Genomic DNA, 57671 nt, shown 5'->3' on the forward strand with positions numbered 1-57671 from the left:
TGCAGGAGCAAATGTCTTTATGCGACGAGAAATCGCAGGAGCAAATGTCTTTATGCGACGAGAAATTGCAGGAGCAAATGTCTTTATGCGACGAGAAATTGCAGGAGCAAATGTCTTTATGCGACGAGAAATTGCAGGAGCAAATGTCTTTATGCGACGAGTAATCGCAGGAGCAAGCCTTTTGTGCGACGAGAAATCGCAGGAGCAAGCCTTTTATGCGACGAGAAATCGCAGGAGCAAGCCTTTTGTGCGACGAGAAATCGCAGGAGCAAATGCCTTTATGCGACGAGAAATCGCAGGAGCAAATGTCTTTATGCGACGAGTAATCGCAGGAGCAAGAGTAGGTACGCTCGCCGCCTGTAAGCTCTAAATTGTGATGAGCACTTATGCGAGAAAATATCGAATTACTTCATTCTTCGATGCAATAAGGTGGACAATCCGAAATTTATCAAGAGATACTATTTTTGAATTTACCCAAAATTTTAGAAACAAATACAGAGAATCATTGAACTAACAGCATTTCGAAGCGTATTTCATTTGTTTAGAAAACAGCTTCTGTAACTACTAATATAATGGGATTTTTAGTGAATAATGGGTAGATTCAAAATACTATTCGATGGAATGAATAGATGTTGATTGGTCCTTTCTTGGAGCTTCCAAGATTTTTAGTATAGTTCGATTTATTTCCGAAGAGAGTTGGGAACTTTTATTTCTGTCCCACTCTCTTTCTTTATGCTTGATTTATTAGGAAATTCCCTAATAGTCAAAAAGAAAATAGATTGTTATGCTAAAAAATAGATTGTTCAAATGATCACAATTGGGAGGAACACACAAATGAAAGAAAAGCTTCTGTTGATTGGCAATGGGATGGCTGGCGTCCGTACGATTGAAGAAATTCTGGAAAGAGACCCAGATAAATACGAGGTTACGATTATAGGGGAGGAGAGTTACCCGAACTATAATCGAATTATGCTTTCCAATGTCCTTCAGAAAAAAATGACGGTAGATGAGATAATTACAAATCCTTTAACCTGGTATGAAGAAAATCAGATTCAGCTGATTAATCATGATCCGGCTGTTAAACTGGATGCGGAAAATAAATGTGCGACAACGCAGTCAGGAAAAGAAATTTTTTATGATAAATGTATTCTTGCTACAGGCTCAAGAGCGTTCATCCTGCCGGTAGAGGGCTCAACATTGCCCGGAGTTGTCGGTTTCCGAACAATTGATGATACAGAAGCAATGTTGGATGCCGCCAAAAACTTTAAAAAGGCAGTTGTTATCGGCGGTGGGCTGTTAGGACTGGAGGCAGCAAAAGGTTTGGTTGATCAGGGAATGGATGTGACTGTTGTCCATTTGGAGAAATGGCTGATGGAGACACAGCTGGATGCCAAAGCCGGAGAAATGCTTAAGGCAGACCTTGAGAAGCAAGGTCTGAAATTTTTAATGGAGAAACGGACAGAAAAAATTCTTGGAACAGATCGTGTAACTGGAATGACATTCAGTGATGGAACAACAATTGAAACAGATTTGATCGTGATGTCTGTAGGGATTCGTCCGGAAGTGACTCTGGCAAGAACTGCCGGACTGGATATCAACCGCGGGATTTTGGTTAATGACTTTATGCACACTAGTAATACACACATTTATGCTGTGGGAGAGTGTGTGGAACATAATGGACTGGTTTATGGCTTGGTGGCACCTTTGTTTGAACAAGGAAAGGTTCTGGCGGATGTTTTAACTAATAGAGAAACAAAGCCGTATCAGGGCAGTACCACCTTTACCTCTCTGAAAGTTTCGGGCTGTGACCTTTATTCAGCTGGTGAGATTAAAGAGTGTGAAGGCGTAAACAGTATCGAAGCATTTGACGGGATTAATTTCACCTACAAAAAGATCTTTATCAGAGAAAATCAGGTAGTCGGAGTTGTATTGTATGGCGATACAGCAGAAGGAAACCGTTATTACAATATTCTTAGAAAAAAAGAGATCATTGATGACTATACACCGGTTTCACTACTGCATATGGCAGGAGAAGAAGCAAGTACGGATGTTGGGGAATGGTCAGATGACGAGATGATCTGCGGCTGTAATGGGGTAACAAAAGGAACGATTGTTAATGCCATTAATGAAAAGGAACTGACCTCTGTGGCAGATGTGACAAAGTATACAAAAGCCGGCGGTTCCTGTGGAAAATGTAAAACTGTTATTGGTGCTGTACTGGAACATACACTTGGCGGAGAAATAGTGAGTGCACCGACTGGAATCTGCAGCTGTACGCCATTAACAAGGGATCAGATTGTGACTCAAATCCATGCAAAACATCTGACTTCTTCAGAAGAAGTTTACAAAGAACTTGATTTCACTAATGCAGAGGGCTGTCCAAAATGTCGTCCTGCGATTAATTTCTATTTAAATGTTGCTTGGCCGAAAGAGCATGAGGATGAACGAGAGTCCAGATATGTCAATGAGCGGATGTATGGAAATATTCAAAATGATGGAACTTATTCGGTGATACCAAGAATGCGTGGAGGAAAGACAGATCCGCAGCAGCTGATTTTGATTGCCAAAGTTGCTGAAAAATATAATGTTCCGATGGTGAAAATTACAGGAAGTCAGCGGATTGGTCTATTCGGAGTGAAGAAAGAAGATATGCCGAAGATTTGGGAAGAACTGGATATGACAGCAGCCGCGGCTTACGCCAAAGCAGTTCGTTCTGTTAAAACATGCGTAGGAGCGAATTTCTGCCGATTTGGAACACAAGACTCACTAGGCTTGGGAATTAAACTGGAGCAGCGGTTTGAATTTATTGATACGCCGCATAAATTTAAAATGGGTGTTTCAGCTTGTCCAAGAAGCTGTGTCGAAAGCGGCGTGAAAGACTTTGGAATTATTGGTGTTGAGAATGGCTTCCAGATTTATATTGGCGGAAACGGCGGAACAGAAATAAAAGAGGCACAGTTGCTGACGACTGCAGAAACAGAAGAGGAAGTAATCGAAATCTGCGGTGCGATGCTGCAATATTATAGAGAAACAGGTGTCTATGCAGAACGGACTGCTCCGTGGATTGATCGTCTGGGCTTTGAAACAGTAAAAGAAGTTCTGTTGGATGCCGAGCATCGGAAAGAGCTAATTGTACGTTTAGATGAAGCTGTTGCAGGACGTCGAGGTAATCCTTGGGAAGAAGTTGTCAACAGTCAGGAATTACAAAATGAAATGTATACAGTAGGGAGAGCATAAAATGGAAAAAATATTTGTAGCCTCTTTAAGTGAACTGGTACCGCGAATCGGAAGAGAAGTTCTGATTGGAGATCAAAAGATTGCGGTCTATCGTTTAAGTGATGACCGTGTGAAAGCAATAGAGAATGTTTGTCCTCATAAACAGGGACCGCTTGCTGAAGGGATTGTGTCTGGTGATTTTGTCTTCTGTCCATTGCATGACTACAAAATTTCTCTAAATGACGGGATTGTACAGGACCCTGATGAAGGCTGTGTACGTACATTTGAAACAATGGTTGAAGGCGATAAAGTCTACGTTATGGTGGACTAGATGGGGAAAGTTTATTTTGTAGGTGCCGGTTCAGGAGATCCGGAATTACTGACTCTAAAAGGCAAAAGACTGCTGGAAACAGCAGATGTCATCATTTATGACCGCCTGGTTCATCCAATATTTCTGCATTTGGCTAAAGAGGAAGCACGATTCATTTTTAGCGGAAAATATCCAAAAAATCATGTATTGAAGCAGAAAAATATTAATGAGCTGTTGAAGGAAGAATGCCGGAAGGATCAGTTAATTGTACGTTTGAAAGGCGGCGATCCAAGTATATTCGGCCGTGTGGGAGAAGAAATCGCTGTTCTCAGAGAACAGGGAGCGGTTTACGAAGTTGTCCCCGGAATAACAGCCGCTTCGGCTGCCAGCAGCTACAGCGGCATCTCACTGACACACAGAGAACACAGCAGTAAAGTAACATTTGTCACTGCTCATCGCAAACAGGGAGAGCAGCTGGACTTTAAAGGTCTAACGGAAAAAGGGACTGTCTGCCTATATATGGGGGTGGAATATGCTGCTGAAACACAGCAAAAGCTGATGGAACAAAATGTTTCTGCGGAATTGCCTGTTGCTATTATTGAATGGGGAACAATGGGAAGACAACGTACCTTTACGACGAATATCCTTCAGATGATTGACTGTATTGCTCAGAATCAAGTCAAAAATCCCTCGATGATTGTTGTGGGAAATGTAGTTTCTGAACGGAAGGGTCCGGACTGGTTTGAACAAAAACCACTATTCGGTAAAAGACTGCTGCTAGTAGACACAAAGAAAATCTGTTTTGAAACAATCCTTGAGTACACAGAGCAAGGTGCTGATGTCTATGCAGTTCAGGTCGGTGAAGAAAGAGACCGGCGTTTTGATGAAGTAGACCGACAATATCTAAAGGATTATACATTTGATGAAGTGGTTTATTTAAGTAAACAAGTAACCGAAATAAATAAGAAACACTTTCAGTATTTATAAATAGTTTTGACGGGAGAGATTTACTCTCTCGCTGATATAGGGGACAGCGAGAGAACGAAGAGCAGCAGTACAGTGAGTTTATTTATCCAATGGAGACTGCATAAAGAGTAATGAAAAGATTGAACAGCTGGGGCATGCTTAAAGATGAACGAGGAATCTAAATTTTTTGGACAGTTCCCTGTTTGTGGTCTGCTCACAGGAATGAATATTCACAAAGAAAAGGAGATAGAGTATGGGGTCACTTCAACCACCGGAAATTGTAGATTTCACAATAGAAAAAGGAATACAAAAGGCACGAGGCAGCTTTTTGACATTAGCAGTGTTAGGGTTTTTAGCAGGAATGTTCATAGCTATTGCAGGAGTTGCCATGATTCGGACAATGGGGACAATGCCGAGCGAATGGGGGTCTTTGGTAAATGTTATTGGGGCAGCTGTTTTCCCTTTTGGGTTAATCTGTCTGCTGTTGGCAGGCGGAGAGCTGGTTACGGGGAACATGATGGTCGTTTCCATGGCTCTTTTTGCAAAAAAAATCAGCGGTAAAGAATGGCTGAGAAATATTGTCATTGTGACGGTGTTCAATTTAATTGGGTCGCTGTTTGTTGCGTATTTCTTTGGCTATCTCAGTGGTGCACTTCAAGGCGATTTTGCAGAACGTGCAATTCAGGTTTCTCTGGGGCGAACAAAAGACACCTTATTACAAGGGTTTTTATCAGGGATTGCCTGTAATATTCTAGTAAGTACAGCTGTTTATCTACAGTTCGCAGCGAAAGATTTTATTGGGAAAATTGTAGGGATTTTTCTGCCAATTATGGGCTTTGTCATTTGCGGCTATCAGCACGTTGTTGCGAATATGTTTCTGATTCCGATGGGGATTATTCTTGGAGGAAATACATGGGCAGAGTTTGGTAAAAATATGGTCAGTGTTTATTTCGGAAATTTAGCAGGCGGCGGAATTTTTATCGCCGGCATGTATTTTCTTGCATATAAAGTGGGTACACGAAAGCTTTCAAATTAGGGAGTTACTTGTGTAGCGCAGCTAACGTGCAGCTTCTAAAGAGGTTGCACGTTTTGCTTGTCCATATAATTGAGGTTGTGCCGAAGCTTCTCCATACGACGAGAAATCGCAGGAGCAAAGGTCTTTATGCGACGAGAAATCGCAGGAGCAAAGGTCTTTATGCGACGAGAAATCGCAGGAGCAAAGGTCTTTATGCGACGAGAAATCGCAGGAGCAAAGGTCTTCATGCGACGAGAAATCGCAGGAGCAAAGGTCTTCATGCGACGAGAAATCGCAGGAGCAAAGGTCTTTATGCGACGAGAAATCGCAGGAGCAAAGGTCTTTATGCGACGAGAAATCGCAGGAGCAAAGGTCTTCATGCGACGAGAAATCGCAGGAGCAAATACTATATGTGTATGACAATACGTGGGATACGGCAACATTCCTTCTTTAAATAGAACTAGCCCATATCTATTTTTTCGAAAAGACCTGCGGCTAGAATTTTTGGATAGGTCCTAGTATGATAAGAGTAAATGTAGAAAAAGGAAGAGACTAAATCATGAGAACAGTTCGTGTAGGAACCCGCAATAGCCCGCTGGCTATGAAGCAGACAGAAATTATTATTGAACTACTTAAAGCAGCACACGGAGAGTTTCAAATTGACATTGTTCCCATGGTTACCACAGGGGATCGTCTGCTTTCTGTCAGTTTATCTAAAATCGGCGGGAAAGGTCTTTTTATAAATGAAGTGGAGAATGCTTTGTTGGCAGAAGAGATCGATTTTGCGGTTCACAGTTTAAAGGATATGCCGGCGGTGATGGCAGAGGGCTTGACGCTGGCTGCATTGCCTAAACGAGGAAAACCAACGGACTGTCTGATTTTCCGCAGAGTTCAAAGTATTTCTGAGCTGCCGACAAATGCCAGAATAGGCACCAGCAGTCTGAGAAGAGACTTTCAGATGCGGCATTTGAAAACCGGCATACAAGTTGAATCTATTCGTGGAAATGTCGGAACCCGACTGAAGAAGATGGAGGAACAGAAACTGGATGCGATTGTTTTAGCATCAGCTGGATTGGATCGCTTAGACTGGTTTGAACAGTCAGAGTATGCGTATCAGGAGCTGCTGGTGGAAGAGTGTATCCCTGCAGTAGGTCAAGGCGCATTAGCTGTGGAATGTCGCGCGAAGGATCAGGAAATGATTGATTTCTTAAAGGTCATTGATGATCAGGAAAATCGCAAGCTCGTAACAGAAGAGCGTGCATTTCTTCGTGTGCTGAATGGAAACTGCGAGCTGCCTGTGGGTGCATATGCGCGGAAAATAGCAATTGGTTATCAGATGTTCGGTTTTTTGGGAGATAAAACGCAGCAGCATTCTGTTCAGAAAAGTCTTATCGTTGATGAAATTACCGGTGCCGGCAGGAAGCTGGGAGAAGAGCTGTTGAAAGAACTTGGGGACAGTGAATAGATGAGAAAAATTCTTTTAACCCGTTTACCTGAAGACAATATAGACGACAAACTGTATTTTCAACAACAACACTATACATGTATGGAAATTCCTTTGATGAGGCTGAGACCGCGGCTGATTGAAGAGAAACAAATAAAAAAATTGATTGATGCGGAGTGGGTCTTTTTGACTAGTCAGCACAGTGCAGCTTTTTTTATTAAATTATTGAAGGAACAAAAACTTCTTTCTGTTTTTCAGATTAAGAAATTCGCAGTAATTGGAGAAAAAACAGCAAATGCGTTAAGAGAAGCAGGGATTGAACCTGTTTTTCAATCGATTGTTCAAGCGAAGAAAAGTATGTTTAAGCAATGGATAGCAGATTGTTCAGAAGAACCAGTTAAAATTGTTTATCCTAAAAGCAGCCTTGCTAATGCGATCGGTGAAGAGTTGTTGTTGAAAGATGGGCATGAGCTTTTCACTTTTACCCTGTATGACAATGTATTCTCGGAATCAGCACGCCAGCAGTTGAAAGTCTATCTGGATGATCCGGAATTGTCAGCAGTTTATTTTACCAGTCCTTCTCTTTGGACCCGATTCTATGAAACTTGCAAGGAAATCAATTTCAACAGGGAACTTCATTTCTATTGTGTGGGTCAGACAACTCAGGCAGCAATTCATAAAGACGGTTTTAATGCTGAGATTAGATAGTCGGTTATCAGCATGTTCTACTGTATAATGAAAGTTGAAATTCATTAAAAAGGATGGGATGAATGTGCGGAAAGTGATCTTGTATATTGCGACAAGCTTGGACGGTTATATAGCAGAGACTGATGGTTCCATTGATTTTTTAACGGTAGAGACGGATGCACCGGAAGAAGATAACAGTTATGAAGAACTGCTGGAGCGGATTGATACAGTCGTTCTCGGAAGAACGACCTATGATCAGGTGGTAAACGAGCTTTCACCGGAGCAGTATCCGTATGAGGATAAAACATCTTATATTATTACGCACCATGAAAAACCAGAAAATGCTGATCTGATTTTTACAGCTGAACAGCCAGATAAGCTGGTTGAACGTTTGAAAAAAGAAGAAGGAAAAGATATTTGGATTGTTGGAGGCGGACAAGTGATTACTCCGCTGATTAACTGTAACCTCATTGATGAATATATTGTTACAACGATTCCGGTGATTTTAGGACAGGGAATTCCTTTATTTCAATCAATTAAGCAGTCAGTGGTATTAAAGAGTGTTGATTCCTACTGCAAAAACGGTATGATTACATCAACATACAGCAAGGTATAAGAATAATTGTAAATCCAGCGAGAATCAACTTTCAGTCTATAAGAAAGTTGATTTTTCTTTTTCTTGAATAAAAGTTTTGACAAGCAAAAGAAGATCAGGTAATATAAGAAATGAAGAAACGACTACAAATGTAAACGAAAATAAGAAGAAGGTGATAATGTTGACGGAAACAAAAATTACAGATGCAGAATGGGAAGTTATGCGTGTTGTCTGGGCACAGGAAGAAACAACCAGCAATGACGTTTATACGATTCTGAATGAAAAGATGAAGTGGAAGAAGAATACCATTAAAACGCTTTTAAGCCGTCTGACTGAAAAACAGCTGTTGGCAACAAAGCCTTCTGGAAACAAATTTATCTATTATCCCTTAATAGAGGAAAGAAAAAGTCTTCGTACGCTTTCTGAAGAATTGCTGACAAAAGTCTGCAGCAGAAAAGTGGGACAAATTGTAGAAGTGATTATTAAGGAAAGTACGTTAAGCTTTTCCGATATTGAAAAGCTGGAGCAGCTGCTTCAGGAGAAAAAGGCGTCTGCAGCGGCAGAGGTAGCATGCAATTGCATACCGGGACAATGCCAGTGTCATTTAATTAAGGATTGAAATTAGTTGCTTTGAACGTAAAATTTTATTGAAGGGAAAGCAGAATCTTGGAGGAATTACGCCTGCATATAGACTTAAAATAATAGAAATCAACGCAAGGAGTTGAATAATGTGGAAACAAAAACCTTTGATATAGAAGGGATGAGCTGTGCTTCCTGTGCTCAAACAGTGGAAAAAGCTGCTGGCAAACTGACCGGAGTTGCCAAAGCGTCGGTTAATCTTGCAACAGAAAAGCTGACGATTCAATATGATGATCAAGTATTATCCGAAAAAGACATTAAACAGGCCGTTTCAGATGCGGGATTTCAAGCAGTCAGTCAGACTGTGCAAAAAAACTATGATATTGAAGGCATGACTTGTTCCTCCTGTGCTCAGACAATAGAAAAAGCAGTGAAGCATTTGAAAGGTATTGATTTGGCATCAGTAAATCTGGCTGCAGAAAAGATGGTGGTTCAATTTGATCCAGGGATTTTGAGTAGCGAAGAGATTTCATCTGCAGTGGAAAAAGTCGGTTATCAGGCTGTTGAAGAAGCAGGAAAAACCGATACGACAGATCAAGATCAGGAAAAGAAACAAAAGCATATTAAAGAGATGTGGCATCGTTTTTGGCTGTCTGCAGTGTTTACCGTACCATTACTGTATATTGCTATGGGTCATATGATCGGTCTCCCGCTTCCGGCAGTGATTGATCCAATGATGAACAGCTCAGTCTTTGCTGTTTTACAGCTTATTCTGACAATCCCGGTTCTATATTTGGGCAGAAGCTTTTTCACAGTAGGCTTTCGTTCGCTTTTTAAAGGGCATCCCAATATGGATTCTCTGGTTGCATTGGGAACAAGTGCAGCATTCCTTTACAGTTTATATGGGACGTTTATGGTATTTGAAGGACATGCCCACTTTGCAATGGAATTGTATTATGAATCTGCAGCCGTTATCTTAACTTTGATCACTTTAGGGAAATATTTTGAAGCTGTATCTAAAGGAAAGACGTCTGAAGCCATAAAAAAACTGATGGGACTGGCGCCGAAAAATGCTCGCGTGATCAGAGACGGCATGGAAATCGATTTGCCGATTGACAGTGTGAGGTCTGGCGATACGATTATTGTTCGCCCAGGTGAGAAAATTCCGGTGGACGGCATTGTCATGGAAGGCTCAACGTCTATTGATGAATCTATGCTGACAGGAGAAAGTATCCCTGTGGAAAAGAAAACAGGAGATTCAGTGATTGGAGCCAGTATCAATAAAAATGGCACCATTCAGTTTAAAGCAACAAAAGTAGGCAAAGAGACCGCTTTGGCTCAAATTGTAAAATTGGTTGAAGATGCGCAGGGCTCAAAAGCGCCAATTGCCAAAATGGCCGATAAAATTTCGGGTGTTTTTGTTCCAATCGTCATGGGCCTGGCTGTTTTATCAGGTTTATCATGGTATTTTATTGGTCAGGAATCATGGGTGTTTGCCTTGACTATTACAATTTCAGTTTTGGTTATCGCCTGTCCCTGTGCACTGGGCTTGGCTACTCCAACTGCTATTATGGTTGGAACAGGTAAAGGGGCTGAGAACGGTGTACTGATTAAAAGCGGAGATGCGCTGGAAACGACACACAAAATTCAGACCATTGTCTTTGATAAAACAGGGACAATCACAGAAGGCAAACCAGTTGTCACAGATATACTTGTGAAAAGCGGACTATCTGAAGAGCGATTACTGCAATTTGCTGCTTCAGCTGAAAAGGGATCAGAGCATCCGCTGGGAGAAGCGATTGTCGCAGCGGCAGAAGAAAAAAGATTGTCATTGTACACGATGGAAAATTTCCAGGCTATTCCCGGACATGGAATTGAAGGTGTGATTGATGGCAGTAAGTTTTTACTTGGTAATAAAAAGCTGATGATCGAACAGAAGATTGACCTGTCAGATTTTTTGGAACGCTCAGACAAACTGGCAGAGCATGGGAAAACCCCTATGTTTATTGCAAAGGATCAGCAGCTTGCAGGAGTTATTGCAGTGGCTGATACCATCAAAGACAGCAGTAAAGCAGCAATTGACTGCCTGCACAAGATGGGGCTTGAGGTGGCGATGATTACCGGAGACAACAAACGTACTGCTGAAGCGATTGCCAAACAAGTGGGAATAGACCGCGTTTTCAGTGAGGTACTGCCGGAGGATAAAGCAGCAGAGGTTAAAAAGCTGCAAAGTGAAGGGCTGAAAGTGGCGATGGTTGGCGATGGAATCAATGATGCACCAGCTCTGGCTCAGGCAGATATTGGTATAGCAATTGGCTCCGGTACAGACGTTGCCATAGAATCAGCTGATATTGTGTTAATGCGCAGTGATTTGATGGATGTGCCTACAGCTGTTGAATTAAGTAAATCCACCATCAAGAATATCAAGGAAAATCTTTTCTGGGCTTTTGCCTATAACATATTAGGTATTCCTGTTGCGATGGGTGTCCTTTATTTATTCGGCGGTCCCTTGCTGAACCCAATGATTGCAGGAGCGGCAATGAGCTTCAGCTCAGTTTCAGTTTTGCTGAATGCCTTGCGGCTAAAGAGATTTAAACCGTCATCAGTTTCAAAAAGATGAAGAGCAGAGTAGCTAGAAAGTATTTGAAACAAAGGATGGAACACTAAAATAAATTAATTCTCAAATTAGAAAAATAAATAAACATACATCAAAGGAGAACGCGTTATGAACCAAACAGTAGTAATTGAGGGAATGAAATGTGATGGATGCGTAGGAATAGTTAAAGAAAAATTTGAAGCAATTCCCGGTGTGAAAGCTGTAGATGTACAACTGGACGAAAAAAAGGCAACGATTACAGCCGATAATGAAATTTCCAAAGAACAGCTGCAAGCAGCATTGGCAGATACGAAATTTACAGTAGCAGGATAATGCTGAGCAACCAAAAAAAGACCTTCGACATCTGAGGATGCCGAAGCTTTTTTTATTTGTTCACTTTTTTTATCAGTTCTTCATACTCTTTTTTCGTCTTTTCAGCATCTTTATTTGTGTAGTAGTAGGTATAATTTTCTGTTTTTATTTCAAGGATAGGCACTTCGTTGTTATAGACCAGCAAATAGGCGGATTCATCTCCTATACGGAATTCCCCGGTAAGATAATGGTCTGTTGCTGAACCGAACATACGAATTCTGTTGGCAGGAAGCTTATCAATCAGTTGAACAGAAGTGATTATATCCAAAGGGATTTCTCTCGTTTTTGAAAATGGTGCAGATAAAGAGATATCATCTGTTGTAACCGTCATTCGAAACGGATTACTTGAGAAATCACTGATCATTAATGGAATACTGGAAAGAGCCACTGCAGCTACTGCTACAATAAGCAATACAATCATTGAAATCTTACCGGCAGGTCTTCCCAGATTGGTTGATATATTCATCCCTAATCGGTCTGGAACGAAGATTCTGGGATCTTCCGGATTGATGTAAATACCGTAACGCCAGTATTGGTCTTCATCTCCATAGCGGTAATCCTTTGCCTGCATAATCAGCTGATCCTGCGTACGTCTGAGTTTAAACAGAAGGTAAAAAATGAAACCGACATAAATAGTGAGCAGAATGAAGTAGGCAATTGTTAAAATCATTCCAGACTGGTAAGACAATGTAATAGAAAGTATCGGTATAAATGACAGCGGACTAAAAATAAATGCAGATGAAACTAGCAGCAGAGACCAGTAATGACGCATGGCATCATTCACTTGTTGATTAATTATTTCATCATTCGTCAGCGGTTTTACTGGCAGTCGACTGACAAGATAGTGCAGGAAGATGAAAAGACCAGCCATAAGCAGAGAAATCACTCCAAAAATCGCTGTTCCCAAAGCCTGTTGATAGTTGGTGAAGCTGTAGATGGTTCCTCCCAGAGAAATCAGAATCCCAGGTAAATACCAATAGTAACTAAGCAGCTTCCGATTTTTATTTTGAATTAATTTAGTATCTACCAATAAAGGCTTTGTAGGGAGAATCCAGCCGTTTGTTATCTTCACGTGGGTCATTTTTCGAATGTAAAGTATCTCTGTGTAGTAGTTGACACCAAGCATCATAAACAAAGACAACATGAAGAACAGTAGGGTAATAGAATCATAGGTGGTAAGTAGTATCAGCAGATCAAAAATAGAAAAAGCTGCAGCAATCAATAACAGTCTCTTTTTGTATTCCTGCCGAACGTTCAGAACCTGCGGCTCGTTTAGTTTATCTTTTGGCAGGGTGGTCTCCAATATAATGTTTTTATGAGGATTGGCAATAATTCTGCCGAGCAGAGCCATTGAAAGATTTATACCCAAAAGTATTAGTAAAAAAATTATGTTCATATTCATAGAAGCACGTCCTTATTATTTGAAATTCTGTAAAATCTGCGTCACAATCGCATGGATATCCTCATCATTTAACTGATGAATTGCTGCTTTCGCCAAAGTCAGCTCAAGTGCCTGATTAAATTCTTCGATAAATTCTTCTGTTGCGGGGGGAAATTCTGCCACCTTTGTTCCATTACGACGATCTGTGATGATGTAGCCTTCAAGCTTTAGTGTATTGTAGGCTTTTGAAACGGTCATCATATTTATACCGATTTCATCCGCCATTTGACGCACGGAAGGCAGTGACTCATTCGCCCCCAGTTTTCCTGAAGCAATTCCTAAAATGATTTGATTTCTGATTTGCTGATAAATGGGGATAGCACTTTTCATGTCTATTTCCATTAACATCTGCAGCACCTCGCAATTATAATGTATTTTGTATTATATAGTGTAATACATGTGGTGCAAAAAAGCAATAAACTTTCAGTTGTGAGATTTTCTAAGGAGTCCTATAATGGGAATGAGCTATTTTTAGGAAGGATGAGGAACATGTCAGAAATTAACAATGAAATAACTGGTAAATATAGAGAAAGGTTTGCAGAAAGTGATAAAAAACGAGCATTGCAAAACGCAGTAGTCAAAAACGGAATCACTGAATCAGCGGAAACGCAAGAAGCACAAGTTGAAAATGTACAGGTTTTTTCAGTAGATCTTTCAACTGGAAAAGCAGCAGACCAGAAGAAAAGCGGTCGCTGCTGGATGTTTGCTGCACTCAATACTTTTCGTCATAAAATGATCGACAGCTTTCGATTAAAGGAATTTGAGCTGTCACAAAACTACACTTTTTTCTGGGACAAGTACGAAAAATCTAATTATTTTTATGAAAATATTATTGCAACAGCAGATCAGAATCTGGACTCACGTAAGGTCGCATTTTTGTTGGCAACGCCGCAGCAAGATGGCGGGCAATGGGATATGATTGTTTCTCTGTTTAAAAAATATGGTGTGGTTCCTAAATATGTGATGCCGGAAAGCAGGAACAGCTCTAATTCTCAGGATCTAAACAAATACTTGAATAAGAAGCTGCGCAAAGATGCTGTGACATTGCGCAAGTTGATTGAGGCGGGTGAAGCACCTGAGCTTGTTCAGGAGAAGAAGACAGAAATGCTTGGAGAACTTTACAATTTTCTGGCGATTTCGTTAGGGACACCGCCTGAAACCTTTGATTTCGAATACAGAGATGAAGACAAAGAATATCACATTGATAAAGGTCTGACTCCCTTATCTTTCTATGAAAAATATATAGGAGTGGATCTGGATGACTACATTAGTGTGATCAATGCTCCAACTAAGGACAAACCTTTTAACAAAACCTATACAGTTGAAATGCTTGGTAATGTTGTAGGCGGTAAGCCGGTAAAATACCTGAATGTGGATATGCCTGTATTTAAGCAATTGGCTGTTCAACAGCTGGAACAAGGAGAATCAGTCTGGTTTGGTTGTGACGTAGGTCAATCTTCTACTCGGAAAAGCGGAATAATGGCATTAAATGCATATGAAATAGATGAACTTTTTGATATTGATTTTTCAATGACAAAAGCAGAACGTCTGGATTATGGTGAAAGCCTGATGACCCATGCAATGGTACTAACCGGTGTGGATGTGATCGATGGAAAGTCTGCAAAATGGAAAGTGGAAAATAGCTGGGGAGAGAAGATTGGAAACAAAGGCTTCTTCGTGATGAGTGATGCCTGGATGGATGAATACACGTATCAAATCGTGATTCGGAAAGATATCCTGACCAATGAGCTGTTGAAAGCTTGGAATGAAGAGCCTAAAATGCTGGCTCCATGGGACCCTATGGGAGCTTTGGCATAAATAATTGTGAACATAGAATGGTCTAAATAATTATTCGAACAAGGGACTGTGACAAAAGTATGTCTGAGATCCCTAAAACCGAATAAACGGTGTTCCAGAAGTTGTCTCTTCGGAAATAAGTCGAACTATACTGAAAATATGAGTAGCTATTTTCGTATATTCCGACTTATTTCTTGAGACAGAACACTTCTGTCACAACCTCTTTTTTAGACTAAAAATCGACTTAAGTGACGGCATAAAAATGACAGACAGTATCATTTCCGACTGGCTGTTTTTTCTTTGATGAAGCGAACTGGATACACAATAGTTTAAATACTTTGTTTGTCAGCTTTTTGTAGGTAAAAATTGATAAGCTTTTTTATAATGAAAATAGACGTTTTCGTATTTTTGTCGAGGGGTTTTTAATAACTCTTATTGATAAAATTTATGTTAGGTATGGTTGATTCATTTCTTTGTTGAGAGAATAAGGGACAAGGATTGATCATTTTTCAGTAACTGTGAAAAACATTGAAAAAATGAAGCTTCTTAATAAGGAAGTGTCGACTTCGTTGAATGGGGAAATAAAATAGTTTAGCCCATTTTAATTATCAAGATGCTCCAAGAGGTTCCGTTTGGATTGCAGCAGGAGAGCCGGCAAGCTGGACACTGTCTTTTATGTTTCGTCTAAAGAAGTAGTTCAGACCATATATAAAACAGCATTGAAGGCAGGCGGGAAGGATAATGGGGAGCCAGAATACAGATCTCAATACAGTGAAAATTACTATGCGGCATTTGTCCACGACGTAATTCAGCATGGTTTGATTATTCATTCAAAAGATATGCTTCTATTTTGTTATTATATTTAATGATATTATTTTTAGTATCTATTGAAATACAAGGATTTTTATCAGTATGTTATACTTTTAAAGAATGGAAACTGAAGCAGGTGACAAGGAAAAAGGAGAGGATTTAATGGGAAAAAGTTATACAATGCCCTACGAAGTTGCATATTATGATGGCGACATTACGAAAAGAATGACTCTGCCGTCTATGCTGGCAGTAGTCATCAAGACATCGGAGGAGCAAAGTGCACTTCTTGGTAGAGGAGCGGAATTTGTTGCCGGATTTGGTTTGGGCTGGGTGATCACCAACTATGAAATTGAAATAAAAAGATTACCTATGGTTGGGGAGAACATTCAGATAACCACTCAGGCGATGTCATATAATAAATATTTTTGCTACCGGAATTTTTGGATACATGATGAAGCAGGGGAAGAATGTGTTCAGATCAAATCTACTTTTGTACTGATGAATAAAAAAAATCGTAAAATGAGCAACGTACTGGAAGAAATTATTGCTCCGTATGAAAGTGAGAAAATCAAAAAAATTTATCGAAATGAAAAAATAGAGAAGATTGAAAGCGGGGTTTTTCATAATTATCGTGTTCGTTTTTTTGATATTGACGGGAACCAGCACGTAAATAATGCAATTTATTTCAACTGGCTGCTGGATGTACTGGGTTATGAGTTCCTTTCCAAGCATCAGCCGTTAAGAGTCAATGTAAAATTTGATAAAGAAGTTGAATATGGACATGAAGTGGAGAGTCATTATGAAGTACTGGAAAATGAAACAGGCCCATGGACACGTCACGAAATTCGGATAGAGGATCAGCTTTATTGTGAAGCAAATATCCAATGGATATAGCATACTAACAGAGTATGAACAAATGCAACAAAGCGAACGGAACGTGTTTTATTTTACAATTTATTTGTTCTTTAGATATGATAGAAAGAAGGAAAAGAAAGCTGAACGGCTAAACACTGGAGGAAAAAATGATACGATTGGGACTAACATCTTTTAGTGAACATGAAAGACTGACGGGGAAAAAACGCTCTACACTTTATGAGTACGCCGGGCATTTACCACTAGTTGAAATGGATACTGCGTACTATGGCATTCCAAAGCAGGAATCTGTAAAAAGATGGGTGGAATCTGTTCCGGCAAATTTTAAATTTGTTGTTAAAGCATACAGCGGTATCAGCTGTCAGGGAGATTGGGAAACCTATTACAAAAATGAAGAGGAAATGATTCAGTCCTTTCTTCACAGTATGCAGCCAATTATTGACAGCGGAAAATTGTTTGCGTTTTTAGTTCAGTTTTCAGCCAGTTTTGGATGTACAAAGGAAAATGTCCGATATCTCGAAAAAATCGAAAAGTGGTTTAATGGTTTGCCGGTCGCTGTTGAACTAAGAAATGGAAGCTGGTATCAGGCTGATTATATTAAGTCCACTCTTGCTTTTATGAAAGAGCGAAAATTTTCTTTGGTTGTTGTTGATGAGCCCCAGATACCGATAAATCCAGTGCCCTTTTTTCCGTTTGCGACAAACCAAGCATTTATACTCTTTCGGTTCCATGGAAGAAATGCTGCCGGTTGGCTGGCCAATGATAAAGAGTGGCGAAAAAAGCGGACACTTTATCGGTATAATTCAGCTGAGATTGCCAGTCTGAGTGAAGCGGTTAGAAAAATGTCTTTGGAAGTCAAAGAGACAGGGGTTATTTTCAATAATAATTCGGGCGGAGATGCAGCCGGAAATGCACTTGAAATGAAAAAGGTACTTAATCTGAAATATGAAGAACTGAATCCGAAGCAGATGGATTTGTTTTAAGGTGATGTATGATTAAAATAATTTTCTTTGATATTGATGGAACATTGGTTGACAGACGTGCGAAAGCTCTGGATTCCACCAGAAAAGCGATCTCCCAGGCTCAAAGTCAGGGGATTCTTTGTGGTGTTGCAACAGGGCGAAGCCCGATTCATTTGAGTGAACAGATTGATGCGCTGAATTTTGACGTTTTTGTAACCTACAATGGTCAGCTGGTCTATACAAAAGATGAGACTCTATATGAACGCACTTTCTCCAAAGAGGTACTTGAACAGATTGTTGATTTTGCTGATACAGGAAATCGGCAGTTGATGTTTGGCGGACGGCTGAAGATGGAGGGCAGCTCACTGATGAGGTTTGGACAGAACAGCAAAGCGAGAAAACTTGTGCGCTTTATACCTAAATGGTTCCCAGTTGCTGCTGCTCAGAATCTGCTGATTAAATATCGCTCAGTGAAGGAAGAATGCAGGTATCACGAACTGAACATTTTAAATGAAGAAATCTATCAGTGTGTTCTTCTCAGTTCTGCAGAAGAAATGGAAGATTTAAACAGACAGCTTCCTGACTGTACCATCACACGTTCGAATCCTTATGTGGTGGATATTATTCCGCAGGGTGGCTCGAAGCTTCGGGGAATTATGAAATGTATTGAAACCTTTGGATTTTCATTGAATGAAGTGATGACCTTCGGAGACAACTGGAATGATGTGGAAATGCTTGAAGGAACTGGAATTGGTGTGGCGATGGGAAATGCCCCGGATGGAGTAAAAGCGTCGGCAGATTTTGTTACTGCAACCAATGAGGATCACGGAATTTATCAGGCGATGGTTCATTATAAGATTATTGAGGAGGCAGTGTATGAAAATAGATAACCCATTTGATAAGACTGAAGAATTTCACCGGATATTTGATAATCGGAGACCTTCAGCACCTCAGGCTTTCACAGCGAAAACGGCATCAGCCAGAGCTGGTTTTAAAGCAGAAGAGCTGGTGGAATTTTTATACTCCTCAGCAAACAATGATATGGAAGAGTTTCATCGGTTGGTTGAACAGCTGAAAACAGATGTTGACACTGCTGAAAAGAAAATACTTGAAAAAGGTAAACAGATTGAGGAGGTTTTAGTTGATCAGGTAGATGCTTTAATAGACCTTCTCTATTTCACCTATGGCTCATTTTCTTTGCTGGGTGTTGATCCTACTGAATTATTTACCATTGTTCATGAAGCAAATATGGGAAAATTGTTTGAAGATGGCAAACCTCGTTATCATGAGGTCACTCATAAAGTGCTGAAGCCGGATGACTGGGAAGAGAAGTATGCTCCTGAACTCAAAATTAAAGCGGAGCTGGAGCGGCAGAAAAAGGAAAGCAGATAAAAAGAGCCCGGGAGAGAAAAATTTTCGCTCTGAGCTCTCTTATAAATAAAAGGTGCGGCTGTAAGTAAGTTAACTCACAGGACCGCATCTTTTTTAATTAAAAAACATATCATAAAGTGCCCGGATGGCTTGATTTTCCTGTTCTTTACGAATACCGAACATGATACTGACTTCTGAAGAGCCCTGGTTTATCATTTCCAGATTGATCTCATTTTTAGCCAATGCCATGGTACTGTCGGCAGTAACCCCGATGCGCTGGCGCATCCCTTCACCTACAATCATAATCATTGAAAGACCATGAGTAATACGCAGTTCATCCGGCTTTAACACTTCCTCCAGTTTGCTGATCAGCTGTTTTTCAATTGTTGGAGTTAGCTGACGCTCACGTAAAATAATGGAAATATCATCAATTCCAGAAGGCATATGCTCATAACTAAGACCCAGATTCTCCAAAATTTCCAAAACTTTACGACCAAAGCCAAGCTCTCTGTTCATCAGGTATTTACTGATATAGATATTTGCAAAATCTTGATCACTTGCAATTCCAACTACCGGCTCATGATCAGCTGCCCGCGTCGTTGTGATTAGTGTTCCCGGATGGGATGGGTTGTTGGTATTCTTGATAACTACCGGAATATTTGCTTTATAAGCCGGCATCAGCGCTTCGTCATGGAAAACGGCAAAGCCTGCATAAGCCAGCTCCCTCATTTCTCTGTAGGTCAGTTCCTTAATTGTTTTCGGATTGCTTACAATTCCCGGATGAGCAACAAAGATTCCGTCAACATCAGTAAAGTTTTCGTATAAATCAGCTTGAACACCTGCAGCCACAATAGAACCAGTGATATCTGATCCGCCTCTGGAGAAGGTACAGATTTCTCCGGCCTCTGTGTAACCGAAAAATCCAGGAATAACCAATATCTCATCTGTTTCTCTGAACTGACTGATTTTTTCGTAGGAAGATGGCAGAATACGGGCATTACCAGGTTCGTCTGTAACAATAATTCCTATATCACGCGGATTTTTATAAACAGCCTGCAGCCCGTTATCCTGGAAGAATGCTGCAACCAGCCGTGCGTTATTATTTTCTCCTCTTGCCAAAAAGGCATCAAATAAATGAGGATTGTTTTCTTTAGGAAGTGTGGTCAGTTTTTCAATAGACTGGCGAATATCTGTCAGAATATTCTTATTCATCCCCAGCTCGTCCATAATTAATTCGTAACGTGAAATAATCTGCTCAATGATCTCTTCTGTTCCTTCATTTTTCAGATACTTCGAATGATAACTGATTAAAAGATCCGTCACTTTAGTATCGTTGTCTGAACGCTTTCCAGGAGCAGAGACAACAACGAATTTTCGGGAAGGGTCCTCTTTTACAATTTGTAATACCTTTTGCAATTGTTCTGCAGAAGCCAGTGAGCTTCCGCCAAATTTAATTACTTTCACCTTTTCAGCTCCCTATTCTTTTAGAAATACGATTACTTTGATCTGGAATCCGATAAAAAAACAGTGATAATCGCACCTTTAATTCTCATCTTTTTATAATCTTAAGTAGTAAAAGAATACCTAAATTTCCACTGAAAAGCAACAGAAAATAGAACTTTTAGTTCTTTTTCCGAAAGCTGTAAATAATTCTCTTCATTTTTGTTTAAATCTTTGATACACTGAAAGAAGTGACATTTTATTCTTGATGAAAAGTCTATGCATAATTTGGCAGTGTCGGATACCTGTTGAGAAAAAGAAAAATATTTTATTAATTCCTCATTAAACTAGTGCTTGAAGGAATGCTTTGTGATATAATTTTCTATAGTTGTTTTTTACGAGAATGATTAAAATTAATTTCAGTCTTTCAAGTAATGCTTCTAGGCAATATACTGAGAGAACTCCCTATCCCTAAATATAGAATGCTAAGTAAATGTTGAGTAAACGGAGGAAACATTAATGAAAAACAATTTGATTATTATCGTGGTGTTAGTGATAATCATCGTTGCAGCTATCATATATCTGGTTGGACACTTTATGCGAAGGAAAAATCAGGCGAAGCTGAAAGCTCTCGAAAGCAGAAAAGAAGATCTTTTTGACCTTCCTGTGATTGAAGAAGTGGATGAAATAAAAAAAATGCACATGGTAGGTCAAAGTCAAAATACTTTCCGTGAATGGAATCAGCGTTGGGCAGATATTTCTACCCGTTCTTTTGCTGAACTGGAAAGTCAAATTTTTGAAGTTGAAGAATTAAATGATTCTTTCCGTTATATTAAGGCAAAACGCGCAGTGGCTGAAGCTGAAAAAACAATGGATGAAATGGAGTCAGAAGTTGAAGAAATTCGCAGAGGACTCGGAGAACTTCGCGACAGTGAAGAGCGCAATTCTTTGGAAGTGCAGAAAGCTCTGGATATCTATGAAGAAATCAGTACACTGCTGCAAGAAGAAAAAGAAGGATTTGGCTCTGCTTATTCAGAATTACAGAAGCAGGTTAAGAATATTGAGATTGAATTTACACAGTTCGTTACATTGAATACTTCAGGAGATCCTGTAGAAGCCAGGGAAGTACTTGAAAGTGCAGAACGCCATACGTATGAACTAGACGATGTGATGAAACGTATTCCTCCTTTACATGACGAACTTAACCGGACATTCCCGGATCAGATCAAGGAAATCGAAGAAGGGTACAAACGTCTGACGGATGATCATTTCGTTTTCCCGGAACAAAATTTCGAAGAAGAATTGAACCGTGTGAAGAAGCGTGTGAAGAACTCTACAGTGGATCTGGAGAAAGCAGAAGTTGCTGCTGTTGAAGTGGCAAACAGAGATACTGAAGCAGCTATTGATGCGTTGTATGAAGTTATGGAAAAAGAGATTAATGCGAAGAAATATGTTGTAAATAATCAAAAAACAATAGGCGACTATATTGCTCACGTATTGCGTAATAACCGCCAGCTGATGATTGAATTGGATCATACTTCTCAAAGCTATACACTGAATCACAATGAGCTGGGACGTTCAAGAGGATTCCAGTCGGAAATCGAAGAACTGATTCGTCGTTATGAAGACTATGAACCAAAGATGGCAGAGCACACAGTTCCTTATTCTGAAGTCCAAGTATTCTTTAAAGACTGCTACCGTGTTCTAGCTGATATTGAAAATCAGCAAATGGAAATCGATATGTCTCTGAAAGATCTTCGTAAAGGCGAGAAAGAGGCACAGAAGAAAGTGGATCAGTTTGAGTTTCGTCTGCGCAACCTGAAACGTTTCGTTGAAAAGAAACGTCTGCCGGGTCTGCCAACTGATTACCTTGAATTCTTCTTTGTAGCGACAGACCGAATCGAAGAGCTGAGCAAAGCATTGAATCGTATTCGTATCAATATTGATGAAATTAATAAGCTTGCAGATTTATGTAATGAAGATTTGGAAATGCTTGATAAAAAGACGAACGATCTTGTGAACTCTGCTGCTTTAACTGAGCAGATGATGCAATATGCAAATCGTTACCGTCATACGAATGAAGCAGTCAACGAAGCAATGGAGCGCACCTTAGACTTATTCTCCAAAGACTATCGCTATCAAGATGCACTGGATATTATTGGTACAGCACTTGAAAGAGTAGAGCCGGGCGCATTCAGACGGATCGAAGATATTTACTTCAAAAATTTAGATGCAGTTTAATGCAGGAAGCAGGACAGATAAATATGTCCTGCTTTTTCTTATCATGTAAACTTTGGTAAATGATAACGAAACGTAGATGATTCAGTTCTGAAAAGGAATAATTGAAGTTGAGATTTAAAAGGACTATAATTTAAAAAGACTTTTTTTAGAAGGGCAGAGATAAATGATTTATTTTGATAATAGTGCAACAACACAGATTTATCCTCAAGTATTAGATACTTACCTGAAGACCAGTCAGCGGATCATTGGAAATCCTTCCAGTCTGCATGACCTTGGAAGTCAGGCTCATCGATTACTTGAGCAGGCAAGAAAACAGGTAGCTGAACTACTGTCAGTTGACTATTCGGAGATATTTTTTACCAGTGGCGGAACTGAGGGAGATAATTGGATTTTAAAAGGAACAGCTGTAGAAAAGCAGGCTTTTGGAAAGCATCTGATTATATCAAGTATTGAGCATCCGGCTGTTTCAGAAACAGCCAGACAGCTTGAAAAACTCGGATTTGAAGTTTCAGTCATTCCAGTAGATAAATGCGGGGTTATTCAAATAGATAAACTTGAACAGCTAATTCGAAAAGATACAATTTTAGTTTCGATTATGGCGGTCAATAATGAAATCGGCAGTGTACAACCTATTAAAGCAGTCAGTGCGCTTTTGGAAAAATATCCGACGATTCATTTCCATGTAGATGCAGTTCAGGCTGTGGGGAAGATCCCAACCTTAGAATGGCTGACACCAAGAGTGGATTTTGCTGTTTTTTCAGCACATAAATTTCATGGACCTAAGGGAGTGGGCTTTATTTACTGGAAAAAAGGGAAGAAGCTGGCACCTTTATTAACAGGCGGCGGTCAGGAAGATAATCAGCGGAGCGGTACGGAAAATATAGCAGGGATTGTTGCAGCTTCAAAAGCACTTCGGCTGTATTTAGATAAAAATAAAGAAGGAAAAGACCGAGTTGAACAAATTCGTAATGCGTTGATTGATGGACTTGCAATGTATTCCAATGTTCGTTTCTTTACTGAAAAGAGTTCGGATTTTGCTCCTCACATTTTATGCTTTGCATTAAAAGGGATTCGGGGAGAGGTGCTGGTTCATGCATTGGAAGAAAAACAAATTTACATTTCCACAACAAGTGCATGCTCTAGTCGTAAAAAAATGGTCGGGAGTACACTTCATGCAATGAATATTCCAGATGCAGAAGCAACATCAGCTGTACGAATCAGCTTGGATGAAAGCAATACAATGGCTGAGGCAGAACAATTTATGGTCATCTTCAATCAGCTGCATAAAAAGTTTTCAAAAATTAACGGATAAGTAAGATATGTCTGAAGACTCTGATGATGAATGTTTACGAAAAAATAGAGAGGGTCTAACTCTTTTTAAAGGAACAATGTTGCTACATTCTTAGTACGCATACCGTCTCATTAGATACTCTTAAATAAGTGACAACTCCTTTTATCTATGAATCTCGTATTATTTGATTTCGATATAAACATGTCTATTTAGAAAAGCCTTGGGGACTGTGACAAAAGTATGTCTGAGATCCCTAAAACCGAATAAACGGTGTTCCAGTCTTTGTATGATTCGAGCGTTCGAAGAAGCGTAGGGGGAAGTTTTTTTGTGCTTCTCAGTTATGCGCCGAGCATTCAAAGAAGCTTAGAAGCAAGTTCCTTTTCAGTATGCATACAGCTATCTCTTATAGTTTTCAGTCACATTTTGGTTTGAGATGCCTGCCTTATTTTTTGTTGATTCAACTAGCTGTATAAATAAGCGTTTGAAAAATCCTGCTCCTATGTTATAGTGGAACGGGATTTTGTTTCTGAAAATTATCATGATCCTGTATCCGGTTATTCAGTTACTATGCAGTGAAAACAATCAGTCGTTATGATAGGGGATACTAGCACATACTTTTTTACAGGAATGGACGTAATGGTTTAAAGAAAGGAATTTAAAAAAGTGAATTATTCAGAAATTATGGTTAGGTACGGCGAACTTTCGACAAAAGGCAAAAATAGAAAATCATTTATCATGCAGCTTGCACAGAACGTAAAAAGAGTGCTGGCTGATTTTCCAGAAGTGAAAATTCATGCGGACAGAGATCGCATGCATCTGTTGTTAAATGGGGAAGACAGCAGTCTGATTCTTCCGAAGCTGGAAAAGGTTTTTGGGATTCAGACATTTTCGCCGAGTATTCGTGTTGAAAAATCTGTACCTGCGCTAAAAGAAATGGTAAAGGAAATTATCAAAGAAGTTTATCAACCGGGACAAACCTTTAAAATTACTTCAAAGCGTTCAGACCACAGCTTTGAACTGGATTCCAATGAGTTGAACAGAGAACTGGGCGGTGCAGCTTTCGAGGTGTTCCCCGATATTCAAGTACAGATGAAGCAGCCGGATATTAATATTCGTGTGGAAATTCGCAGAGAAGGAGCGTATTTTTCCTATGAAACAATCCGTGGTGCTGGCGGGCTTCCTGTAGGAACAAGTGGAAGAGGAATGTTGATGCTCTCCGGCGGTATTGATTCGCCTGTTGCTGGCTATTTATCGATGAAGCGCGGAGTGGAAATCGAAGCAGTTCATTTCGCCAGCCCCCCATACACAAGTGAGCAGGCTCTGCAAAAAGCTAAGGATTTAGCCGCAAAGCTCGCTCCCTATTCAGGAAATGTTCAGTTTATTGAAGTTCCTTTCACGGAAATACAGGAAGAAATCAAGCGAGTAGTTCCAGAAGGATATCTGATGACGGTGACGCGAAGATTGATGCTGCGCATGACAGATGCCATAAGAGATATGCGGAATGGTTTGGTCATTATTAATGGTGAGTCACTTGGTCAGGTAGCTTCACAAACGTTGCAAAGCATGGTGGCTATCAACGATGTGACCAATACGCCGATTATACGTCCGGTAGTTTCGATGGATAAAACGGAAATTATTGAACTGGCAGAAAAAATTGATACATTTGAATTGGCCATTCAGCCTTTTGAAGATTGCTGTACAATTTTTGCTCCACCACAGCCTAAGACCAGACCTAAACTTGAAAAAGCACAGGCATATGAAGCACGTCTGGATGTGACTGGATTGATGGAGCGATCTCTTGCAAACTTGAAAGTTAGTGAAATAACAGCAGACAGCAGGGACCGGCAGGAGCAAGACGATTTTTCTGATTTGCTGTAAAAAATAAATCAAGAGAGACGACTAAGTAGTTCAGCCATTTATTTTAGAAATAGTATTTAAAAACAGTAAAAATCAGTTGCGGATTTTTACTGTTTTTTATTTTTCACGCCAGCTAATCGCGTCTTATTGTGAAACTATCTTCTGGATTTTAGCCACTGTTGTAAGTAAATGGGAATTGGTTGATGATAGGATGAGGAAGAGGTTAAGAAAAAACTGGATTTTATAAAAAAAATTACTTTTTTTCACAAAGATGTTGCTGAGTTTCTTAATGGATGTTACACTAGAATGTGAAGAAGTTAACAAGGAGAAGTATTATGGAAATAATGTCGAACGAAAAAAAAATACCAAAAGCAACAGCGAAACGCTTACCGTTATATTTGCGATATTTAAAAATGCTGGATGACTCAGGTGTCATTCGGATAAAATCAAGAGAATTTAGTGAGATCGTGCATATTCCGCCTGCAACAATTCGCCGAGATTTTTCCCATCTGGGTGAGCTTGGCAGAAGCGGCTATGGTTATGATGTGCCTTATCTGATTCAAGTATTCAGTGAAATTTTGAATACAACAGAAGAAAAACGTATTGCACTGATTGGTTGTGGAAATCTTGGCAAAGCCTTGATTAAGAATAATTTTCGCCGAAATGAAAATTTGAATATTATTTGTGCTTTTGATGTAAATGATGAAATTGTCGGAGAGAAGGTAAACGACATCTGTGTTCAATCGATGGACCAGTTAAGAAATGCGATTGAAGAGCAGGGAATTACTGTTGCAATATCGACTGTTCCGAGCAAATATGCTCAGACAGCAATTAATGAAATTGTGGATGCCGGAATAACTGCAATACTGAATTTTGCACCGGACCGTGTAAATGTACCAAAACATGTAAATGTCCAGTATATTGACCTGACAACTGAACTGCAGACTTTGATTTATTTTGATACAGCATTCTCAAAATAAGCAGTAATTTTGAGTTCCTCCTGTTGTTCCTCTATACTTTAAAGCAGAGACTAGCTATTAGGAGGAAATTGAAATGATTGTAACGAGAAAAGGGAATGAAGTTGAGCTTGTTGGAGTACAGCCGAAAGTTGGAGAAAAAGCGCCAGATTTTACGTTGAAAAATCTGGAGGATAAGGCAATCACTCTTTCGGCGCTTGAAGGAAAAACGGTTTTGATCAGCGTAGTCCCTGATATTGATACCAGAATCTGTTCTATTCAAACCAAGCGGTTTAATCAGGAAGCCGGAACTTCTGAAGGTGTGGTGTTTCTGACGATTTCAAACAATACCAAAGAGGAACAAAGCAATTGGTGTGCAGCAGAAGGTGTGGATATGGAAATGCTTCGTGATACTGAAAATAGTTTTGGCGAAGCTTACGGCTTGTTTATTCCTGAAATGGGTCGACTTGCACGTGCAATTTTTGTCGTGGATAAAGAAGGAACTCTAGCCTATGAAAAGATCAGCCGGGAGATTTCAGAAGAACCGAATTATGCTGAAGCATTGGAGCAAGCCAAAGCCTTGAGCTGATTGACTTTCCTGCTTAGACCATGTAAAATAAATCCAGAGCATGAATTAAACAGGTTTGGGTAAAATAGAAATTTACTTGAGACGATGAACAAGAGGAGTACTGTCAGCAGGGATTTCAGAGAGAAGATCAGTTGGTGCAAGATCTTTACGAATTTGGCAGGAAGGTAGCTTGTGAGTCAATAATTTGAACGATTTTAGTAGAATTATTCGGGTAGTGAACGTTATCTCACTCAAATAAGAGGTGTCTGACAGAGTTCAGATACAATTTGGGTGGTACCGCGTAGCATATACGTCCTGAAACAGTAACGCTGTTTCAGGACTTTTTTGTTTTACCTGTCAGAAATATCGATTTATTCGTTAAAAGGAAGAGAAAGAAGGAGATACAAATGTCGGAAGAAAATAATTTACCTACGAAATATCAGCCTACAGAAATAGAACAAGGACGCTATCAAAAATGGCTGGATCAGGATTTGTTCAAGCCAAATGGAAATAAAGAGGCGAAGCCTTATTCTATCGTGATTCCTCCACCAAATGTTACCGGAAAGCTGCATTTAGGTCATGCGTGGGATACAGCATTGCAGGATATTATTATTCGCCAAAAGCGGATGCAGGGATATGATACTGTTTGGGTTCCGGGAATGGATCATGCCGGAATTGCAACGCAGGCAAAAGTAGAAGAAAAGCTTGCAGAGCAAGGGATTTCCCGCTATGATCTAGGACGTGAAAAATTCGTGGAGCAGGTGTGGGAATGGAAAGAAGAGTATGCTTCTCATATACGTGAACAATGGGCAAAAATGGGCTTATCACTGGACTATAGCCGTGAACGTTTTACATTGGATGAGGGATTGTCAGAAGCGGTTCGAACTGTTTTTGTAAAGCTTTATGAGAAAAACTTGATTTATCGTGGAGAATATATCATCAACTGGGACCCGAAAGCAAGAACAGCACTGTCCGACATTGAAGTGATACACAAAGACATTCAAGGTGCGTTCTATCATATGAGCTATCCGCTGACAGATGGAACTGGTGTTGTGGAAATTGCGACAACACGTCCGGAAACCATGCTGGGTGATACGGCTGTTGCAGTTCATCCAGAAGATAAGCGCTATCAGGCTCTAATCGGAAAAACGGTCACACTGCCGCTAGTGAATAAAGAAATTCCGATTATTGCTGATGAGTATGTAGATATGGAATTTGGTACAGGTGTGGTAAAAATTACTCCTGCTCATGACCCAAATGACTTTGAAGTTGGGAATCGTCATGATCTCCCTAGAGTAAATGTCATGAATGATGATGGAACAATGAATGAACTGGCGGGGAAATATGCAGGAATGGACCGCTTTGAAGCACGCAAAATGATTATTTCTGATTTAAAAGAAATGGATCGTTTGATTAAAATTGAAAATATGACGCATAGCGTTGGTCATTCGGAACGTACTGGTGTGGTTGTAGAGCCGCGATTGTCTACGCAATGGTTTGTCAAAATGCAGCCGCTCGCAGATCAGGCGATTAAAAATCAGCAGACTGAAAATGCTGTTGAATTTTATCCTGAACGTTTTAACAATACGTTTACCCGCTGGATGGAAAATGTTCATGACTGGGTAATCTCTCGTCAGCTGTGGTGGGGCCATCAGATTCCGGCGTGGTATCACAATGAAACCGGAGAAATGTATGTGGGGATGGACGCACCTGCCGACAGTGAAAACTGGACACAGGATGCAGATGTATTGGATACATGGTTCAGTTCAGCGTTGTGGCCGTTTTCAACAATGGGTTGGCCGGATACGGAGAGCTTGGATTACCAGCGTTACTTCCCAACCAGTACGCTGGTAACAGCCTACGATATTATTTTCTTCTGGGTAAGCCGAATGATTTTCCAAAGTCTGGAGTTTACCGGTGAACGTCCATTCCAGCATGCGCTGATTCACGGCTTGATTCGTGATGAAGAGGGGCGGAAGATGAGTAAGTCTCTTGGCAACGGAATTGATCCGATGGATATTATTGAAAAGTACGGGACAGATGCCTTACGCTGGTTCCTGTCCAACGGCTCAGCTCCTGGTCAGGATGTTCGCTTTAGTTATGAAAAAATGGATGCTGCCTGGAATTTCATCAATAAAATTTGGAATGCCAGCCGCTTCGTAATTATGAATATCGAAGGAATGACGGTTGAAGACATTGATTTCAACGGAGAAAAAACAGTTGCTGATCGTTGGATTCTGACTCGTTTGAATGAGACAATCGCTCGGGTAACCGATTTGTTTGATCGTTTTGAATTTGGGGAAGCCGGTCGTTTGCTTTATAATTTCATTTGGGATGATTTTTGTGACTGGTATATTGAAATGAGCAAAGAAATTCTGTATGGTGAAAATGAAGCAGCAAAGCAGACCACAAAGAGTATACTTGTCTATACACTGGATAATATTTTGCGTTTGCTTCACCCGATCATGCCGTTTGTAACTGAAGAAATTTGGGAAAAAATTCCGCATATTGGTGTATCGTTGGTTGTTGCTGAGTATCCCACTGTGCATGAAGAGCTATCTGATAATAAGGCAGCTCAAGGAATGGAAGTTTTGAAAGAAGTGATTCGTTCCGTTCGAAATATTCGTGCAGAGGTGAATACTCCTTTATCCAAACCAATCACATTGCTGATAAAGACAGCTGATGAATCTGCAGATCGATTCCTAATTGAAAATAAAAACTATATTGAGCGATTCTGTAATCCTGAAGAATTGACAATCAGCAGTGAGATTACTGCTCCAGAGCTGGCGATGTCGGCTATTCTTACTGGTGTGGAAATCTATCTGCCGCTAGCCGGACTGATTAATATTGAAGAAGAGGTTGCTCGCCTTGAGAAGGAACTGGGGAAATGGAATCAGGAAGTAACACGGGTCCAGGGTAAGCTGTCCAATGAACGATTTGTTGGTAATGCGCCTGAAGATGTGGTTCAGGCAGAAAAAGAAAAAGAAAAGGATTATCTGGAAAAACAAAAAACAGTTCGTGAAAGAATTGAGCAGTTAAAAACAATTCAATAAAAGACAAAAAACAGGAGTGTGGGACAATAGTCAGAAAAAAATCTGATTATTGCCCCACTTTTTTTGATTTTAAGGTATACAAAAAGCACACGACCTTATAAGATTAAAGTGACTAAACTCAACCAAAAAGGAGTGTGCCTTATGTTTAAAAATTATACCATTAATCAAACAACTTTACCATTAGATATAGAACAATATATTCCAGAAACATAGGAAACGAAAAATCGATGTCGAACCTGTATTTGGTCATCTAAAGGCTCAATTGGCATTCCATCGTTTCCACTTACGAGGGAAACAAGGGGCGAAGATTGACATTGGCTTGGCACTAATGGCACTAAATTTGAGGAAATTGGGAAAATATATGGAGAGGAAGACACGTAAAAAAGAAAGAACACGCTCGATTTTGATGATTATTGCCAAAATCGAGCGTGTTTTCTTTTTGAGGACGGACTATTGTCACAGTCCCTGTTTTTTTAACACTTATTCAGTTCTCTTTTTTTCTTGATATAGAGCCAGTAACGGAAGAACAGGAAACTGAAAATTGTTGCAAAAGTAATGATCAAGCCATAGTAATAGCTCATCGAACGATAAACCATTGCGATGGAATGTGTCCCTTCTTTTAGAGGGATTGCCATTAGATTGCCGGCGGCTGGTATCTGTTCCACAGCCTTGCCATTCGATTTAATCAGCCAGTTTTTATCATGTGGAACAGAAAGGTAGAGCAGCTGATCCTCGTTTTTAACGGAAATATTCCCAAAGAGCTCACCCATTTTTGTCCAACGCAAGTCAATGGCTTTATTTCGTTTTGAAGCAATCACTGCATCGAAAGCTCGCTGGTCTAGACTGACAAGCTCCATGTCTTCAAGATTTATCTTCTTACGACTTTTGAGAGTAAGTGTAACTTTATCACCTTTAGTATAGTAGCCTAAGTTAAACAATTGATTTGTTTTGATATAGACATTAGGCTCAATCTTCTTGCCGTTGACAGAAAAGCTTTCAGTAGAGGACCATGAAACATTTGGAAGGTAAAAATAGAGTTCACCGGAAGCTGCTGTTATTATTTCCAACAGTACTGTTTTTTCATCTGGCGAAATGGTTTCATTCGTTTTCTGAACAGGTTTAAAGTAATTTTCTGCTTCCGGTTTAAGTGCTTGAAGAAGATTTTCCTGATTTATGATCGGTTCATCTTCCATTAACTGAACATTTGCGAACTCTTCAGAAACTAGGAAGCCCATGCCGACAGCTTCAGGATTTTTATAGCCAACAGTCTGACCGTCAATTGAAACAGCTTCTCTGAATGTATTTTCAAAAGGAGTAATCTGATAGGAAACGTTAAGTAAAAAGTTCACTACCTGCGAGTCATCCACATAGGCAATTCTGCGATCGTTTTTCTGATATAACCCCAAATCGTTCAGCATATCCTGAGTGTCAGAGTGCAAAGTGGACGTATAGCTGGATACACCTGCATAGCCGTAAAGAATGGAGTCATTATAGCCATTGGTTTTTTCAGTATATCCTGCTTCATCAGAGATAATAGTTTGCTTGAAGCGTTCAAAGTCTTTCTTTTTCAGTGCTGCTAAAATAGCAGCTTGTTTTTTATAGTTTTGCTCAAAGGCTTGCTGATTGCCAAAAGGAATTTCTTTTACCGATATCCAATAGTTTAGCCCCAGCTCCATAAAAATTGATACAGTTAACAGTATTCCGAAGATTTTCCATAAAGCTGTTCCTTTTTCAGCCTTTTGTCTGTGATTAAGCAGTACATAATAAAGCCAGATCAGGACCAATGAAATAACTGAATAACTATAGGAAAAAATAAAATTCTTGTTAAATAGGAAAAGTGCACTGTAGCCGCCCATGAGACAGATTGTGTAAATCAGCGGAGCACTCAATGGCAGCTTTTCATCTGTCTGTAAACGAAGGAATGCTTCATAAGCAAATTTGATCACAATAAAACTGAAAATGAATGTATTTCGATAAGGGAACCCTGCCGGACTTTGAAACATATGCCAGACTGTATTAATAAGCTCAATCCAAAAGCTGAGAAATAAAAATAAAATGAGAAAGAGCGACAATTTTTTTTCTTTCTTCGGAATGGAAGGAAGTAAAAAGTAGGTAAGGAATAATAGGACGATTAAAATTCCTGAAAATACTGTTGGAAGATGTTCCAGTCTTAAATTAAAATCAACAGAGCCTATCCCGAATTGTGAAAAGAAAGAAAGACCAAACTTAGGATAAGGCAGAAAGGTCAGCAGATTGAAATCTGTCTTTTTCGTCTGCATCATCCCTTCCAGTGCAGGAAGGAGAATAAAACTTGTTGAAATTCCTGACAGGAAAGAAGAGATGAAAAAGATTTTTCCTTCTTTTATAAAACCAAGAATAGAAGGTGCGGCACTCAATTTAAGATACAGATAAATACTGTAGCCGACTGCAAAGATACAGGTCATGTATCCCATATAGTAATTAGTGAAAATCGACAGAAAAAGAATGGTGACATAAAGAGTCACTCTTTTTTCCTGCCAGAGCTTCTGTAGGCCTAATGCGAGAAGCGGAAATAAAATCAAAATATCCAGCCACATGAAGTTAATGCTGTAGGCGGCTGTAAAACCGCAAAGACTAAATGCTGTTGAGAAAATCCACGTAAAAGGAGAAACTTCAATATATGTCTTTTTCAAGTAGTAGAACATACTCATACCGATACATGAAATTTTCAACGTAATGATCCAGACAATCGCAACCGGCAGCTGCTCATGCGGAAAGAATAAGGTCAGTAAATTAAATGGACTTAATAAATAATAAGAGCTTAACGGGAAGATAGTATCGCCAATTCCGTTGGAAAAAGAATAGAAGGTCAAATTGCCTTCTTCAACGAATGATTTAAAATTGCTCAGAAACGGCAGATATTGACTGCCTAAATCACTTGCCAGAAGATTGTTGTTTCCGAATGGGACAATACCCAAAATAATCCAGAGAACAATCAGTATTGTAAATGGGACGAAGAAGCTTCCGATCAACAAACTATTTTCTTTTATTTTCATTTTTGTATCACCTCAAAGCAAAAAAATTTTCCTATCAACAGGAATAATTGTTCAGCAGGATAAGTCTAACTTATTTAGAGCGAGAGTTCACGGATAGATCCTGATAACACAGTATTTCAGTTTAGCATGATATTGAATGATTCTCCAAAAAATTATGAGGGCTTTCATCCTCAGCTGCACTCTTACTCTGAAAGAAAAAAGAAAAATTTCTTTTTTTCAATAAGCCGGAATAGATTGACATGTTCCGACAATTGCTATTTTATCATATTCTGATTTTTAATAACTAAATTTGCTGAAAGAGCCTATATTTTTTATAGAATTTAAGAATTTCTTTAGTTATGAATAGGTAGGAGGAGGGTTATAACGTAAACCCTGTAATTTTACTGATTTGTTTCAAGAAATTGCCTTTATTAGTGAAATCGAACTAGGCTTTCGCTATAATAGAAGGTGTGAGGTGACAAAAATGTCAATAAATAGTGAAGAAGCAATTGAATGGATACACAGTCGTCTACCCTTTGGCTCACGTCCTGGACTGGAACGGGTGGAGGCTCTTTTGGAGCGAGTGAATAATCCGCATAGAAAGGTTCCGACAATTCATATTGCCGGGACAAATGGAAAGGGATCTACAGTGACTTATCTGCGTTGTCTGCTGCAGGAAGCCGGAATTACCGTAGGGACATTTACGTCTCCTTACATTGAAGCTTTTAATGAACGAATTGCCATTGACGGCGAAGGGATTCCAGATGAACAGCTGATTCATTATGTTGAAAAATATCAGCCGCTAGTTGAGGAAATGGATAAACAAGATGAAATAAGCGGGATTACCGAGTTTGAAACATTAACTGCGATGGCTTTCGATTATTTTCTTGATCAGAAAGTAGATGTTGCAATTATAGAAGTTGGACTGGGCGGTTTACTGGATAGTACCAATGTTGTTGAGCCGATTTTAACAGGTATTACTACGATTGGGATGGATCATACAGAGATTCTGGGTGAAACGCTTGAAGAAATTGCTTTTCAAAAAGCCGGAATTATAAAAAATAATATTCCTGTTGTAACTGGAAATATTGAAGCAGCAGCATTGAATGTTATTGAAAAACAAGCAAAAGAAAAGCAGACCCCCATTTACCGTTTTAATCAGGAATATTCAATCGAATATGTACATTCTGATAAAGACTGGGGTGAAGTCTTTAGCTTTATTGGAGAACATGGTAAGATTCAAAAGCTCAAGACGCCGTTACTTGGTCAGCATCAAACGGAAAATGCGGGTGTAGCAATTGAATTGTTCTCTATTTATTGTCAGCTTACCGGGCAGCCTTTTCAAGCAAAGACCGTTCGACAGGGCTTGCTGTACGCAAAATGGCCGGCTCGAATGGAAAAAATCAGTGATGAACCGTTGATTGTATTGGACGGTGCCCATAATGATCATGCGATGAAGCGTCTGGTAGAGAATCTGAAAACGGAATTTAAAGGTCGTTCCATTCATATTTTGTTTTCAGCATTGTCAACAAAGAATACCGATCAAATGATTAAGGTGTTGAAGAATGTGCCCAACACTCATTTATATTTGACCACATTCGAATATCCTAAGGCCATGAATTTGGATAAGTTTGAGAAATATACAGATGATAAAACAGATATTGTTTCTCTTTGGCAGTTTGGCATGGGGGAAATATTGGAAAAAATGACTAATGAAGATATGCTGCTGGTGACGGGCTCTCTGTATTTTGTTTCACAGGTACGTGAATTATTATTGACAATAGGAGGAAGTAATGAACAAATTTGATGGAGTTATTTTTGACATGGACGGCTTGCTGTTCGATACGGAGATGATTTATTATGACTCTTCACAGAAGGTTGCAGATGAAATGGGCTTTCCCTACACGAAGGAATTGTATCTTCAATTTTTAGGGGTTTCCGATGAAGAGGTTTGGGAAAATTATCATCGTATTTATCAGGACTTTGGACGGGAAACAGTTGATGAATTCATTCGCCGTTCTTATGCGGATACGATCAGCATGTTTGAATCCGGACAGGTACAGCTGAAAGAGGGGGTATTTGAATTGCTGGATTTTCTTGAAGAAAGCAATATCCCCAAGCTGGTTGCTTCAAGCAATGTTCGTCCTGCCATTGAATTACTGTTGGAGAATGCCGGAATTCGTGACCGGTTTCATCGAATTGTCTCAGCTGAAGATGTCAGCAGAGCCAAGCCAGATCCGGAAATTTTTCAAAAAGCTGTCAGCTTTCTGGGAACGCATCCGGAAAAGACACTGGTGCTGGAAGATTCTTCTCATGGAGTGAACGCTGCGTATGCTGCTGGAATTCCGGTGATTATGATTCCGGACCTGCTTCAGCCAGATGAAGATTTGAAAGGGAAGGCGCTGCAAATCTTTGACAGTCTGCTGGATGTACCCAATTATTTGAAAAACAAATAAATGAAGAGCTCTTTTGCGTATCTTTATGAGACCACGTAAAGGAGCTGTTTTTATGGAAGAAAAAAGGCTGTTCATTCATGAGATGCCGGAAGATTGTTTGCCCAGAGAGCGGTTGGAGGCTTTTGGTGAAAAGGCTCTTTCCAACCAGGAGCTGCTGGCGATTTTATTAAGAACGGGTTCGAGAGAACAAAATGTGATGGAGCTGTCTTCTACAATATTGAATCATTTTCGGCATTTAAATGAATTAAAAAATGCAACGCTGCACGAAATGATGTCAATTAAGGGAATTGGAAAAGTCAAAGCAATTGAACTGCGTGCGGCTGTTGAATTTGGTTATCGTTTGCAGCAAAGCAATCAGATGAAATATGGGAAAATATCCTCCAGCTATCAGATCGCTCAAAATCTAATTTATGAGCTGAGAGATTTTCAACAAGAGCATTTAGTCTGTCTGTACCTGAATACAAAAAATGAAGTCCTGCGGCAGGAGACGGTTTTCAAGGGATCACTAAATCAGAGTATTGCACATCCCAGAGAAGTTTTTAAAGGGGCGGTTAAGTATTCAGCTGCCCGTATCGTACTTGCACACAATCATCCGAGTGGAAATCCAACCCCTTCACAAAGCGATATTCATTTTACTCAAAGGATGGAGGAATGTGGAGAAATGATGGGAATTGAGATACTGGATCACATTATCATTGGACATGATGAATATATCAGCATGCGGGAGGAAAATTTTTTGAAGGGAGATAATTAGATTTCTTGCAAAAATATAGGGGCGCGTGTAAAATGTACTTGTAATCTTGTTTGGGACAGTATAGGAGTTTTTATTAGATAAAATCCTCTATCGTAGACGGGCAAAGTTACAATTATTTCAGTGCTTAAGCACGAGGAGGAACGGTTAATGGAACAAGGAACAGTAAAATGGTTTAACGCAGAAAAAGGATTTGGATTTATCTCTCGCGAAGATGGCAGCGACGTATTCGTACATTTTTCAGCAATTCAAGGAGACGGATTCAAAACATTAGAAGAAGGTCAAGCAGTAACTTTTGATGTGGAAGATTCAGATCGCGGCCCTCAAGCAGTAAACGTTGAAAAACAATAATTGACCATTCGAAACACCTGGTTCTTTTGAATCGGGTGTTTTTTTGAATTCTTAACAGAAATTTTCAGGATTAAAAATAGAAATGATCAGAGGGGGAGGAGTTTTAATTCTTAAATTGAAAAAGACTTTGATTGTCTCCGAACTCAAAAGAACTTGCTGGAAAAATACAGAGATAATGAATCACTTTAGTGTTTTATAGGAGTTAGAAAATGCAGGATCATACTGGACTGGTTATTGATGTATCAATTAAAAGCAGAAAAGCTACAGTTAGCTTCAGATTAGTAAGAACAGGCTCACACAAGGATCAACTGGGTTTGAACGGCTCAGCTTCAAAATAAAAATCCCCGAAACCTGTTAAACTTTTTCAAGTTTTCGCAGTTTCGGGGATTGTACTGTTATTTGCAAAGTACCAGTTAATTTTCAACCATCATGATCATTGGTAAAATCATTGGATGGCGCTCTGTTTTTTCAAATAAATAAGGTTGTAAAGTTGCAGTGATCGCATCGCATAATTTTGCCTCTGTACAATTGTCATCTTTTAAGGCATCCCGCATTGCATGGAACAGAAGACGCTGTCCTTCGTTAATCAAATCGCCGGACTCTCTCATGTAAACAAAGCCGCGGGACAGGATATCAGGACCAGCCTGAATCTCTTTTTTCTTAACGTTGACCGTTGCAACTGCAAGTACCAGTCCTTCTTCTGAAAGAATTCGCCGATCCCTCAGAACAATGTTGCCGATATCTCCGACGCCGTTGCCATCTACATACACATCACTTGCATTGAAGTGACCTGCCATGCGGCCCTGATCAGCAGTTAGTGCAAGTACATCGCCGTTTTCCATAATAAAACAATTTTCTTCAGGTATACCTACATCTTCAGCTAAAGAAGCGTGAATTTTCAGCATTCTAAATTCACCGTGAACAGGTACAAAGAATTTCGGCTTCATTAAACGAAGCATCAGTTTTTGTTCTTCCTGTCCTCCATGTCCGGAAGTATGGATATTGTTTATTTTTCCGTGAATTACTTCAGCACCTGCTTCGGAAAGCAGATTAATCAAACGGTTAACGCTAGTAGTATTTCCTGGAATAGGAGAGCTTGAAAAGACCACTGTATCTCCGGGCTGAATGGAAATCTGTCTATGAGTTCCATTTGCAATACGGCTTAATGCCGCCATCGGTTCTCCTTGAGAACCTGTGCATAAGATCATCGTTTCATTTGCCGGCAGCTGATTCAGCTGAGAAGCATCTACAAACGTTCCTCTAGGGACATTGATATAGCCTAGACGTTCACCATTAGCAATAGCATTTTCCATACTGCGCCCAAAAACAGCAATTTTTCTGCCGGTCCGGACAGCTGCATCAGCAGCTTGTTGAAGCCGGAAAATATTTGAAGCAAAACTGGCAAATATAATTCTGCCTTCAATTTTTTCAAAAATCTTTTGAATCGACGAACCAATGGTTTTTTCTGATTTAGTAAAGGTTGGAATTTCAGCGTTTGTACTGTCAGAAAGCAGACACAGAACACCTTCTTCACCAATCTTTGCCATACGATGCAGATTTGCAGGTTCTCCAACAGGAGTAAAATCGAACTTAAAGTCGCCGGTCGCAACGATATTTCCAGAAGGTGTTTTGACAACAACACCTAATGCATCCGGAATACTATGCGTTGTTCTAAAAAAGCTCACAGATGTTTTTCTGAAGCGAATTACTGTATCTTCATGGATCTCATGAAGATCAGCATCTCTCAATAAACCGTGCTCGTCCAGTTTGCTGGTAATTAGAGCTAAAGCTAAAGGACCTGCATAGACTGGGATATTTGCCTGCTTCAACAAGTAAGGAACTCCGCCAATATGGTCTTCGTGTCCATGAGTGATGACCAGTGCTTTAACCTTTGACAGGTTTTGGATGATATAACTATAGTCGGGAATAACATAGTCGATTCCCAACAGATCATCTTCCGGGAATTTAATTCCGGCATCAATCAAAATGATTTCATCCTGAAATTGTACGCCATAAGTATTTTTTCCGATTTCTCCAAGTCCGCCAATACCGAAGACACCGGTTTCGTTATTTTTAATATTTACTTTCATAGCTTAAAACTCCGTTAATTTAAATTCGGCGTGTTCTTGTTCATAAGCTAGATGATTTCCTTCAAGCAGCTGGACATATTCGATGTTGTAAGGCGTATTATCTTCAACTAGCTGGCGGACAACAACATCATTGTCCCCTTCAACATAAATTGATTTTGTATCCTCTCTTTTAGGATTTCTTATTTTTGTTTCTTGATAATAAACTTTGTATATCATAATTATTCTCCTCTGTACTTGCCTGTGCAAGTTTATTTATTGATTTCTGTGTGAAATGTCTACACAACAAAATGAGGTGGGGCTCCACCCTGACAAATATTTAACCATCAAAAACATGGAGTTTATGATGAATGAAGTCTAGCAGTCACTTCATTTTATTATGTGCAAAAGAAATTCAACCGTTCAGTGTGTTGTGTGAACAACAATTATTGATATTTTATCACAGAACCAGTCAGAAGTATAGAAAGTACTCCGAATATTTGGCAGTAATTTAAGAAATAGACCGCTAAAAAAATGGGGGACTAACGGGATTTTATGTAAGAAACAATAAGAAAATACCAAAAGGAACTGAACGAAAAAAATGAGGAAAACCAGCAAAAATGTTTCTCTCTTTTATCGAAACAGCCGCTTGATCATGAGCAGGTTGTTCTTTTTATGGCAAGAGTTTAAATTTCTTTGTGTGGACGATTTACCGTGTTGTTCCTTTTATGCTATAGTAGAAGAACTGAACTAAAATTTGGAGGGGGAGATGATTACTTGAAATTGATGTGGCATTACACAATGAGATATAAGAAATTGCTGTTTGCGGATTTCATTTGTGTATTTGGGTTTATACTGATTGAATTGGGGCTGCCGACAATTTTGGCACGCATGATCGATCGGGGAATTCTGAAAAATGACTTTGATTATGTCAAGCATCAGGGAATTATAATGGTGGTCATCACGATTGTGGGCGTGACGCTGAACATCATGCTGGGTTATTTTGGTGCCAGAATAACGACAAATATTGTTCAGGATATTCGTAATGATTTGTTTGAAAAAGTGCAGACATTCTCTCATCATGAATATGAAACACTGGGTGTTTCTTCATTGATTACACGTACAACCAATGATGCGTATCAAATCATGCTGTTTATGGGGAACGTGTTGAGAATCGGTTTTATGACACCGATGATGTTTGCGGTAAGTCTGATTATGGTTGTCAGGACCAGTCCTTCTTTAGGGGTTTTTGTTCTGGGAGCGTTGCCGGTCTTGCTGGTTGCAGTGGTTTTGATTGCGAAGGTTTCTGAACCGTTGTCGAATAAGCAGCAGAAAAATCTGGACGGCATTAACAGTATTTTAAGAGAAAATCTTTCCGGTTTACGGGTAATTCGAGCGTTTGTTAATGAGAAATTTGAGGAGTCGCGTTTTAAAAAGGTCAATGAGGAGTACACGAACAGCTCCAAAAGTCTGTTTCGTTTGATGGCAGCTGCTCAGCCGGGGTTCTTTTTCCTGTTTAATATCGTGATGGTTCTGATTATCTGGGAGGGAGCTCTGCAGATTGATACAGGAAGTTTGGCTATAGGGGATTTAATTGCTTTTATTGAATACATATTCCACGCACTGTTTTCTTTCATGCTGTTTGCAAGCATGTTTATGATGTATCCGCGGGCTGCAGTTTCTGCTCGACGGATTCAGGAAGCATTCGACATGTCGCCTGACATTAAGGAAAACGAACAGGGAATTGTAGAAGCAGATAAGAAGGGCTGCATCGAATTTAAGGATGTGACATTTGCCTATCCCGGACACTCTCAAAGTCCGGTAATTCGCAATGTCAGTTTCACTGCTTCACCGGGAGAAACAGTTGCTTTTATTGGAAGTACGGGGAGCGGGAAATCAACACTAATTCAGCTGATTCCGCGTTTTTATGATATTTCAGAAGGACAGGTACTCATAGATGGTGTAGATGTACGTGATTACAAACTCAGTGCATTACGTGAAAAAATCGGTTATATTCCGCAAAAAGCACTGCTGTTTACAGGAACCATTGCTGAAAATCTTCGATATGGTAAAGAAGATGCTTCTATGGAAGAAATGGAGCGTGCGGCAGACATTGCTCAGGCGGCTGATTTTATTTCTCAGAAGCAGTTGGGCTATGATGAACTCCTTTCAGAAGGAGGCGCAAACTTCTCAGGTGGTCAGAAGCAGCGGCTGTCTATTGCCAGGGCAGTGATTCGAGATCCGGAAATCTATATCTTTGATGACAGCTTCTCAGCGTTGGATTATCAGACGGATGCAAAGCTTCGCGCCCGGCTGAAAAAAGAAACGACTCATTCTACTGTTCTGATTGTTGCACAGCGAGTAGGAACGATTATGCACGCAGACAAGATTATAGTATTGAACGAAGGAAACATTGTGGGAATGGGAACGCACAAAGAATTACTTGAGACGTGCCCGATTTATTATGATATTGCGGCTTCTCAATTGTCAGAGGAGGAATTAGCATGAAAAAAGGGCTTTCTTCCATCAAACGCTTAGGGAGATATATTGGACCATATAAAGCAACATTTATTCTGGTCATTGTCTTTACTATTCTGACAGTAGCACTGAATGCGGCAATGCCGTATGTTTCAGGACTGCCTATAACAGAAATAGCGAGAAATCTTTCTGAGGGAGAGGGAGTAAACTTTCCTTATGTCTTTCAGTGTCTGATTTGGATTTTAATTGTTGGTATCGGCTACTGTATTACCCAGTTTTTTTCAGGATTTTTGATGGCAGCAGTAGTTCAGCATTCGATGAGAGATTTACGCAGAGATATTGATGAAAAAATCAATCGTCTGCCAGTTTCTTATTTTGACAAAAACCAGCAGGGAAACATTCTTTCACGGGTGACTAATGATGTGGATGCGGTCAGTAATGCACTTCAGCAGAGCTTTATCAATATCGTATCAGCAGTTTTGGGAATCATCATGGCAGTATCAATGATGTTTTACATTAATATTCGACTGGCATTAATCTCCATAATTATGATTCCATTATCTATTTTTATTTCAAGAACAATCGTTGGAATCTCACAGAAATACTTTCAGGGAATGCAAAATGCGCTGGGCGATTTAAATGGTTATGTTCAGGAAAATATGACTGGATTCAGTATTTTAAAATTGTATGGACGAGAAAAACAGACCTTGGATGGATTTAAAAAAGTCAATGAAAATCTGCAAAACTACGGCTTTAAAGCGACGTTTATTTCTGGTTTAATGATGCCGCTCGTTCAGTTGACAGCATATGCGACATATATTGTTATCGCTGTGATGGGAAGCAGAGATGTTATTTTGGGAGTTATTGCTGTAGGACAGCTGCAGGCGATGATTCAGTATATTTGGCAGATTAGTCAGCCAATGGGGAATATTACTCAGCTTTCTGCTGCTTTACAGAGTGCTTCGGCAGCGACAGGACGTGTCTTTGAGATTCTGGATGAATCAGAGGAAGAACTTAACGATCATGATACAGCTCTTCCAGAGCCGGTTAAAGGAAACGTGACGTTTGAAAATGTCAGCTTCAGTTATGATCCTGCAAAGCCTTTGATAAGAGATCTGAATTTTGAAGTAAAAGCAGGACAGACCGTAGCGATTGTAGGTCCTACAGGTGCGGGTAAAACAACGCTGATTAATCTTTTGATGCGTTTTTATGATGTAAATGGAGGGGCAATCAAGCTTGATGGGATTGATACTAAAGCCATGAACCGCAGTGATGTCCGTTCAGTTTTTGGGATGGTACTGCAGGATGCATGGTTGTATGAAGGAACGATTGCAGACAATATACGCTTTGGAAAGCTGGATGCAACAGACTATGAAGTTGTTGATGCAGCAGAAACAGCGAATGTTGATCATTTTATCCGTACAATGCCGGATGGCTATGAAATGGAGATTAATGCCGAAGGAGACAATATTTCACTGGGACAAAAGCAGCTGTTGACTATTGCTCGGGCAGTGATTTCAGATCCAAAGGTATTGATTTTGGATGAAGCAACCAGTTCTGTGGATACTCGTCTGGAGGCGCTGATCCAAAAAGCAATGGATAAGGTTATGCAGGGACGAACCAGCTTTGTCATTGCACACAGGCTGTCTACTATTCGTGAAGCAGACCTGATTCTGGTGATGAATCAAGGAGAAATCATTGAAAAAGGAACCCACTATGAACTGCTGGAGAAGGGCGGCTTTTATGAAAAGCTCTATAACAGCCAGTTTGCTGAAGACGGGGACTATGATTAATAAATAAAAATGTTAAAGTATGAGATTCTTCGGCAGTTGAAAATAGTCAGCTGACGGGAATCTTTTTTTGCAGTTAAAGAGCAGTATAATTTTTTTGTAGTTGTAAAATCAGCAGTATCAAAAGTTATTGAGAAAGTAAACCCAACATTGTCTAGCTTCATTAGCTAGCTCTCTTTGGCAATAAGGCTCAAAAAATTATCGCTATAATCTCTCGAGCGGCTATTTCTTGAAAGCTGAACGAGCTCGTGAAGCACTTCTTATACAGCAGGTTTTCTGAATTTGCTATACTGGGGATAGAAAAGAGGAGATTGTATGACAAAAGAAAAAAGATTTATTGCAGCCAGTGCAGATGTCTGCGGCAATGTTCAGCTGGGTGAGAATAGCAGTATCTGGTATCAGGCGGTTTTAAGAGGGGATAATCAAACAATAACAATTGGCAGAGGCAGTAATATTCAGGATGGTTCAGTTATTCATGTTGATCCGAATTTTCCTGTTCGAATAGGTGAGTATGTTACCGTAGGGCACCAGTGTATGCTTCATGGCTGTGAAGTACAGGACGGAGCACTGCTAGGAATGGGCAGTATCTTATTGAATGGCTCTGTAATAGGAAAAAGCAGTTTAATCGGAGCAGGCTCGCTGGTAACAGAAGGAACGGTTATTCCAGAAGGTGTTTTGGCATTCGGGCGGCCGGCGAAGGTGATTCGTACTTTAACAGAAGAAGAGATTGCCAAAAATAAAGAAAATGCAGAATACTATATTAAACTGGCTAGAGAGCATCAAGCCGGAAGCTATCCTAGAACAGTAAAATAGAAGAGCGGACTAATCGGTATTTTTTATGGGAGGTGCTAAAATAAGAGCAGAGGGGAGTGGAGAATAATGTTTTTAAAAATGACAGACGAGGCACAGGCAAAGCTGCAGTATAGAGGCGATGGAGAAATTCTTTTGGATATGAATGACGGCGTGGGAGAATACTCAAAAGTAGGCATTTGTTCATTGGACACCAGTTTCCGTTTTCTTATTATAGACAAGGACCAGTCAAAAAAAGATTATGATACAGTGATCGACAGTACGATAGGAGAAATTCCTGTCAAAGAGTATTCCAAACGATATCTTGATGAAGAAATGACACTGGAGTTGGATAAGCGACTGCAGGTGCTGAAATTGAACAGCTCCAGCGGATTACTGGACGGACATGTGGAAATTATGGATTTGCGCCCAGAGATTATGCGCAGTTAAACAGCAAAAAAAGAAGAATGACAGATGAGTTTGCCTGCCATTCTTCTTTTTATTTTGGTCTTTCTATATCAAAAATTTCTCCAAGTTCTGCATAGCTGCTGCCGGCCAGCCGTGCAATGGGGTGGAAATTTTCGGGAAGTACATACTCTTTTTCACTGTCAAATAATGTCTCATCAAAATAAAAATCTGTTACTTCTGCGACAATCAGATCAGTGATTGGTTTGCCTTCACGATTTTTCAGAGGAATATGCTGATAAAGTCTGGCCTCCATCCTTAAGCGTGCAGCTTTAATGGCCGGAACTGAAACGGAACGGCTGGGTGTTGTTTTGATCTGATTCATTGCCAGTTCACTTTGATCTGGAGGTAAAGAAGCTGCTGTCAGATTCATTTGTTCTACTATCTGTTGGTCAATCAGATGAATTACCATTTCTTCATTTTGCAAGATATTGCGGGCTGTATCCTTCATTGCTCCTTCTTTTCTCAAAATAGCCAGAGTCATTAAAGGGAGATCAGAAGATGCAGCATTAAAGAAGCTGAACGGTGCAGCATTGATAACGTTTGTCTGATTGTTCAATGTAGTAACCCAGGCAATCGGTCTGGGAATAATACTGCCGGATAGAAATTTATACTGCTGCTTCTTTGAAAGCTGCTTACTTGGAAAATGAAGCATGTGGCTTCCTCCTCGCTGTTTTCTGTAATTTTTATCTGTGCGTATTTGCATCTGACGTATCAAAAGGTCGTACAAACTCTTCAATTTCTTTTCGTCTTGGTTCTAAAAACGGAGGTAAGGATAATTTTTCTCCTGCATGCTCATAGGTTTCGTCTTCAAGAAATCCAGGACCATCTGTAGCAAGCTCAAACAATACATGAGGCGCTGCCATGAAGTATTCGGATTGGAAATAGAAACGTTCCACAAATCCGGAATTTGGGAATTTCAGCTGATTGATTCGATTGATCCAGAATTTCAGTGCGCTTTCATCGGCAACGCGCAATGCCAGGTGATGGACATTCCCGAAGCCCTGTGAAGCTTTTGGCAGGTCCTCCCGATGCTCCACAATGATACTGCCGCCATTACCGCCGTCGCCAACCTCAAAAAGATGAAAGCTGCCTTCCGCACCTGTTAACTGAAAATCCAATACATCAACTAAAACGGTTTGCATATGTTCAAAATTTTCAACGGTTACAAAAGCAGGCCCTAAGCCAATAATAGCATACTCTACCGGTACATCGGTATTTTTCCATGGAGTGCCGGGGGCTGTGCCATGATCATTTTCGTCTGAAATCAACTGATAACGCTGTTCATCAAAATCTTCAAATTCTACATATTTTCTGCCGAAGCGTTCCTGCAGTTCACCATGCTCCACCTTATGTTTGTTGAAGCGGTCAATCCAATAGCTTAATGCTTCATCATTCTTTACACGGAATGAAGTTTTTGAAATGGAATCTGTTCCTTTTGTTCCTTTGACAATTCCGGGAAAATCAAAAAAGGTCATATCTGTTCCGGCACTCCCTAAATCATCAGTAAAATATAAGTGATAGGTTTCAATATCATCCTGATTGATGGTTTTCTTTATTAAACGCAGACCTAAAATATCTGTAAAGAAGCGGTAAATTTTCTCAGCACTTGAAGTCATTGCAGTAACATGATGTAATCCTCTAATTTTTGTATCCATAGGTAAACCCTCCAAATGTATTTTTTTATTAAAAATAACGAACTTACTAAAAGTAAGTATAAGAGCTAACCTGAATAAAAGCAACTGATACGACTTTCTTTCGAGCTGATATCGTTCCTTAATGAAAAGTATGCTAGGATAAGAAAGAAAAAGGAGGGAAACCAATGAAATACGATACGATTTTATTTGATTTGGATGGTACACTGACAGACTCAGGAGAGGGTATTCTGAATTCTGTGACTTATGCACTGGAGAAAATGGAGATGGAAGTACCGAAACAGAGTGAATTATTTCCGTTTATAGGCCCACCTCTAAAAGAATCCTTTATAAAAAAATTTGAATTGACTGAAAAAGATGCTGATAAAGCTGTGCAGTATTATCGCGAGTATTTCAGAGAGAAAGGGCTTTTTGAAAATGTTGTGTATGAAGGAGTACAGGAACTGCTGGAAACATTGCGGGATAAAGGTTGTCAGCTGTACGTTGCTACCTCTAAGCCGGAAGAATTTGCCAGAAAAATTTTAGACTATTTTGACTTATCAGGCTATTTTAAAGAGATTTATGGGGCCAGTATGGACAGCAGCAGAACTAAAAAAGCAGATGTTATTCATTATGCTCTGGAAAATGGGATGATTGAGAGAAAAAGGGCTCTAATGATTGGCGACAGAGAGCACGACATTCTGGGAGCAGAAGAAAACGGGCTTCCCGGCTTAGGCGTGCTTTACGGCTATGGGGATGCAGAAGAATTGATGAAGGCTGGAACAATATACTTGGCAAAAACACCGCTGAAGATTTATGAGTGGCTGTCTCAAGCAGAATAAATATTCAACGAAGCAGTTATATGAGTAACTAGGGCGTGTCTGAAAAGCTAGTGGCATTCGAATTTTTCAGTGATTTTTGTTGAAATCAAGGAAGAAAACGCAGCTTATGTGGTTCATAAGCGAGTATTTATGACGATGAGTTCTATATAAATCATCAAAATATTCGCCGCTTGAGTTTTCAGACACGCCCTAATGTTTTGTCCGTACATTCATCCACTCTATTGCTGTTAAATAAGAGCAATCTGGTAGGAGAAAGTTCTCTTATCAAGAAATGATGGGAGCTATGTTTGAGTTAGTGAAAAACGAAAAGATTGAATGGTCAAGAATTTCCGAAGTGTCAAAGGGAAATAACAGCTGTTTTACAAGGATCGTTACAGCTGATTTGACTCGATTTAGCAGCTGTTTCTATAATTTTTATAGCTAGTTTGACTCCAGTTAGGGATGAAATCGGCATTTTTTGCCGAGTTGCTCCCGTGCTGGCTGCACGTTTCTTGGATTAAAAGTATCACTTAGGTTTAATTCGGTCAATACACTAGGGCGTGACTGAAAAAATTTACTTGTACGTTGCAAGCTTCTTCTGGAACGCTAATACATCCGTAAGCGAAACATTTTGCATTGCACAAAGCATTTTTAATTTTGTATGCTCATCTGTTGTCTGACTGTTACTTAAAAATAGATGAACAGGTTTGGGAATAGTAATATTCGAATCCATACCGAAGGATGCTAATTGTTCCATACTGGCATTTCCATAGGTAAGCAGAAAACGAGAAATACGATAAACAGCCAGTTCTTTGTTCTCCAGAAGCTGGTAGAGCTTTTGGTAATGATCAAACGTAAAATTCATAAAATGTGGAAGACTTTGCAGTAGGAGCAGTTCTGTAGGAATTCCTGCCAGTTTCTCTGAAAGCTCAACGATAATCTCCAGACTATTTTCCTGAGAAAAAATTTGATTGGAAATTGCAGTAAATTTCTGGTACCGAAACTCACTGGTCTTGTGCACTTGTATTTTTTGTATCTTTTCGTAATAATCTGTGGTATTCATTTGGAAATGCCCTCCGGACGGCTTTAAAAACTCGCAGTTTTTTTATAATAAATTTTGTCTCCTAAATGTAGAATTGTAGATTTTAATGAAAAAAGACCGGCTGTGTCAAGTTTGTATATGACTTTGCCAGTCTTTTTGTTGTATGCTCTTTATAGTAACGCCTTATCTAATGCTTCATTTAAGCGTTTCATCTGATCTTTACTGAAAATCAGAGAACCGCTGTCCCGCAATTCATCGGCATCCTCCTGTGTAATTTCTTCAGGATACATCTCAATTGATTCAATCAGCTGGTCAAATTCCTCGTCGGTAAATGCATAATCTTCATCTTCATAAAGATCTCCATAGAGGTCATCGTAGTAACTTGAATCAGCTGATCTTCCCATAGCAGAACCATAAATAGAGCTGATGATCGCATCAAATTCATCCGTAGTCAGAACATTCTTTTTAGAAGGCACACTAATTTTTTCAGTATTTTTTTGAGGAGTCATTTTCATGGACAGAGTCAAGTCCATATCTGTAGTTTCGTCTTTAATAACCATATTAAATTTATAAGACATCGCACTGCTCTTTGTGTTGATACTGAGTTCTACAGAAAGGTCTTCAAGTCCTTCTGAGAACATCTCCGTAATATCAACGGATGACTTATCTGTTTTTCCTGATTTGCTGTCTTCCAAAGATTCCATAATTACTTCTGCAATTTGAGTGATCTCTTTTTTAGTGAATATATGTGTAATTACATCATCCTTTTTAGTAAAGGTCTTTTTATCAAATGACTCCATCAATTTACGCAGTTTATCCTGTAGTTCTTTATCGTTTACTGTGCCGGCAGCTGCAGCAACGTCAGAGCTGCTGGATGCACCATCGGTAAATTCTGAACCGACCTCACCAACATCAATATATTTGCCATCCAGTTTTTTTAGATCAGAAGCACTGATGTCAATCGGGTACTGTAGTGCGTTGGCTATATCTACAGCACCTGAGAAAAAGCTTGCAGATAAATACATTTTCTCTTTTTGAATGACAAATTGTAATGGCAGTGTTTGACCCAAAGCGTTCAGGTTCATCTCCATTTCCATTGTTTCATCATCCTGATTCAAAGCATAACTGCCGTCAACTGTAATATTTTCCAACTGACTGACCATCATGGCAGTATAGGCACTGTCGTCTTCATCACTTGAAAAATCAATATTGTCAATGCTCATTTCAAATTTTGCAGCATTGAATGTACTCTGTTCTGTAGAATATAGTGCATCTACAAACTCTTTTTGCGGATCATTGCTGCAGCCGACCAATGTAAAAACAAAGGCAGCAGTTAGAATACCTAACCCAATTCTTTTTAGTTTCATTTTTAATTTCCTCCTTTTACAGTATCTCTATTTTACTAGCTATTTAAAGAAAATTATATCCTTTTTTTGAAATTATTTTTTTTTTAGTCCTTCTTTACTTGAAGGTTTCTCCTAAAAATCAATAATTTGTGCGCTATCTCTCAAAGTTTTTGAGGAATTTTAGATAATTTGATGAGCGTAACCCCTTACATTGCGGTATAATGGAATAACAGTACCTATTATGAAATGGAGGGGATTTTTATGTCAAAAACAATCATTGTTGGAGCAAATCATGCAGGGATAGCAGCGGCAAACACACTGTTGGACAACTACAAGGATCAGGAAGTCGTAATGATTGATCGGAACACAAACTTGAGTTATTTAGGGTGTGGAACAGCTCTTTGGGTAGGTCGTCAGATTGATTCTTATGAAAATCTTTTTTATACGAAGAAAGAAGAGTTTGAAGCTAAAGGTGCAACCATTCATATGGAAACAACGGTTGATAAAATTGATTTTGATAAAAAAGTTGTTTACTGTAAGAAAAAGGATGGATCAGAATTTGCTGAAACTTACGATAAAGTTATTTTGGCAACAGGCTCGGCACCTATTTCTCCCAATATTCCGGGAAAAGATTTAAAAAATGTTGAATTCTTAAAGCTTTTTCAGGATGGACAGACAGTAGATGCAGCTATGGCGCAATCTGAAATTAATACTGTTGCAGTCATTGGTGCAGGTTATATCGGAGTGGAAATTGCAGAAGCAGCGAAACGCCGTGGAAAAAATGTTCTTTTATTCGATGCAGAAGAACGGTGTCTGCCTAATTACTATGATAAATGGTTTACAGACGATATGGATAAGGTGCTGTCAGACAATGGGATTGAACTCCATTACAATGAACTGGCAAAAGAATATAAGGGGACAGACAAAGTAGAAGCAATTGTGACAGACAAAGGGGAATATCCGGTTGATCTGGTGATTAACGCAATTGGCTTTAAGCCAAATAATCAGCTTGGCAAAGATCATTTGAAGCTGTTTATCAATGGCGCATATTTGGTGGATAATCATCAGCAGACAAGTGATCCAGACGTATATGCTGTGGGAGACTGTGCAACTATTTATTCCAACGCAGTTCAAGATACAACGTATATTGCTTTGGCAACAAATGCGGTTCGTTCAGGCATTGTCGGTGCGCATAATGTTGCAGGCACACCTCTTGAAGCAATTGGTGTACAGGGTTCGAACGGAATTTCCATCTTCGGCTATAACATGGTATCTACAGGGCTGACTGTTCAGGAAGCTGAAAAAGCCGGATTTAAAGTGAAATATACAGAATTTGAAGATACACAAAAACCAGGATTTATGTCAGAAAACAATACAGTGAAAATCCGTATCGTTTATGAAGAAGAATCCCGTCGAGTAGTTGGTGCCCAAATGGCCTCTTACACAGACATTTCAATGGGAATTCATATGTTCTCGCTGGCGGTGGAGGAAAGTGTAACAATTGATAAGCTGAAATTGTTGGATATCTTCTTCCTGCCGCACTTTAATCAACCATACAACTATATTACAATGGCGGCATTAAGTGCTGAATAAGGGATAATGACCGGTTATTTAACAAGACAGGGAGAGTAATTTTCCTATCTTGTTTTTTTTTCATCTAAAATTGTAAAAGAATTATAAGTTATCAGACAATTTTCTAAAAAAGTTTAATTTTTAAAGACTTTCATGTATAATGGTTGGAGTTAATAGAAGTTATGTAGAAAGTAAGGAGGATTAATTTTGGCAAACGATAACCAAAATAATCAAGATCATTCTGATTCTTCCTTCAAAGAGCAGATTCTACGCTCGATGAGAGTTGACGGCAGTGAGGATGATCACATGTCTTCTTCTGGAAATGAATATCAGAATCAGAGTGAGGAGCATTCTCAAGTAAATACCTCTGGCTCATCTGATTGGGAGTCTAATCAACAAGAAGCTCCTCAAAGCTATTCAAGAGTAGAAGCTTCACAGGGATTTGAGCAACAACCAATAAATAACAGTAATGACGATGAGCAGCATCGTACTTCTGAAAATAAAGACAACAGAGCGGATTCTTTCAAACGCACCCGGAAAAAAGAAGATCGCCTAGTAAATCGTATTGTGCTGTTGGTAATTTCTGTTTTGATTTTAGTGATTGCAATTTTTGGATTTACCTTCTATAAATATGTAGATGAAGGGCTGCAGCCATTAGATAAAAACGACAATAATCTAGTACAGGTCTATATTCCAGCTGGTTCTTCAAATAAGCAAATTGCTGCTATTCTTGAGGAAAATAAAGTAATTAAAAGCGGAATGGTTTTTAACTACTATATTAAGTTTAAGAATTTAGCAGATTTTCAGGCCGGTTATTATCAAATGGCTCCAAATATGACATTGGATGAAGTAGGCGGATTGCTTAGAGAAGGCGGAACAGCGGAACCAATGCAGATCGCTGACGGGAAAGTAACTGTTCCTGAAGGATACGATATTGATAAAATCGGAGATGCAATAAAAGAAAATACTGATTACAAAAAAGATGATTTTATTGCATTGATGCAGAACGAAGACTACTTCAATGCAATGCTTGCCAAATATCCGGATTTGCTTGGAAGTGCAGCAGAAGCAGAAGGTGTAAGATATCGGCTGGAAGGATACCTGTTCCCAGCAACCTATGATTACTATAAAGACGTATCCTTGGAAGACTTTGTAGATCAGATGATTGCAAAAACAGACAGTGTAATTGGCGAATATGCAGCAGCAGTTAATGCAAAAGGAATGACCAATCAGCAAGTTCTGACATTGGCTTCCTTGGTTGAAAAAGAAGGGGTGGAGGAAAGCGATCGCAGAAAAATTGCTCAGGTCTTCTTTAACCGGATTGCAGCCAATATGCCTTTACAGTCAGATATTTCTATTCTCTATGCTTTAGGAGAACATAAAGAGTTAGTGACCTACAAAGATCTTGAAGTAGATTCGCCATACAACCTGTATAGAAATACCGGATATGGTCCAGGACCAATGGATAGTCCAAGTGAACAGGCAATAGCAGCAGTACTGAACCCGGAAGAAAACAGCTATTTTTATTTTGTAGCAGATATAAAAACCGGAAAAGTTTATTTTGCAGAAACCTATGAAGAACATCAGGAATTCGTAGACAAATATGTAAACAACAGTACCGAAAAAAGTGATTAATTCAAGATTTGGAGTAATATTTTACGAGTCAGACTATTATGGTGTGGCTCGTTTCGCTTTGGTATATTTATGAAAGCGTTAGAATGTTTAAGTAACGAAAATTAAAAAATTAATGGATTCTTATTTACAATTTTAGAAAACCGTGGTAATCTTTTGTGGATTACTGATAACCCCCATATTTTTGGGGAACACAGAATGGTACATGATAGATTGTAGTAAGTTCGTAAGGGAGAATTATTATGGTAGAAAAAGTATTTCCTATGACGCTTGAAGGAAAAGAGAAATTAGAGCAGGAGTTGGAGGAATTAAAAACAGTTAAACGAAAAGAAATTGTTGAGCGTATTAAAATTGCGCGCAGCTTCGGTGACCTGTCTGAGAACTCTGAATATGAATCTGCAAAGGATGAACAAGCCTTTGTAGAGGGAAGAATTACAACGCTGGAAAATATGATTCGTTTTGCAGAGATCATTGACAACGATGGCGTTGATTCTGATGAAGTATCTATTGGTAAAACAGTCACATTTATTGAATTGCCTGATGGAGAAGAAGAAGAATATACGATTGTCGGAAGTGCTGAGGCAGATCCTTTTTCTGGAAAAATTTCAAATGATTCACCAATTGCACAGGCATTGATTGGAAAATATCTGGGAGACGAAGTCACAATTTCGACTCCGGGTGGAGATATGCAAGTCAAGATCACAAAAGTGAGCTAGGAGATTATGTTTAGAGGTAGTGACAAAGCTTCTTCATGCGACGAGAAATCGCAGGAGCAAATGTCTACATGCGACGAGTAACCGCAGGAGCAAGCTTTTTGTGCGACGAGTAACCGCAGGAGCAAGTTCTTTGTGCGACGAGTAATCGCAGGAGCAAGTTCTTTGTGCGACGAGTAATCGCAGGAGCAAGTTCTTTGTGCGACGAGTAATCGCAGGAGCAAGTTCTTTGTGCGACGAGTAATCGCAGGAGCAAGTTCTTTGTGCGACGAGTAATCGCAGGAGCAAGCTTTTTGTGCGACGAGTAATCGCAGGAGCAGAAGTGTTCCTCCTCAAGAACCAAGTAGGTAACATGCATCATCTACTCTGACAAGTCAATCATAGTGATTTATGTCAATAAGTCGGAATATACGAAGATTGTCAAGGAACACTAGTCATAAAATGAATAGCTGTGGATTGATATCTACTTGGAGCTTTCCGTATTTTTGAGAGTATTCGACTTATTTCCGAGATACCAGTTCTACTTTGCCACTTCTGCTTATATTTGTACTTTAGCAGAATGGTATGCGTAGTTTCGATAAGTATTCCTTGAATGAAACTAGCTCACTTGATGTAGTATGTATGCGTAGCGTAGAAGAACTGCTGTCTCTACGAGTCTAACGGTTCTCAAGACAAAACAATACACTACACTTCATTTCGATCTCATCAATTTCTAAATGGCAAAGCCACTAAGAATTGAAGGACTTCGTTTCGATCCTCGAAGCATGTCTGAAGGACATGTAAGAACGTGTTCCTACGTTTCTTACAAATGCTCGGATCATACAAAGATTGGAACACTGTTTACTCAGCTTTAGGGGACTTAGGCATACTTATGTCATAGTCCCTTTTGGTTTATATTAAATCAGCCTATGGGATATTTTTTGTCTTATTATTTTAGCGGTCTTATGTTCATTGTTAGTGCACATTGGTGCAACTCATCAATAGTCATAAAATACAGAGTTATAAATTGCAGCGTAGAAAAGCGTGATTGAATATTGGTCTGAGTGTTTGAAGCAGCCGGGTAAAATTTTGAAAAGTCCTCTATTCTGCTTGTATTCAGTTAAAATTCGGGCTAAAGACCTATAGTAAAATCCTTCCAAAGCAACTACTATTAAAGTTGAATTAAAGATATACTGTTGATAGAAAGGGGGAAAATAAAATGAATAACCCATGGAGATCCTTTATTCTGGTAGAAGCATTGCTGTTTGTCTTTGCTCTATGGCAGATTATACATAATACACCACTTCTTATTTTACTGATATTGGGTGTTTTAAGCGTCTTTTTTTCAGCAAGAAGAAGAGGGCATAAAAGCGGACTCATCAATTTTGTTTTAGTTACGGGAATCATCCTAATTTTCATTAGTCTGATTAACAGTCCGGCAGTGTGGTTGATGGTGGTTTTCGCCATTCTTTTTATTGGACTCAGAGGTGTGGAGATTTCAGGAATTGACCTTACTCAGCGGGCACCGTGGAAGAAAAAGCAAATGATGATTATCGAAACAACTAATGTTGAAAGTAAAAACGGCCGCAGGTTCAAACGACCTTGGTTTGCCAATGAACGGATTGGCAGTAACGTGTACGAATGGGATGATATAAACATAGATATTCTCTCCGGAGATACAATTATTGATTTAGGTAACACATTATTGCCGAAAGACGATAATGTCATTATAGTAAGAAAAGGATTTGGACGCACCCGAGTTCTAGTTCCTCTTGGTGTAGATATCCTGTTGGAACATTCAACCTTTTTGGGGAATGTAACATTTGAGAATGAAAAATATCATCTGAAAAACGAATCTCTGAAAGTATACAGCGACAGTTACGACAGCAATCCAAGACGCTTGAAAATCCTTACAAATACCTTGGTGGGGGATGTTGAGGTGATTCGTGTATGATGGCTGGGAAAATCTCCAGACAGATGATTGCGCTGTATACAGCGTTCAGTACTTTTTTAGTCGTACTTTTTACCCTATATTCATATCTTTATTCCATCAACCAAAAAGACTGGTTGATGGAGCTTTTCCGTAGAAAGGTATTCTATATTCCGATTTTTTTCCATATTTTGCTGATTTCTCTGCTGGTGGGACTGTTGACTTTTGTGTTAATCACTATTGTTCAGAAGGCACAATATGGTAGAATTGAAGAAAAGCTGCGTTTGCTGGTAGCAGGAAATTATGATAGTCCGCTGTTGGTAAAACAGATTGCTCATGCAGAGAATGACAGCTATATTGGTGATATTGATGATGATATTCGAAAAGTTCGTGAAAAGCTGGTTGATATGTCAAAAGAGCTGCAACAGCTTAACAGTCGGCCTCAACTGGTAGATGGAGAGACCAGAGAAGAAATTCTGGAAGCAGAACGTCATAGATTGGCAAGGGAATTACACGATTCAGTCAGTCAGCAATTATTTGGTGCAATGATGATGATTTCTGCATTGAATGAACAGGCACAAAAGAACGGCACATCAGAAGCAGTAAAAAAACAAATGGCAATTGTCGGCGATGTGATTAATGCTTCTCAATCTGAAATGAGAGCATTGCTGCTCCATTTGAGACCAGTGAACCTTGAAGGAAAGAGCTTGAAAAAAGGAATTGAACAACTGCTTACAGAACTGAAGACCAAAATTAAAATTGAACTGACATGGGATGTTGAAGATGTTTGTTTGAATAACAATATTGAGGATCATCTGTTTCGGATTGTTCAGGAGCTTTTATCGAATACACTGCGTCATGCGAAAGCCAAGGAACTGGAAGTCTATCTGCATCAGGTAGGTGAAAATGTTTTGTTGAGATTAGTGGATGACGGTGTCGGTTTTGATATGAATGAAAATGAGAATAAGGCTGGAAGCTATGGGCTAAAGAACATTCGCGAACGTGTTGCCGGTATGGGCGGCATAATAAAAATTATCAGCTTTAAAGGACAGGGAACAAGCGTGGAGATTAAGGTACCCGTTATTAAGGAGGAACTTGCAGATGATCAAAGTAATGTTGGTAGATGACCATGAAATGGTGCGTTTAGGTGTTTCTTCCTACTTATCTATTCAAGATGATATTGAAGTGATTGGTGAGGCGGAGAATGGAAAAATCGGTTACGAAAAAGCATTGGAACTGAGGCCGGATGTAATCTTAATGGATCTGGTCATGGACGAAATGGATGGAATCGAATCAACAAAAGCAATTTTAAAAGACTGGCCGAAAGCCAAAATTATTATTGTCACCAGTTTTATAGATGACGAGAAGGTTTATCCTGCTATTGAAGCCGGAGCAGCCGGATATCTCCTGAAAACATCAACAGCGCATGAGATTGCAGATGCCATTCGAGCGACATTCCGCGGTGAGCGTGTATTGGAACCGGAAGTAACAACAAAAATGATGGAGCGGCTGATAAAAAAACAAGAGCCGGTGTTACATGATGATCTGACGAATCGTGAATTTGAAATTTTATTGCTGATTGCGAAAGGTAAAAGTAATCAGGAAATTGCGGATGAGCTGTTTATTACACTGAAAACAGTAAAAACCCATGTTTCCAATATTCTAGCCAAACTAGACGTGGATGATCGGACACAAGCAACCATTTATGCATTCCAACATCAGCTGACAAAATAATATCTTAAGAGGATTTGTTTTAGACTGTTTAAAAGCAATTTTGCAGTGACAATGAGTAATCATTAGCTGCTGTACATAGGGTAAATCTATTATTAGGAGCAGACGACAATCATGAAACAAAATTTTGCAGTAATTGGGTTAGGGCGATTTGGCGGCAGTATCTGTCAGACTTTGGTGGAATCCGGTCAAGAGGTATTGGCTATTGATAGTAATGAAGACCGTGTAAACGAATATATGAATATTGCAACACATGCTGTTGTTGCTAATGCGCAGGATGAAATGACCTTGCGTTCATTGGGGATTCGAAACTTTGACCATGTTATTGTTGCAATCGGTGAAGATATTCAGGCGAGCATTCTCGTGACCCTTATGGTGAAGGAACTGGGCGTAGCCAATGTTCTTGCCAAGGCAGTGAATTCCTATCATGCACGCGTTTTGGAAAAAATCGGCGCTGATACTGTTGTTCATCCGGAACGGGATATGGGAATCCGGTTAGCACATAAGCTTGTTTCAAGAAATATACTGGACTATATTGATCTTTCCAATGAATTTTCTTTGGCAGAAGTTCATGTGTCAAATCCAAAATTTTATAATAAGACCCTAGCTGAATTAAATTTTCGTCAAAGGTTTGGTTTAACTGTGGTTGCAATACGACGTTCACAAACAGA

50 protein-coding genes, 1 pseudogene and 1 other annotated feature (1 of these 52 running past the window's edge) are annotated in these 57671 nt (G+C 39.5%); of the genes and pseudogenes, 41 read left to right on the top strand and 10 right to left on the bottom strand.

Going from position 1 to position 57671, the window contains the following annotated elements; all coding sequences use genetic code 11:
• The 12 genes from IW492_RS06335 to IW492_RS06390 form a co-directional block, all read left to right on the top strand.
• Positions 1 to 370: hypothetical protein (locus IW492_RS06335; RefSeq protein ID WP_236671816.1), on the top strand; the 370-nt coding region annotated here is incomplete at its 5' end.
• 464 nt (positions 371 to 834) lie between these two features.
• Complete coding sequence (gene nirB, locus IW492_RS06340; protein WP_202066743.1) at positions 835 to 3237, top strand: nitrite reductase large subunit NirB; 2403 nt, start codon at positions 835 to 837, stop codon at positions 3235 to 3237.
• Position 3238: 1 nt separating this feature from the next.
• Complete coding sequence (gene nirD / locus IW492_RS06345) at positions 3239 to 3547, top strand: nitrite reductase small subunit NirD (protein WP_202066744.1); 309 nt, start codon at positions 3239 to 3241, stop codon at positions 3545 to 3547.
• Positions 3548 to 4513, top strand: coding sequence for a uroporphyrinogen-III C-methyltransferase (gene cobA, locus IW492_RS06350; RefSeq protein ID WP_202066745.1), 966 nt, complete (start codon positions 3548 to 3550; stop codon positions 4511 to 4513).
• Positions 4514 to 4745: 232 nt separating this feature from the next.
• Positions 4746 to 5528: a formate/nitrite transporter family protein gene (locus tag IW492_RS06355; protein WP_202066746.1), complete on the top strand. Its 783-nt coding sequence runs from the start codon at positions 4746 to 4748 to the stop codon at positions 5526 to 5528.
• Positions 5529 to 5654: 126 nt separating this feature from the next.
• Positions 5655 to 5927, top strand: coding sequence for a hypothetical protein (locus IW492_RS06360; protein ID WP_202066747.1), 273 nt, complete (start codon positions 5655 to 5657; stop codon positions 5925 to 5927).
• 139 nt (positions 5928 to 6066) lie between these two features.
• Positions 6067 to 6972, top strand: a complete 906-nt coding sequence (gene hemC / locus IW492_RS06365; protein ID WP_202066748.1) for a hydroxymethylbilane synthase — start codon at positions 6067 to 6069, stop codon at positions 6970 to 6972.
• Positions 6973 to 7659, top strand: coding sequence for a uroporphyrinogen-III synthase (locus IW492_RS06370; RefSeq protein WP_202066749.1), 687 nt, complete (start codon positions 6973 to 6975; stop codon positions 7657 to 7659).
• A gap of 58 nt (positions 7660 to 7717) precedes the next feature.
• Positions 7718 to 8254, top strand: coding sequence for a dihydrofolate reductase family protein (locus tag IW492_RS06375; protein ID WP_202066750.1), 537 nt, complete (start codon positions 7718 to 7720; stop codon positions 8252 to 8254).
• A gap of 157 nt (positions 8255 to 8411) precedes the next feature.
• Positions 8412 to 8852, top strand: a complete 441-nt coding sequence (locus IW492_RS06380; RefSeq protein ID WP_202066751.1) for a CopY/TcrY family copper transport repressor — start codon at positions 8412 to 8414, stop codon at positions 8850 to 8852.
• A 111-nt stretch (positions 8853 to 8963) separates the two neighbouring features.
• A complete protein-coding gene (locus tag IW492_RS06385) occupies positions 8964 to 11432 on the top strand; it encodes a heavy metal translocating P-type ATPase (RefSeq protein WP_202066752.1) in 2469 nt (822 codons plus the stop codon).
• 105 nt (positions 11433 to 11537) lie between these two features.
• On the top strand, positions 11538 to 11741 hold the full coding sequence (locus tag IW492_RS06390; protein WP_202066753.1) for a heavy-metal-associated domain-containing protein: 204 nt from the start codon (positions 11538 to 11540) through the stop codon (positions 11739 to 11741).
• Positions 11742 to 11793: 52 nt separating this feature from the next.
• Here the strand turns inward: IW492_RS06390 and IW492_RS06395 are convergent, their stop codons facing one another.
• Together IW492_RS06395 and IW492_RS06400 are read right to left on the bottom strand one after the other, a co-directional pair.
• A complete protein-coding gene (locus IW492_RS06395; protein ID WP_202066841.1) occupies positions 11794 to 13176 on the bottom strand; it encodes a PH domain-containing protein in 1383 nt (460 codons plus the stop codon).
• Positions 13177 to 13197: 21 nt separating this feature from the next.
• Positions 13198 to 13569: a GntR family transcriptional regulator gene (locus IW492_RS06400; RefSeq protein WP_202066754.1), complete on the bottom strand. Its 372-nt coding sequence runs from the start codon at positions 13567 to 13569 to the stop codon at positions 13198 to 13200.
• Between the two features lie 141 nt (positions 13570 to 13710).
• Here IW492_RS06400 and IW492_RS06405 point away from each other — a divergent pair, with 141 nt between their 5' ends.
• The 6 genes from IW492_RS06405 (at position 13711) to IW492_RS06430 (ending at position 19055) form a co-directional block, all read left to right on the top strand.
• Entirely contained in the window at positions 13711 to 15039 is a 1329-nt protein-coding gene (locus IW492_RS06405) for a C1 family peptidase (RefSeq protein WP_202066755.1), read from the top strand.
• 611 nt (positions 15040 to 15650) lie between these two features.
• Positions 15651 to 15884: a hypothetical protein gene (locus IW492_RS06410; protein WP_202066756.1), complete on the top strand. Its 234-nt coding sequence runs from the start codon at positions 15651 to 15653 to the stop codon at positions 15882 to 15884.
• Between the two features lie 106 nt (positions 15885 to 15990).
• Positions 15991 to 16722: an acyl-ACP thioesterase domain-containing protein gene (locus IW492_RS06415; RefSeq protein WP_202066757.1), complete on the top strand. Its 732-nt coding sequence runs from the start codon at positions 15991 to 15993 to the stop codon at positions 16720 to 16722.
• Between the two features lie 128 nt (positions 16723 to 16850).
• A complete protein-coding gene (locus IW492_RS06420) occupies positions 16851 to 17684 on the top strand; it encodes a DUF72 domain-containing protein (RefSeq protein ID WP_202066758.1) in 834 nt (277 codons plus the stop codon).
• Between the two features lie 8 nt (positions 17685 to 17692).
• Positions 17693 to 18553: a Cof-type HAD-IIB family hydrolase gene (locus tag IW492_RS06425; RefSeq protein WP_202066759.1), complete on the top strand. Its 861-nt coding sequence runs from the start codon at positions 17693 to 17695 to the stop codon at positions 18551 to 18553.
• The gene (locus IW492_RS06430) at positions 18540 to 19055 is read left to right on the top strand and encodes an HAD family hydrolase (RefSeq protein WP_202066760.1); all 516 of its coding nucleotides are present in this window, start codon (positions 18540 to 18542) and stop codon (positions 19053 to 19055) included. Before IW492_RS06425 ends, IW492_RS06430 begins: the two co-directional genes overlap by 14 nt.
• 93 nt (positions 19056 to 19148) lie before the next feature.
• Here the strand turns inward: IW492_RS06430 and IW492_RS06435 are convergent, their stop codons facing one another.
• Positions 19149 to 20498: an aspartate kinase gene (locus IW492_RS06435; RefSeq protein WP_202066761.1), complete on the bottom strand. Its 1350-nt coding sequence runs from the start codon at positions 20496 to 20498 to the stop codon at positions 19149 to 19151.
• A 495-nt stretch (positions 20499 to 20993) separates the two neighbouring features.
• Between IW492_RS06435 and ezrA the strand changes: the two genes are divergently transcribed.
• The 7 genes and pseudogenes from ezrA to IW492_RS06470 form a co-directional block, all read left to right on the top strand.
• Positions 20994 to 22715 carry a septation ring formation regulator EzrA gene (gene ezrA, locus IW492_RS06440; protein ID WP_202066762.1) on the top strand — a complete coding sequence of 574 codons (1722 nt, stop codon included), beginning with the start codon at positions 20994 to 20996 and terminating at the stop codon, positions 22713 to 22715.
• 163 nt (positions 22716 to 22878) lie between these two features.
• Positions 22879 to 24027 (top strand): cysteine desulfurase family protein, encoded by a 1149-nt coding sequence (locus tag IW492_RS06445; protein ID WP_202066763.1) that lies wholly within the window; start codon positions 22879 to 22881, stop codon positions 24025 to 24027.
• Between the two features lie 642 nt (positions 24028 to 24669).
• Positions 24670 to 25884 (top strand): tRNA uracil 4-sulfurtransferase ThiI, encoded by a 1215-nt coding sequence (gene thiI / locus IW492_RS06450; RefSeq protein WP_202066764.1) that lies wholly within the window; start codon positions 24670 to 24672, stop codon positions 25882 to 25884.
• 314 nt (positions 25885 to 26198) lie between these two features.
• The gene (locus IW492_RS06455) at positions 26199 to 26843 is read left to right on the top strand and encodes a redox-sensing transcriptional repressor Rex (RefSeq protein WP_202066765.1); all 645 of its coding nucleotides are present in this window, start codon (positions 26199 to 26201) and stop codon (positions 26841 to 26843) included.
• Between the two features lie 73 nt (positions 26844 to 26916).
• Positions 26917 to 27408, top strand: coding sequence for a thiol peroxidase (gene tpx, locus IW492_RS06460; protein WP_202066766.1), 492 nt, complete (start codon positions 26917 to 26919; stop codon positions 27406 to 27408).
• A gap of 75 nt (positions 27409 to 27483) precedes the next feature.
• Positions 27484 to 27708: a binding site (T-box leader), on the top strand.
• Positions 27709 to 27794: 86 nt separating this feature from the next.
• Positions 27795 to 30440 carry a valine--tRNA ligase gene (locus tag IW492_RS06465; RefSeq protein ID WP_202066767.1) on the top strand — a complete coding sequence of 882 codons (2646 nt, stop codon included), beginning with the start codon at positions 27795 to 27797 and terminating at the stop codon, positions 30438 to 30440.
• A gap of 208 nt (positions 30441 to 30648) precedes the next feature.
• A pseudogene (locus IW492_RS06470) lies at positions 30649 to 30945 on the top strand (transposase); the annotation flags it as partial.
• On the opposite strand, the gene IW492_RS06475 reads toward IW492_RS06470, so the two are convergent.
• On the bottom strand, positions 30914 to 33475 hold the full coding sequence (locus IW492_RS06475) for a YfhO family protein (RefSeq protein ID WP_202066768.1): 2562 nt from the start codon (positions 33473 to 33475) through the stop codon (positions 30914 to 30916). The pseudogene IW492_RS06470 and the gene IW492_RS06475 sit on opposite strands and share 32 nt — an antisense overlap.
• A 463-nt stretch (positions 33476 to 33938) precedes the next feature.
• Here IW492_RS06475 and IW492_RS06480 point away from each other — a divergent pair, with 463 nt between their 5' ends.
• The 4 genes from IW492_RS06480 (at position 33939) to IW492_RS06495 (ending at position 37012) form a co-directional block, all read left to right on the top strand.
• A complete protein-coding gene (locus tag IW492_RS06480) occupies positions 33939 to 35261 on the top strand; it encodes a bifunctional folylpolyglutamate synthase/dihydrofolate synthase (protein WP_202066769.1) in 1323 nt (440 codons plus the stop codon).
• A complete protein-coding gene (locus IW492_RS06485; RefSeq protein WP_202066770.1) occupies positions 35248 to 35910 on the top strand; it encodes an HAD family hydrolase in 663 nt (220 codons plus the stop codon). Before IW492_RS06480 ends, IW492_RS06485 begins: the two co-directional genes overlap by 14 nt.
• A 52-nt stretch (positions 35911 to 35962) precedes the next feature.
• Positions 35963 to 36664, top strand: a complete 702-nt coding sequence (gene radC, locus IW492_RS06490) for a RadC family protein (protein WP_202066771.1) — start codon at positions 35963 to 35965, stop codon at positions 36662 to 36664.
• 147 nt (positions 36665 to 36811) lie between these two features.
• On the top strand, positions 36812 to 37012 hold the full coding sequence (locus tag IW492_RS06495) for a cold-shock protein (RefSeq protein WP_202066772.1): 201 nt from the start codon (positions 36812 to 36814) through the stop codon (positions 37010 to 37012).
• A gap of 413 nt (positions 37013 to 37425) precedes the next feature.
• On the opposite strand, the gene rnjA is transcribed toward IW492_RS06495, so the two are convergent.
• Positions 37426 to 39102 (bottom strand): ribonuclease J1, encoded by a 1677-nt coding sequence (gene rnjA, locus IW492_RS06500; protein WP_202066773.1) that lies wholly within the window; start codon positions 39100 to 39102, stop codon positions 37426 to 37428.
• Between the two features lie 3 nt (positions 39103 to 39105).
• On the bottom strand, positions 39106 to 39318 hold the full coding sequence (locus IW492_RS06505; RefSeq protein WP_202066774.1) for a DNA-directed RNA polymerase subunit epsilon: 213 nt from the start codon (positions 39316 to 39318) through the stop codon (positions 39106 to 39108).
• 537 nt (positions 39319 to 39855) lie between these two features.
• Here IW492_RS06505 and IW492_RS06510 point away from each other — a divergent pair.
• The 4 genes from IW492_RS06510 (at position 39856) to IW492_RS06525 (ending at position 44585) form a co-directional block, all read left to right on the top strand.
• Entirely contained in the window at positions 39856 to 41586 is a 1731-nt protein-coding gene (locus tag IW492_RS06510; RefSeq protein ID WP_202066775.1) for an ABC transporter ATP-binding protein, read from the top strand.
• The gene (locus IW492_RS06515) at positions 41583 to 43349 is read left to right on the top strand and encodes an ABC transporter ATP-binding protein (protein WP_202066776.1); all 1767 of its coding nucleotides are present in this window, start codon (positions 41583 to 41585) and stop codon (positions 43347 to 43349) included. The genes IW492_RS06510 and IW492_RS06515 overlap by 4 nt, the downstream gene beginning before the upstream one ends.
• Before the next feature lie 312 nt (positions 43350 to 43661).
• Positions 43662 to 44159, top strand: coding sequence for a gamma carbonic anhydrase family protein (locus tag IW492_RS06520; protein WP_202066777.1), 498 nt, complete (start codon positions 43662 to 43664; stop codon positions 44157 to 44159).
• Positions 44160 to 44225: 66 nt separating this feature from the next.
• Positions 44226 to 44585: an iron-sulfur cluster biosynthesis family protein gene (locus IW492_RS06525; protein ID WP_202066778.1), complete on the top strand. Its 360-nt coding sequence runs from the start codon at positions 44226 to 44228 to the stop codon at positions 44583 to 44585.
• Positions 44586 to 44634: 49 nt separating this feature from the next.
• Here the strand turns inward: IW492_RS06525 and IW492_RS06530 are convergent, their stop codons facing one another.
• Together IW492_RS06530 and IW492_RS06535 are read right to left on the bottom strand one after the other, a co-directional pair.
• Positions 44635 to 45255 (bottom strand): flavin reductase family protein, encoded by a 621-nt coding sequence (locus IW492_RS06530; protein WP_202066779.1) that lies wholly within the window; start codon positions 45253 to 45255, stop codon positions 44635 to 44637.
• A gap of 31 nt (positions 45256 to 45286) precedes the next feature.
• Entirely contained in the window at positions 45287 to 46258 is a 972-nt protein-coding gene (locus IW492_RS06535) for a ring-cleaving dioxygenase (RefSeq protein ID WP_202066780.1), read from the bottom strand.
• Positions 46259 to 46422: 164 nt separating this feature from the next.
• On the opposite strand from IW492_RS06535, the gene IW492_RS06540 reads away from it, so the two are divergent.
• Entirely contained in the window at positions 46423 to 47076 is a 654-nt protein-coding gene (locus tag IW492_RS06540) for an HAD family hydrolase (protein ID WP_202066781.1), read from the top strand.
• A 553-nt stretch (positions 47077 to 47629) separates the two neighbouring features.
• Here IW492_RS06540 and IW492_RS06545 read toward each other — a convergent pair.
• Positions 47630 to 48118, bottom strand: a complete 489-nt coding sequence (locus IW492_RS06545) for a hypothetical protein (RefSeq protein ID WP_202066782.1) — start codon at positions 48116 to 48118, stop codon at positions 47630 to 47632.
• A 149-nt stretch (positions 48119 to 48267) separates the two neighbouring features.
• Complete coding sequence (locus IW492_RS06550) at positions 48268 to 49464, bottom strand: hypothetical protein (protein WP_202066783.1); 1197 nt, start codon at positions 49462 to 49464, stop codon at positions 48268 to 48270.
• Between the two features lie 240 nt (positions 49465 to 49704).
• Here IW492_RS06550 and nox point away from each other — a divergent pair, with 240 nt between their 5' ends.
• The 7 genes from nox to IW492_RS06585 form a co-directional block, all read left to right on the top strand.
• Positions 49705 to 51036, top strand: a complete 1332-nt coding sequence (gene nox / locus IW492_RS06555) for a H2O-forming NADH oxidase (protein ID WP_202066784.1) — start codon at positions 49705 to 49707, stop codon at positions 51034 to 51036.
• 186 nt (positions 51037 to 51222) lie between these two features.
• Positions 51223 to 52650, top strand: coding sequence for an endolytic transglycosylase MltG (gene mltG / locus IW492_RS06560; RefSeq protein WP_236671817.1), 1428 nt, complete (start codon positions 51223 to 51225; stop codon positions 52648 to 52650).
• 239 nt (positions 52651 to 52889) lie between these two features.
• On the top strand, positions 52890 to 53363 hold the full coding sequence (gene greA, locus IW492_RS06565) for a transcription elongation factor GreA (protein ID WP_202066785.1): 474 nt from the start codon (positions 52890 to 52892) through the stop codon (positions 53361 to 53363).
• Positions 53364 to 54558: 1195 nt separating this feature from the next.
• Positions 54559 to 55293 (top strand): cell wall-active antibiotics response protein LiaF, encoded by a 735-nt coding sequence (gene liaF, locus IW492_RS06570; protein WP_202066786.1) that lies wholly within the window; start codon positions 54559 to 54561, stop codon positions 55291 to 55293.
• The gene (locus IW492_RS06575) at positions 55293 to 56396 is read left to right on the top strand and encodes a sensor histidine kinase (RefSeq protein ID WP_202066843.1); all 1104 of its coding nucleotides are present in this window, start codon (positions 55293 to 55295) and stop codon (positions 56394 to 56396) included. Before liaF ends, IW492_RS06575 begins: the two co-directional genes overlap by 1 nt.
• Positions 56371 to 57003, top strand: a complete 633-nt coding sequence (locus tag IW492_RS06580) for a response regulator (protein WP_202066787.1) — start codon at positions 56371 to 56373, stop codon at positions 57001 to 57003. Before IW492_RS06575 ends, IW492_RS06580 begins: the two co-directional genes overlap by 26 nt.
• Before the next feature lie 111 nt (positions 57004 to 57114).
• Positions 57115 to 57671 carry the 5' portion of a potassium channel family protein gene (locus IW492_RS06585; RefSeq protein ID WP_202066788.1) on the top strand. 109 nt of this gene lie beyond the right edge of the window, so the window shows 557 of its 666 coding nt (coding positions 1–557); the start codon lies at positions 57115 to 57117; its stop codon lies off the right edge, out of view.

It is taken from the genome of Enterococcus sp. BWB1-3 (assembly GCF_016745275.1).
Classification (GTDB): domain Bacteria; phylum Bacillota; class Bacilli; order Lactobacillales; family Enterococcaceae; genus Enterococcus_L.

What these genes read in the sequence shown, in the direction of transcription:
- IW492_RS06540 (WP_202066781.1), top strand. Translation starts at nt 46,423, where the DNA reads ATGAAATACGATACGATTTTATTTGATTTGGATGGTACACTGACAGAC.
- IW492_RS06505 (WP_202066774.1), bottom strand. Translation starts at nt 39,318, where the DNA reads ATGATATACAAAGTTTATTATCAAGAAACAAAAATAAGAAATCCTAAA.
- ezrA (WP_202066762.1), top strand. Translation starts at nt 20,994, where the DNA reads ATGAAAAACAATTTGATTATTATCGTGGTGTTAGTGATAATCATCGTT.
- IW492_RS06475 (WP_202066768.1), bottom strand. Translation starts at nt 33,475, where the DNA reads ATGAAAATAAAAGAAAATAGTTTGTTGATCGGAAGCTTCTTCGTCCCA.
- IW492_RS06545 (WP_202066782.1), bottom strand. Translation starts at nt 48,118, where the DNA reads ATGAATACCACAGATTATTACGAAAAGATACAAAAAATACAAGTGCAC.
- nirB (WP_202066743.1), top strand. Translation starts at nt 835, where the DNA reads ATGAAAGAAAAGCTTCTGTTGATTGGCAATGGGATGGCTGGCGTCCGT.
- IW492_RS06430 (WP_202066760.1), top strand. Translation starts at nt 18,540, where the DNA reads ATGAAAATAGATAACCCATTTGATAAGACTGAAGAATTTCACCGGATA.
- IW492_RS06480 (WP_202066769.1), top strand. Translation starts at nt 33,939, where the DNA reads ATGTCAATAAATAGTGAAGAAGCAATTGAATGGATACACAGTCGTCTA.
- IW492_RS06415 (WP_202066757.1), top strand. Translation starts at nt 15,991, where the DNA reads ATGGGAAAAAGTTATACAATGCCCTACGAAGTTGCATATTATGATGGC.
- IW492_RS06395 (WP_202066841.1), bottom strand. Translation starts at nt 13,176, where the DNA reads ATGAACATAATTTTTTTACTAATACTTTTGGGTATAAATCTTTCAATG.
- IW492_RS06370 (WP_202066749.1), top strand. Translation starts at nt 6,973, where the DNA reads ATGAGAAAAATTCTTTTAACCCGTTTACCTGAAGACAATATAGACGAC.
- IW492_RS06550 (WP_202066783.1), bottom strand. Translation starts at nt 49,464, where the DNA reads ATGAAACTAAAAAGAATTGGGTTAGGTATTCTAACTGCTGCCTTTGTT.
- IW492_RS06360 (WP_202066747.1), top strand. Translation starts at nt 5,655, where the DNA reads ATGCGACGAGAAATCGCAGGAGCAAAGGTCTTTATGCGACGAGAAATC.
- IW492_RS06535 (WP_202066780.1), bottom strand. Translation starts at nt 46,258, where the DNA reads ATGGATACAAAAATTAGAGGATTACATCATGTTACTGCAATGACTTCA.
- IW492_RS06405 (WP_202066755.1), top strand. Translation starts at nt 13,711, where the DNA reads ATGTCAGAAATTAACAATGAAATAACTGGTAAATATAGAGAAAGGTTT.
- IW492_RS06390 (WP_202066753.1), top strand. Translation starts at nt 11,538, where the DNA reads ATGAACCAAACAGTAGTAATTGAGGGAATGAAATGTGATGGATGCGTA.
- IW492_RS06485 (WP_202066770.1), top strand. Translation starts at nt 35,248, where the DNA reads ATGAACAAATTTGATGGAGTTATTTTTGACATGGACGGCTTGCTGTTC.
- IW492_RS06420 (WP_202066758.1), top strand. Translation starts at nt 16,851, where the DNA reads ATGATACGATTGGGACTAACATCTTTTAGTGAACATGAAAGACTGACG.
- IW492_RS06465 (WP_202066767.1), top strand. Translation starts at nt 27,795, where the DNA reads ATGTCGGAAGAAAATAATTTACCTACGAAATATCAGCCTACAGAAATA.
- IW492_RS06530 (WP_202066779.1), bottom strand. Translation starts at nt 45,255, where the DNA reads ATGCTTCATTTTCCAAGTAAGCAGCTTTCAAAGAAGCAGCAGTATAAA.
- hemC (WP_202066748.1), top strand. Translation starts at nt 6,067, where the DNA reads ATGAGAACAGTTCGTGTAGGAACCCGCAATAGCCCGCTGGCTATGAAG.
- nirD (WP_202066744.1), top strand. Translation starts at nt 3,239, where the DNA reads ATGGAAAAAATATTTGTAGCCTCTTTAAGTGAACTGGTACCGCGAATC.
- tpx (WP_202066766.1), top strand. Translation starts at nt 26,917, where the DNA reads ATGATTGTAACGAGAAAAGGGAATGAAGTTGAGCTTGTTGGAGTACAG.
- IW492_RS06355 (WP_202066746.1), top strand. Translation starts at nt 4,746, where the DNA reads ATGGGGTCACTTCAACCACCGGAAATTGTAGATTTCACAATAGAAAAA.
- liaF (WP_202066786.1), top strand. Translation starts at nt 54,559, where the DNA reads ATGAATAACCCATGGAGATCCTTTATTCTGGTAGAAGCATTGCTGTTT.
- cobA (WP_202066745.1), top strand. Translation starts at nt 3,548, where the DNA reads ATGGGGAAAGTTTATTTTGTAGGTGCCGGTTCAGGAGATCCGGAATTA.
- IW492_RS06375 (WP_202066750.1), top strand. Translation starts at nt 7,718, where the DNA reads ATGAATGTGCGGAAAGTGATCTTGTATATTGCGACAAGCTTGGACGGT.
- IW492_RS06495 (WP_202066772.1), top strand. Translation starts at nt 36,812, where the DNA reads ATGGAACAAGGAACAGTAAAATGGTTTAACGCAGAAAAAGGATTTGGA.
- IW492_RS06455 (WP_202066765.1), top strand. Translation starts at nt 26,199, where the DNA reads ATGGAAATAATGTCGAACGAAAAAAAAATACCAAAAGCAACAGCGAAA.
- rnjA (WP_202066773.1), bottom strand. Translation starts at nt 39,102, where the DNA reads ATGAAAGTAAATATTAAAAATAACGAAACCGGTGTCTTCGGTATTGGC.
- nox (WP_202066784.1), top strand. Translation starts at nt 49,705, where the DNA reads ATGTCAAAAACAATCATTGTTGGAGCAAATCATGCAGGGATAGCAGCG.
- IW492_RS06445 (WP_202066763.1), top strand. Translation starts at nt 22,879, where the DNA reads ATGATTTATTTTGATAATAGTGCAACAACACAGATTTATCCTCAAGTA.
- IW492_RS06525 (WP_202066778.1), top strand. Translation starts at nt 44,226, where the DNA reads ATGTTTTTAAAAATGACAGACGAGGCACAGGCAAAGCTGCAGTATAGA.
- IW492_RS06515 (WP_202066776.1), top strand. Translation starts at nt 41,583, where the DNA reads ATGAAAAAAGGGCTTTCTTCCATCAAACGCTTAGGGAGATATATTGGA.
- IW492_RS06425 (WP_202066759.1), top strand. Translation starts at nt 17,693, where the DNA reads ATGATTAAAATAATTTTCTTTGATATTGATGGAACATTGGTTGACAGA.
- radC (WP_202066771.1), top strand. Translation starts at nt 35,963, where the DNA reads ATGGAAGAAAAAAGGCTGTTCATTCATGAGATGCCGGAAGATTGTTTG.
- IW492_RS06520 (WP_202066777.1), top strand. Translation starts at nt 43,662, where the DNA reads ATGACAAAAGAAAAAAGATTTATTGCAGCCAGTGCAGATGTCTGCGGC.
- IW492_RS06400 (WP_202066754.1), bottom strand. Translation starts at nt 13,569, where the DNA reads ATGTTAATGGAAATAGACATGAAAAGTGCTATCCCCATTTATCAGCAA.
- IW492_RS06580 (WP_202066787.1), top strand. Translation starts at nt 56,371, where the DNA reads ATGATCAAAGTAATGTTGGTAGATGACCATGAAATGGTGCGTTTAGGT.
- IW492_RS06575 (WP_202066843.1), top strand. Translation starts at nt 55,293, where the DNA reads ATGGCTGGGAAAATCTCCAGACAGATGATTGCGCTGTATACAGCGTTC.
- greA (WP_202066785.1), top strand. Translation starts at nt 52,890, where the DNA reads ATGGTAGAAAAAGTATTTCCTATGACGCTTGAAGGAAAAGAGAAATTA.
- IW492_RS06380 (WP_202066751.1), top strand. Translation starts at nt 8,412, where the DNA reads ATGTTGACGGAAACAAAAATTACAGATGCAGAATGGGAAGTTATGCGT.